Origin of the sequence: Siminovitchia jepli, from assembly GCF_047228825.1 — a bacterium.
Lineage (GTDB): Bacteria > Bacillota > Bacilli > Bacillales > Bacillaceae_C > Siminovitchia.
In genome coordinates, this window is sequence record NZ_JBFEGN010000003.1 from 1 (window position 1) to 56,726 (window position 56,726).

Here is a 56,726-nt window from a genome sequence, read left to right on the forward strand (position 1 = left end):
AATTTTCAATATCCATTTGTTTCAGAAACTGAAGGAATGGCAATAATCCAGCTATATTGGTTGAATTTTTCAAATGAAAGTTAGCTTTAATATTTGATAGGTTTGTGGTAAACTTCACCTTAAAGGTGCTCCTTTCTTTGGGATTTAGTTTAGTACAAACCTAATTATACCAAAGGTTGGAGCCCTTTTTGTATTTATAAACTAGATTTTACTTTCGTAATCCAGGATTCATGGATGCTGGCCAGCCAAATGAAATGGGCTTACAAATAAGCGATCCGGCTGGTGGATGGTTGCGAAAAAATAGTCAAGTTCAACCACAAATGTTCCAGGCAGCCAGAAATTGAATTGCATCAATTTGTACACAAGACAGCTATCCTGTTCCTTGGGTTTAGTTCGTCATCTCTATACGATTACACTCGCTTGTATAACGAGTGTGATCGATGAAAAAACTTCACGAAAACAAGTTACGATTCACACTGGCTTGGAAAAGCCCGGTTTTGTCTACCTTGGTTTAAGTTTTCGTTTAGCCCTTCAAACACAAGAATAGAAAAAAACAGCAGATGCGAATGAACGCATCTGCTGTTTTGTGTTGATGCCGGGATTTTTTTATTGGAGTGCACTTATCCGCCTTATCATCATGAAGCTTAAAGACACCACAGGTGAAAAAAGACTCTTTTAACTTGTGTTTTCCTGGTTTACAAAAACATTAAAGTAATCTCATAGATATATCCTGAAACAATATCAGGTTCTATTCCAAAAACGTTGCTGAGCAATTGCAGATACAAATTCTTTTCCGAAATTTGGGTTGTTTGCGGCAAAAACAACTCCGGCCAAGTTGTTTTTTTCTGATGCATGAATATAAGACTGTCCCGTTGAGGCAACACCAATCGGTTTAAAGTGTTTGTACATCTCGGTGACGAAAGTTATAATGTTTTGATTAAATTTCTCTTGATTCTGGTAATTTCCTCCAACAACATAGAGCGAATCATACAAGACAGAGTAGGTAGTAAGAAATGTCTGGTTAACTTTAATTTTTGTACCATCTGCTCCTGTGACGGTACCAAGCATTTCACTGATAATGTCCATAAATACGCCATTTTTTGCCAGTGTATCAAGAACATGGCTTACTTCTTCACCATTAAATCCATCGCCGATTAAAACACCCACTTTTTGTGTATAGGCATAATGCGGTGTAGTTAGCTGGCTAAGCGCAGGGGAGCTTTTTGATACCGGAACATGAGAACCTTTTGGCCGTTTCACACCAACATGGTCGGCAATCGTGCAGGCCATTTCTTTATCAACGTTCGCCCACATTTCGACATTTTGCTGGCGGACGGATTTGCTTTTCACTCTTCCAATATGGTAAATAAAATTTTCCACCATGTCTTGTTGCTCAATCGAAGACAAACTGTTCCAATAAAGTCTGGGCTGTGAAAAGAAATCAAGGTACGATTCGCTTGGGACTTCCCTGGTTACATGTCCTTCGACTCTTTCAGGATAATTGACGTATCCGCCTTCTTCAAAAGAAGCCTCGGCTGGAGTATTTCCCGCTAACGAATTATTATGATAGTGTACGGAATCAACGTCGATTCGATGTCTTTGATAGCTATCCCGCAGGTTATAGCTCCTTTTTACGATCGGTCTGTTAACCGGGATATCATTAATATTCGCTGAATGTTGCCGATATAATTCCGTATCCCTGTAGGCAAATGCCCTGCCCTGCAACACCGGATCATTGGTAAAGTCGATACCTGGAACAAGATGTGCAGGATCAAATACAGACTGTTCTTCCTCTGCAAAGAAATTATCAACAAGCCTGTTCAACGTCATTCTACCGATTATTTCAACAGGAACCTCTTCCTCCGGCCAAAGCTTTATATCATCCAAAATATCAAAATCATAATTAAACTCATCTTCTTCAGCAATAAGCTGGACGCCAAGGTCGTATTCAGGGTAGGCTTTCTTTTCGATCGCTTCAATAATATCCCGGCGGTGGAAGTCCGGATCAACCCCTCCGATAATATTCGCTTCATCCAGCAACAATGAATGAACACCAAGTACAGGCTCCCATTTAAATCTGACAAAGGTTGATTTACCTTGTTCATTAATAAATCGAAACGTATTGATCGGCCAGCCCGCCATCATGCGCCAGCTTCTGGGACGGCCACGCATCGACATCAGCCACATCACCATATGGGCTGATTCTTGGTTATTCGCAACATAATCCCAAAAATTATCGTGCGCGGTAGTCGCTTGGGGAATATCCGTAACGGGGTTCTGTTTAGCAGCATGCGCCAAATCCATAAATTTCATGGCATCAGCCAAAATGAAGACGGGAAATTGGAGTGACAATGAATCATAATTTCCTTCTTGGGTATAAAACTTGACCGCAAAGCCGCGAATATCTACCGCTGTATCCTTCGATCCTTTATTCCCTGTAAAATTGGAAAATCGAACAAACACGGGTGTTTTGCGCCCGTCCTCCTGCAGGAAGTGCGCTTTCGTAACATGTCGCATCGATTTGCAGGTTTCAAATTCCCCGTATACTCCGAAGCCTCTGGCATGGACGACTTTTTCCGGTATTCGTTCCCGGCTGAAATGCGACTGTTTTTTATAAAAATGATAGTCTTGAAATAATAGCGGACCGCGTTTTCCTGCCCTTAATGTAAAAGTATCATTTGAAACTTTTACACCGCTGTCATCCGTCATTTTCTTTTTCGGGCCGGTATTTTTTTTGCGGTACCGGTCCAGCTGCTCTTGTTTCCTATTTTCATCAGCCTTTTTATTCTTTCTTTCATTATCCACTAAATCACCATTCCTAACATATATTTTAATTCAATCATATGAGTTCCCATAAAAATTTATTCAATTATCATTTTTGCTTTTTAAATAGTAAAATGAAGAAGTGAAAAAAATGATTCAAACATTGGCGAGCAAAAAACGCTCCCCTCTTAAGAAATGGAAGCGTTTCTGCTTTTCAATTTTTTATTGTAAAATTCTTTTGTCATGAGATGGGCATGTTTAACTTTCTTTAGTCCGAGCCACCATAGAAAAAGCATGAACGGCAGAATGTAATAAATCCAATTCTTCCCCGAAACCAAGATATAATCATATAATCCATGCAAGACAAAAGGCACAAAAAAGGCGGTGAACACCCATTTCCACCCGTTTTGTCCATATTGAAACTTGCCCTTTCCCAAGTAATAACCCATAATGACACCGAATAAAGCATGGCTTGAAACAGGGAGCAATGCACGTCCCAACGCGAAATTTATTCCATTGGCCGCCAAATAAAAAATATTTTCCACGGTTGCAAAACCGAGTGATATACTCGCTCCGTAGACAATTCCGTCAAACGGCTCATCAAACTCTGCATGCTGATACACATACAAGAAAAGGACAAACCATTTAAAAAACTCTTCGGATAAAGAAGCTGAAAGAAATGAAGATAGCAAATCACTTTGAAAAATCCCCTCAGCATCGATTACATATTGTATAAACATGATTGGAAACGTTAAAATTGCACCAAGCAAAAAGGTTTTAAAAACAATCAGCACAGGTTCCTGCCCAAATTGGTCCCGCAAATAGAAATAGCTCAACAAAGCCAATCCCGGGGCAATTCCAGCTGATAAAATAACCAGCATTCCGCGGCCCTCTTTCTTTTTCTTTTCCTTCATCGTATCATGTAACTGACAATTTGAACATGCCGGATTCCAAAAAATAAAGGAGTTGAAGATATGAAAAATTTACTTGTTATTCATACAGGCGGAACAATTTCCATGAAGAAAGATTCCGCGACCGAAACAGCGGGAATCGGATCCCGGAATCCGCTGTTGGAAACAACCGATACATTGACGGATTCATCCCATTTAAACGTCATTGAACCTTTTCATAAACCGTCACCCCATATGACCGTCACTGATATGGTTTACTTAAAAAAAATCATTGAAAAGGAATGTTCCGAAAAAGGTTACGATGGAGTGGTCATTACGCATGGCACGGATACAATGGAAGAAACCGCCTTTTTTCTAGATTTGACCGTGCGGGCGGATGTTCCGGTTGTTTTGACAGGAGCAATGCGTGCAAGCAATGAAATCGGCGCCGACGGATTCAGCAATTTGCTTTCAGCGATACGCACTGCAGAGGAAGAACAAGCCAAAAACAAAGGCGTTCTCGTAGTCTTTCATGATGACATACATACAGCTGTTGACGTCACCAAAACCCATACAACAAGCGCGGCCGCTTTTCAAAGCCCTCTGGCAGGCCCTGTCGGAACCATTACGCCCAATCAAGTTTTATTCCGCTACAATCCGCTGTTGCAAAACAAGCTGCAAGTAGATGAAATCAATAAACAGGTCGCACTGTTAAAAGCGTATGCCGGCATGGATTCATCTATACTCCTGGCCTTAAAGGACATGGCGTATGACGGCGTAGTGATTGAAGCCTTGGGACAGGGAAATCTTCCTCCCCAAACGACACAGGGCATCGAAACCCTCATAAGGTCTGGCATCCCCGTTGTTGTTGTTTCAAGGTGTCAAGGCGGTTTCGTCTATCCCGCCTATCATTACCAGGGAGGGGGAAGCCATTTGAGAGATTTGGGCGTTATATTTTGCAATGGTTTAAACGGACAAAAAGCCCGGATCAAATTAATGGCCGCCTTGATGAACACGAAAGACCGAAACGAATTGATCCGCATCATGGAAAATTAACCATGCTTTGTCTAAGAAAAACGCAAGCGCCCGTTTTAGCAACGTACAAACTGGAGCTCCGCACGATATAAAGGAAACACGGCGAGGAACGAAGGCTCAGGCAGCGACAGATATTTTTTCAGCCTGATATTCAAAAAAACTTATGATTTCTTTAACAAAAAAAACATCCCGGTCATTGATTGGACCGGGACGTACATATCATTTCCTTTTCCTTAATCGCTTTTGCAATTTGCCCGCCGTGGAAGCGGCCATTTTCAATAAATATTTCATTTGCGTTGTTTCCGGCTGCGATCACGCCCGCAATAAACAAACCCGGAATGTTCGTCTCCATCGTTTCCGGGTCAAACAACGGCTTTCCTGTCCGGTCATCCATTTTGACCCCCATCGCTTTTATAAAGGAGTGATCCGGGTGATAACCGGTCATTGCAAAGACAAAATCATTCGCTATCACTTCTTCTTTATCGCCATTCACATACCGAATGCTCTTTTCCGTAATCTCACGTACTTCCGCATTAAAAACCATGGCAATCTCGCCGTTCCTCACCAATGCTTCAAAGTCCGGCAGTACCCACGGTTTAATGCTCGGCGAATAATGATCCCCCCGGTATAGGACCGTTACGCGGGCTCCGGCTTTTTGCAGCTCCAGGGCTGCATCAATTGCCGAATTTTTGCCGCCGATCACGGCGACATCCGTATCAAAATACGGATGGGCCTCTTTAAAATAGTGGGAAACTTTGCCAAGCTCCTCCCCCGGGATCCCCATCATGTTCGGATGATCGTAATAACCGGTAGCGACTACAACATACCGGGAACGGTACGTGTCTTTATCGGTTTTTACAGTAAAAAATCCATTCTCTTTTCTGATGCTTGAAGCCGTCTCAAACCGGTGAATCCTTATATTCGTTCTTTTGGCCACTTCACGGTAATAGGTTAAGGCCTCATTCCGTTTCGGCTTGCGGTTAACAGTAATAAACGGAATGTCTCCGATTTCCAATTTTTCACTCGTGCTGAAAAAGGTTTGGTGGGTCGGGTAGTTATATATCGCGTTGACAATATTTCCTTTTTCAATGACCAGCGGATTTTTCCCTATATGTTGCAATGCAATTGCTGCAGACAGGCCGCATGGCCCCCCTCCAACAATGATGCATTCTTCTTGTACCATGTACGAAAACTCCCCTATCCTGGCGTTTGCTAAAAAACCTCTATTCATTATGATAGGAGATTTTTAGAACATGTGCAAAGCTTATGCGCCTTAAAAATATTGCTGTAATAGATGGATTGCTTCATTTTCAATAATCAATTCCCCATAATCACCCAAGTAGGCATCCGAAAAGATCGATATGTCGCCATACTCGCTGAAGATGCTGTCGAAATGTTCGTAATATTGCGGATCGGCATTCGCTTTTACAAAGTATTTATTTTTCAACACATATAAAGAGTTGTTCCCTAATGGCACCGAAGAACCTGTTAGCCTTTTGGACAATAATATGACGTGTTCAAAATCATCAAATTGAAACAGGAGAATATGGTCGCCATTGTGGGAATATTTTCCGGCTGTGATTGAGGGAATTTGCTCTCCTTCCTCATCTTCAATCGTTAATATAAGAACAAGTTCTTTTGATGTAAGTGAAAAAATCTCCACGGAGACGGCTCCAAAATGATTCAACTCAAATATGCGGCCGGCTTCATCCAACATTTCATCAAATAAAACGTCCCATAAAAAAGATTCCTTCAGTATTTCATCTTGGAGAAACCCCTTATTCGTCAGCTCTTCGAACGTAATGGAATATTTAATTTTGTTGGCTGATATTCTTTCGAGTTTCATGTCATCCGCCTCCTGCCCGGTACTGTTACCTCCATCATATGAAGGAGCCGGCGGATGGTTCGCGAAAGGTCTCCGGGCAGAATATCTACTTTTGCCCCTCTGCATGTTTGATCGTAACAAGATGGGTTTCTGCCGGGGCACCGAGCCTTAATGGCAGCAATGTTGTTCCGTATCCGTTGCTGATCAGTATCGTGGTGTTGAAGTGATGAAATGTTCTTCCCCGTTGATAAGGACCGAAACCAAAAAGCCGAATTTGCCCGCCATGTGTATGACCGCTCAAAACAAGGGCAATGTTGTCTGATTTTCTTATAGCATCAAGGATAAACGGCTTGTGGCTGAGCAGGATTTTAAAATGACGATCATCCAAAGAATGTAAAATGGCCCTTAATGAAGGTTCGGACGGTTCATGATCATCAAGACCGATCAGTGCAATTGAACTTTCTCCCTTTTGAAGAAATGCCGCTTCATTTTTTAAAACCGTGACGCCGCATTCGCGAAACAATTTATTCAGCTTTCCGGTATTTATTTCGTAATCGTTATTTCCCCAAATGAAAAAGACCGGTGCCGCCTGTTGCAGCATTTCGATATTTTTCCGGGTTCTTGAAAGGGGCACGCCGCCTTCCGTTAAATCCCCGCCAATGACTACAATATCGGCTTTTCCTTTGATATTTTGAATGATGGTCTCGTGAACGAGCCTTTTATGAATATCGGATATGAAGAAAATCGTTAATTCTCCCCATTGTTTCGGGAAATCCGGAAATGCAAGCTCCTCTTTTTTCACTCTATTGTGAAAAGCTTCTTTTACCATGAAAATCAATAAAAGCGCCGCCAAAAAAAGAATGGTCCATATCATCCAATACATAAGATCACCCTGATTATCATATGGGTAACATCTTATCACACGATCAATGAAAAGTGTCAAAAGAAAAAACGCTAACGCGTTTTTTCTTTGAAGTGAGAGGTAGAAGGTTGGATTTGACTAAATGCGGACTGCCAATTTCTTTCTATCCCTATATCATCCTTTGATGCCCTGAAGCCAATCATCATAGCAATCATCACAAAGCACTTCTTCCAGATCTGTATCACTTACTTGGAATGTGGCAAAATGCCATTCATTTTCCTCCATGGGCCTCATGCAATAAAAACAGCTTTCAGACATTGTCATCCCCCCATATATGGATTATGAATTAGTTTGTAATATTTGATGATGTCTTATTCGGACAAAGTGAAAAGGGAAAGCAATTTTCATCAATTGCTTTCCCTTTTCATTGAAAATTACTTGCTTTCATGAAACAAGTTGATGTCATATTGCACTTTGATTTGTTCAAAAATCTGGTATCTTTCAGACCAGCTTTCTTCTTGCCATAAATCCCGGCTTTTATCAATAATCTCACAGCGCAAATCTTGATATTCCTGTTCGGCCTTTTCTTTTCGTTCATAAAAAATTTTTACCGAACCGAACAATAGTGCTCCAACGATAAACAAGTAAGTAAAGTGGGTTGTCCCTATCATGGCCGAAATAGCTTCCACCGCTGATAACTCGTCGGGGATAATGACATATTTGTAGCAAATATAACATAAGGCAAGACAATACAAACAGGCGATCGCCAAAAGCAAAAGATGAAGGCTTTTGTAACGGTCAAACTTGAGCTTTCTTTCAATCAAATTCTGGATCATTCTTTTCGTCGCTTGATCTGTTTGATCATCCAGCTTTTGAAAAAGCTTTTCCATTGTCATTGTTTCTTGCCTCCTCATAGACTTCTTACTCAATCTATGATTCAGCATGGGCATCTATGATCGATCTTTACGGCTTTGGAATTTTTAACGTTTGGCCAGCGCTGATTTCATTGCTGGATAACCCGTTTGCCTGTTTAATTCGGTCAACGCCTTGCTGCGAGCTGTAATATTTCATCGCAATTCTAAACAACGTTTCACCAGGCTGTACTTGGTGGTAAATGAAACCATCCTGCCCCTGTTCTGTATTTTCATTGTTTTTTTCAGGTGGAGCTTCCTCTTTTTGTTTCTCCTTTTTCACCTCTTCTTTTGGCTGAGATTTTCGTTTTGGGCCTTCATTGGAAGAAATTTTCTTTTGATGTGTAACATTCTCTTTTTTTTCTGTCTCTTGTTTCCGATCTTTTTCTTTTACATTGTTTTCATTTTCTTTTGGGGAGTTTGTTTCATCCGTTTCAAATAACACTTCTTCCCCGGAGCTTGAGTCTACACGTTCAGCATTCGGCTTGTCTCCAAGGTGAATGAACGACAATATGGCAACGGGCAGCAACAGCAGCAGCAGCAAAAGGATAAGCGGAACCGATATTTTGGCATTGCTCTTATGCGCTGCTCTTTTTTTATATTTAGACCGGTGATACTCGGCCCTTGAAGGCAGACTTTCTCTTTGAGCGCCCGATTCCTTTTGTTTATTGTTCATACCGATCATTAACCCCTTTTATACTTTCTTGAGCAAATTTCTTTTTTATATATATTCCGAGTAAAAAGTCGATTGTAAAATGCATCGCCATTACAGGCAAAAGCTGATGTCCGGACCATTCATAAACGATCCCGATCCAAAAGCTCAACAAAATAATGTTTACGATTAAAAACCAATGTGCCCAATAGCGTACATGTATCAGGGCAAATATAATACTGGCAATGATGAGGCCAAACTTGGTTTGCAAGATTCCCCTGAATAATAGCTCTTCCGAAACCGCCACAATGAATGCAACAACGGCGATTTTCCAATAGGGCATTCCGGAAAATAATTTGGTATTGATGCCGCCGTCATCATAATACTTGCCGGGTAAAATGCTCATTAAAATAAGATCAATAAGGACTACAGCCAAGCCATTGGCGGCCCCGAACATAACCTGCATGGCATTAAACCGAAAAAAAAAGTTCGGATCCCAAAAATCAACAAATAAAAATGTCCCGGCCAATAGGGCAATAAATAGTGAAATCATTTGTGTCATATACAGGTGGTACAAAAGCTCTTTCGCGCTCATTTGGCCAATAAGGTCTGCTTGTCTCTTCATTTTCATGAAAGTCCACTCTTTAGAATGATTATTTCAAGCACATAATGCACATGAACAAATGATGAACTTTATATCATTATCCATTCAACAATATTCTATCATGAAACCAACTTTTCGACTATGTTCTCCCGCTTCCTCCACCGTTAAAAAAATTTCGCCAATGATCTTTCATACGTTTTTTATTGTTGAAATGTCCATGGAGGAGCATTAATATATATTCAGTGGTGAAAATATTATGATTCACGTGCCCTTGAATCATATGGAGGTTTTATTTGTGCCGAAGTTTACAATCGTTGACCAGGATACTTGCATAGCGTGCGGCGCATGCGGAGCGGCTGCACCTGACATATATGACTATGACGATGAAGGGCTTGCTTACGTCGTCCTTGATCATAATCAAGGTACAGAGGAGGTTCCCGAGATACTGGAAGATGACATGATGGACGCGTTCGAGGGCTGTCCGACCGATTCAATAAAAGTTGCCGACGAACCGTTCAATGGCGATCCCTTAAAGTTTGAATAAAGCGCCTGCCCGGCGCCGGGGACTGAAACGGGCAACCTGGAAAAACCAAAAAGCGCCGAAACGGCGCTTTTTCTTTTGTTGGTTATGCGTTTTTATAAACAGCCTGCTTTTCGATCCAGTTTCGCATTCGTGTATAAATTAATAAGAAAATCACTGTCACAATCAGGCCTTTGATCATATTAAACGGCAAGATGGCTGCCACAACCAATTGCCTTAAAGCAGAAGTTGACATTGGGTCCCATCCAAGCAAAATAATGTAGGCAGGCAATATTGCGACATAGTTTAAAATGCTCATAAAAACTGACATGAAGATCGTTCCGGCAACCAGTGAAACGGCAAGGCCCCAATTTTTATTCAGCTTTTTAAAAACAAAGTAAGTCGGAAGAACAAAAACGATTCCTGCAATAAAATTGGCAAAATTTCCAATCGGAATACCGGCTTCGCTGCCAATCATCAGGTAATCAATGAAGTTTTTGATCAATTCCACCAATACAGCAGCCAGCGGACCATACATCAAACCAGCGATTAACGCAGGAATATCGCTAAAATCCACCGTCAAATATGCCGGAAACGGCGGAATTGGAAATTTGATGAGCATCAATACAAATGATAAACTGCTCAGCATTCCGATGGCTACAAATGATTTCGTATTCAATTTTCTCAAAATCCTCTCTCCTTTTGAGATTCATCCCATGTCGAAGAAAGGTTTGCCCCAAATCTGCCAAATAAAAACCCCCAAAGATTGACTTTGAGGGAGAATTATCGGCATGCTCGAATAAGCGTCCAAAACCTGCATTTTGAACGCACGGCAACCTCCATCTTCTCCCATCCAGACTTTACTGTCGGCTTTGGATTCACACCAAATCCTGCCCCAAAAGAGGCTCGCGGGCTTAGAAGCTCTGACGCTTCATCACCGCCGGTCGGGAATTTCACCACGCCCCGAAGATGAATCGTATGTTGTTATTTGTTGTCATTATACAATAAAAAACTTCATATGTGAATAGAAAAGCTTGAGAAAGTGAAATCCTGGCCGGAAACCGGGGAATACGATCCAGACCGATTGCATCCAGTGATGTTACCCATGAAACAAGAATTAGCGCCATTATTCAACAGAAAATCCCGCTTTAACGGGCAGTAATAAGATCCTGCTTCATGAATTCGGTCACTTATTCAGCTGCCGGCAGGAAAATGGTAAAGGTTGTGCCTTCATCAAGCTTGCTTTCAACCGTCATCGTGCCATTATGGGCGTCTATGATATTTTTGGCAATGGCAAGCCCGAGGCCTGTTCCGGCCTTCCCTCTTGTCCTGGCTTTATCAGCTTTATAAAATCTCTCAAAAACAAAAGGAAGATCCTCTTCGGGAATGCCGGTTCCATCATCTTGCACCGTAATCATCAGGCCATTATCGACAGTTGCCTGGCTAACCTTTATCTTTCCGCCTTCATGTGTATGCCTGATGGCATTATCAATCAGATTGGTCAATACTTGTTCAATGCGGTCAGAATCAAGTGAAAAATAGACGTTTTCTTCGACGCTGCTTTTGAGTTCAATGTTGTTTTCCCGCGCTATTGCCTGAAATTTGGCTGTAATTCTTTGGACAAACTTCCCCGCATCCACTTTTTCATAATGAAGGGTAATATGGCCCGCTTCCATCCTTGCCAAGTCAAGCAGTTCATTGACGAGCCTGCCGATTCTGAGCGATTCGTCATATATGATTTTGATGATTTCCTGTTTTTCTTCTTCCGATCCCGCTATGTCATCAATGATGGCTTCACTGTAGCCTTGGAGCATGGCAATCGGTGTCCGGAGCTCATGGGAAACATTGGCCACAAAATCGATCCGCAATTTATCCAGCCGCCTCTCTTCTGTCATGTCACGAATGACAGCTACAGCCCCCCGCACACTTTTTTGATCATGGTTGTATAATGGGCTTACAATAACGACGTAATATCTGCCCTGTACAGAAAGCTCCCCGGTTTGTTCCGTTTCATCCGCAATTGCTTTTTCCAGAAGCGCAGCCAGTTCAGCAGGAATGGGATGTTCAGTTTCCGCTTCACCATAAGGCCATAAATGCAAAAACCGTTCGGCCGGGGGATTGGTAATCAGAATCGTACCGTCGCGGCTGAATGTCATGACGCCGTCCGCCATGCTGCTCAATATGTTCGTGAGCTGCTCTTTCTCCTGGCGGAGCACGTTCATGTTAAACTTCAGCCGTTTGCCCATCTGATTAAATGCAACGGCAAGCTCGCCAATTTCATCATGGGTCAAAAAAGGAACACGTGTATCAAAGTTTCCTTTTGAAAGCTCAAAGGCGGCCTCTCTCATTTTTCTTAAAGGAGCGGTAATGCGTGTTGACAAAAAGAAGGCAAACACGGTTGTCAGCACGATGGCAATTCCGGCTGCAAGCAAAATGAGATTCGCGGTTTGTTTTGTCGTTTCCTTCAATACGCCGAGAGACTGATAAATGAAAATGGCCCCGTTTTCACCTTTATTCAGACTGAGCGGCACTCCGGCTATAATGTAGTTTTTAAATCGGCCGCCGGTCTCCTCAAGTTCAGTGATGGACAACTCTTTTTGTATGACTTCCCTTTCGGTAAACACTTTTTTCAATTCCTTATCCTCAATAAAAACGTGCGCCGGTATTTTATTGCCTTCTTGTATGTTTGGGGAGTACAAAAATCTGTCTTTATCATACGCAATGGCAACGCCAACAGGGTCATCCACAATCTCGAAGACAATTTCTTCTCCAAGCCCGTCATCCCGATGGGCTTCTATAATACCGGATATTTTCTTGGCGGAATCCGATAAATCCTGTTCAATTTCATTTACATGATACTTTTCAAAAAATTGGATCAGCAAAATCGTTAAAATGATCAGTACAAAGGAAACCAGCAGCAGAATGGTCATCCAAAGCTTGCCGACTACGCTATGCCAAAGCCTCATTCATTTCCTGCCTCAAATTTGTATCCCACTCCCCAAACGGTTACAATCATTCCTGCTGCTTTTTCTGATACGCGATTCAATTTTTCCCGAAGTCTTTTAATGTGGGTGTCAACCGTCCTTAAATCGCCAAAAAATTCATATTGCCATACTTCTTTCAGCAAATGCTCCCGATCAAAAACTTTATCCGGGGATTTCGCCAGGAAGTGAAGGAGTTCATACTCCTTGGGAGTCAAATTCACTTCTTTTCCGTCAGCCGTAACCCGGTGGGCATCATGGTCGATGGACAAATGCGGATAAACAATAATATCCCGTGCAGTCGGATCCGTTTGCAGGAAGCTGGTCTGTGAAGACCTTCTCAATACGGCTTTGACGCGCAAAACCACTTCCCGCGGGCTGAACGGCTTGACAATATAGTCGTCCGCCCCAACCTCAAAACCTTGAACCCGGTTTGCCTCTTCTCCTTTGGCCGTCAGCATGATAATCGGTGTTGCTTTTTCTTCACGCAGTTCTTTACAAACTTCAATCCCGTCTTTTTTCGGCATCATTAAATCGAGAAGGATGCAATCGTAGTCTTGGCTGATTGCTTTTTCCAACGCTTCTTCACCGTCGGCCGCCTCTTCAATCAAATAATTCTCCCGCTCCAAATACATTTTCAGCAGCCTTCTGATCCGATCTTCATCGTCGACGACCAATATTTTTATGTCCCTTTCCATCCTAATCCCCCCAAGCAATATAGTCTAGTCCTACTCCTATTGTATTCGAAAAAGACCCGCACTGAAAGCAGCGGGCTTTTTCAAGATGGACATCCAAACCGGGCTATGCATAGGAATGCAAGCCGGCTATAATCAGGTTAACAAATACGAGATTGAAAATGATGATGGCTACGCCTATAACGGCGAGCCAGGCTGAACGTTCTCCGTGCCATCCCCTTGATAAACGCAAATGGAGGAAAGCAGCGTAAAACAGGAACGTAATAAGCGCCCACACTTCTTTCGGGTCCCATCCCCAAAATCGGGACCAGGCAATCTGGGCCCAGATCATGGCAAAGATTAAACCGCCAAGGGTGAAAACCGGAAATCCGATCAAAACAGAGCGATAGCCAATTTCATCCACAAGGTCCAAATTAACCTTTTTCACAAGCGGCCTAAGGAGCATGCTGATCCGCTTCCGGAAGATCAGGCGCAGCAGCCCGTACAATATTGTGCCAAATAGTATGGTCCATAAAACGGTATTCAGTTTTTTTGCATTAATGATTGCCGGCATTTCAATGACAGGATTGAAGCGTCCCTCTGTCAGCAGCTCGCCTTCATGGGGACCGACAAGTGCCGGAAGCTGGTAGGATACCTCTTTTGCTGCACCGTTTTTATCCACCCAGGAAAAATCCGCTTTATAGTGGGCTATTGAAAATGCCGATGAGATGACAATAAATGCAATGGTTGCGACAAGGCAGTACATAATCGCTTCCAGCCAAAATGATCTTTTATCTTTCACCGAAGGGTCAACCGCTTTTAATAAATAAATGATTCCTGCCACAAAGCTGACGGATAAGATGGCCTGTCCTGCCGCTACAGTGGTGACATGGATATGAAGCCAATCACTTTTCAGCGACGGGATAAGCGGGCTGATTTCCCTGGGAAACATGCTGGCAAATGCGATTAATATCATTGCAACAGGCAAAGCGAATAATCCAAGCACATTCAGGCGATAGATAAAATAAATGAGAATAAAGGCCCCAACTAGCATCATCCCAAAAAAGGTGGTAAATTCAAACATATTACTGACAGGAGCGTGCCCCGCTGCAATCCAGCGGGTAACAAAATAACCAAGCTGAGCGGCAAAACCGATTACAGCTGCTGTAATGCCCAGCTTGGACCAACGGTTGGGTCCTTTTTCCTTTTCCCTGCCCCTTTTGTCACGGATTGCCCCGCTGAACAGAAATGTTCCGACGAGATAAAGAATAAAGGAAGCATATAATAAATTACTGCTTAATTGTGCCAGATTCTGCATCATTATTCCTACTTTCTTTACCTTTAATTTCTTTTTGAGACTGATCTATTGGTTCAGGAATACTTGTGCCTTCAACAACTCCGGCAATTTCACGACTCAAACTATGCCAATTTTTGTTTGTATGGCCGGCAATAAGCAGTTCGCCGTTTTTTTGTTGCAGCCAAATACGCCGGTGGTTCCAATAGGAACCCTGGATGACCCCGATCATGAAAATGGCTCCCCCGACAGCCAGAATCCACAGCGTTAAATCCTTTCGGACAGTCAGGCCTGTCGCATTTCTCGTTCCAATATCCTTGAACGCCATTTTATACTCCGTTTCGCCAAGCGGTTCCACAGTTTGTCTAATGGCCGTAAAACTCACTTCTCCGTCCGGATGCTCGGGTGAAATCATATTAAATAAAAATGCAGGGTTATTCGGGACAGGTGACTTCGTCTGCGGTTCGCCATTTTTCGCAAAACCGGAAAAATCCGGGTAATAACCCAAAAGCTCTACTTTATAGCCATTTTTCAAATCGTAGCTCGTTTTCGGATCAAACAAATCAATGGTTACTTTGCCATGCTCCGTTTCTGTTTTCTTGTCTATTAAAGAAAAAGTCATTGTCTTAAATTCATCCTGTTTGAAATTGACTTGGTATAAGGCGAAATGGTCAAATTTCAGCGGCTCATTTACGCGAATCTCGGCATCGGTTACTTTAACCAGGTTTTCGTCGGAGCCTACCGCTTTTTCTTGGTCCCTTTTGTAAAGAACTACATCGGACTGGAACTTCTTCACTACGGAACCGGCCCTTTCAAGGGCGGCGCCGAAAACTTCTTTGTCCTTTTCCTTGTTATAAAACTCTACCGTAGATTTTTTGTTTTCCAAAACGTATTCATTATTTGTTCCCGGGATCGTTTTTTTCTCCCCTTCACGCAGCCACAGCTCCTCGTCCACATACATGCCCGGGACGAACCGCAGCATGCCGCCGATCAGGAAAATGATCAGGCCGATATGATTGACATACGGGCCCCACCGAGAAAATCTCCCTTTTTCAGCAAGTATATTGCCGTCTTTTTCCCTAATGTTATATCTTTTTTCTTTTAGCCTTTTTTTAAACGTTTGAATTTCTTCTTCCGGAACCGTTCCTTCGTAACGGCTGAACAATCGCTGCCTTTTTAAAAAACCTTCGTGCCGGTCAACCCGCTGGTTTTTTAATGCCCGATGCAAAGGAACAACCCGGTCAAGGCTGCAAATAACAAGCGAAACGCCGATTGAGGCAATTAATAGCAGGTACCACCAGGAGCTGTATAAGTCGTGAAAACCAAGAGCGTAATAAATCGTTCCGAAGATTCCGTACTCGCTTGAATAATATTCGGCAGGGTCGGCATTCGGCGGTATGTACATCGCCTGCGGAAAGATCGTTCCCAGCGCGGAAGCAATCAGTGTGATGACAATAAGCCATACGCCCACCTTGACAGACGAGAAAAAATTCCATACTTTGTCAATCAGCGTTTTATTGTATGTTTGGGACCTTCTGGCGCTGCCCTCATAACGCATATCGTGCAAGTGTTCTTTTTTGGCTTCATCGGTCAGTGCCCGCCCGCAGGCTTCACAAAGGACCGTTCCCTGCGGATTGACGTGGCCGCAAACACATTTGACATCATTCATAAAAAACTGCTCCCCTTACGGTTTAATACTCTCCAGCATCGCCTGTATATTGGCTTCCGTCTGTTCTCCCTCTACCACCTTAATGACATTCCCTTCCGGATCAATTAAAAACGTTGCGGGCAAATTATACACTCCGTACATATTCATGACATCTTTATTTTTGTCGTCCAAAATGGGGAAATCCAAGTCATGCTTTTCCACAAACCGTTTGATCGAAAATTCCGGCTCACCGACATTGACGGCCAAAATCTCAACGCCTTGATCCTTGTAATGCTTGTATTGGCTATTCATATAGGGCATTTCCCGTTCGCACGGCTTGCAATAGGTTCCCCAAAAGTTTAAGAACACGCCTTTCCCTTTTAATTCGGACAGTTGGTGCCGTTCCCCGCCAAGATCCGACAAAACAAAATCAGGAGCTTCATCGCCGACCGATACTTTTGAGCGCGCTTCTTTCGTAAAGTTGGCGTAAAGTGTATATGCAATTGCTCCGGTCATGATAACAAGGATGATTGTCCGAATGACCAGCCGGTTTTTTTTAGACATGACAGAGCATGACCTCCTTATTAAGACGCGAATATCCGTTTCCATTATAACACTTTCTGCATGAAACCATTGCGGTGGTTATGAAGGTTATGTGAAAACTTGGCCATTGTCTCCATCATTGCCCTGTTTGGGCAAGAACTTTCAATCTTTTGACCTCATGCACCGTTAATTCCCGGTATTCTCCCGCATTTAACCCGTGCAGGGTCAAAAACGCAAACCGCTCTCTCTTTAATTTCACCACTGGATGGCCAATGGCGTCAAACATTCTGCGTACTTGGCGGTTTCTCCCTTCATGAATGGTCATTTCGACAATAGCATGATTCTTTCGTTTATCTGCTGATAAAAGCTTTGCTTTAGCCGGTGCGGTTTTTCCGTCTTCCAGTTGGATTCCCTTTTCCAGTTGTTTCAACGTCTCCCTCGATGGCAGCCCTTTGACCTTTGCCACATACGTTTTGGGCATTTCATGTTTGGGGTGTGTCAATAAATGGGTAAATTCACCATCGTTGGAAAGAAGCAGGAGTCCGGACGTATCATAATCAAGACGCCCGACCGGATATATTCGTTCTTCAACATGCGGGAAGAAATCGGTAACCACCTTCCTGTTTTTGTCATCCCTGACAGCAGTGATGACCCCGCGCGGTTTATAAAACAAAAAGTACTTTTTTTCCTCCTGCTCCAATGGAATGCCGTTCACCTGAATTTTATCCGAAAGCCCCACTTTTGTTCCAAGCTCGGTTACCACCTTTCCATTGACCGTTACCTTGCCTTCTGCAATCAGCCTTTCCGCTTTTCTTCTGGAAGCGATTCCCGCTTGGGCAATGACTTTTTGTAAACGTTCCATTTTTTCACCTCAAACCTGCATTTTCTCTATGAATTATTGCATAAGTGCGGTGAAAATCAAAGAATGTTGACCAAAAATAAAAAAATCCGGTTAGGAACCGAATAATAAAGTCACGATGATGATGGCTGCCGAGATGCCGATCACATCGGCTATGAGGCCGACTTTTAAGGCATCTCCCATTTTTTTTATGCCAACAGCCCCAAAGTAAACGGTTAGTACATAAAAGGTTGTATCCGTGCTGCCCTGAATGGTCGAGGCCATCCTGCCTATAAAGGAGTCGGGGCCGTAAACCGAAATAAGGTCGCTCATAACGCCCAAGGCCGCGGTACCGGAAATGGGCCGGATGAGTGCAAGCGGAACAATTTCTGCAGGAACGCCAACTGAATCCAAAACCGGTTTGACAAGCTGGATCATGAAATCGAGTGCTCCCGAAGATCTGAAAACCGTAATGGCAACAAGCATGCCGACCAAAAACGGGATAATGGAAACGGCGATCTTGATACCTTCTTTGCCCCCTTCGACGAAATGCTCATACGTGGGCACTTTTTTCCACGTGCCATAGAGTAAAATGATTGCGATGATGACAGGGACCATCCATAATGAAATAATCGATATAAATTGCATCGCTATTTTACCCCTTTTCGGATTCTGCGGTAATAAAACAGTCTGTCCACAATAATGGCGCCCAGGGTGGCACAGATGGTGGCGATTAATGTGGGACCTACGATATCAGTTGGCCCCGTTGATTGATAATTCATTCGAATGGCGATAACGGTCGTCGGAATAAGTGTAAAACCTGAAGTATTGAGCGCGAGAAAGGTAATCATGGAGCGGCTTGCAACCGGTTTTCCCCCATTTAATTCTTTTAACTGTTCCATCGCTTTGATCCCGAGGGGCGTGGCGGCATTCCCAAGTCCAAACATGTTTGCAATGACATTCGCTAAAATGTAGCCGACTGCCGGGTGATCGCTTGGAACATCCGGAAAAAGCCTAAGGATAACAGGCCGAAATAAATTGGACAGTTTTTCCAAAAGGCCTGCCTCCTGGGCAATTCTCATCATGCCGAGCCAAAATACAAGAATGCTGATAAGGCCAATGCACAAAGTAACGGCTTCGCTGGCTGATTGAAATATGGCCTCGTTCACTTCTTTCATCGTGCCATTCAATCCGGCAAACACGAGGCCGATCAGAGTCATTCCAACCCAAATGTAGTTAATCATTTATCTTTACTCCAGTCTGAGTGAAAAATAAATTCTTGAATACGTCCCACCAGCTTTTTCTTCCGCCATGATCCAATTCCTTCAAGTAAATGGGAATTGTTCGCACGACGTCATTTTGAAAATAAAAAACCGCTTCGCCAGCCTGCCCTTCCTTCATTTTTCCCAGATCCTCCGGAGAAAGAATATGGTATTTGATCGTAATGTAGTCTACTTCCTTTTCCTTCAGCGGATAATTGACGTGATGCTTTACATACAATTGCTTGTCATCAGGAAGCTCGGCAATATCAAACAGTTCCCCTTTTGAAAGCAGTTGCTTGATTTGAAAATGCTCAAAACCGTATTCGTACAGGGAAATATGATCATTCCAATCATCAGGCGCATTTAGCGTAACGGCAATCAGGTTCATTCCGTTTTTGGAAGCTGTAGTGACAAGCGTCCGTCCTGCCTTTTTCGTAAATCCCGTCTTGCCGCCGGTCGTATATTGATATTTTTCGGTAAGCAGGCGGTTTTTGTTTTTCCACCTGATCTTGCCGTCCTCCCGCTCCACTGTATACGCTTTTGTTCCCGATATTTCTTTAAACATGTCATTGTTCATCGCATATCGCATGAGGAGGGCCATATCGTAAGGAGTTGAATAATGGTTTTCATGATCATCCAAGCCTGTAGGATTGGAAAAAACAGTATGGTGCATGCCGATTTCCTGGGCTTTTTGATTCATCAGGAAAACGAACCCTTCCACACTACCCCCTACGTGTTCTGCAATGGCATTGGCAGCATCGTTGCCGGAACGGAGCATTAATCCGTATAAAAGATCTTCAAGCTTCATTTTTTCGCCGATCTTTAAATAGATGGACGAACCTTCAGTCATGACCGCCGTTCTGCTGGCGGTAACCGTCTCATCCAGTTTTCCCGATTCAATGGCTAGAATCGCCGTCATAATTTTGGTAATGGAAGCGATTCTGGCAGGAGTGTCCGCATTATGATCATATAAGACCCTTCCGGACTCCTGTTCCATCAAAATGGCGCCAGCCGCACTCAGGGGGAGATCGGGTTCTTCTTCCTTGTCCTTTTGCGAAAAGGCGGCGAGCCATAAAATCATGCACAAGCTGATTACAATCGCACTGACTTTAACGTACATTCTTTTCCCTCGCCCCCCTTTTTATTTGTACAAGTCTATGCTCCACTCCCAATGATATGACAAAAAGAAAAAGGACGTTCATGATGCCATGAACGTCCTTTGTCCTGTTTTATTTGATTGATTCTTGAAATTTGCCATAGAAAAGATCAGCTTCTTCTTCATGTAATCCGTCGATTTTTGCATCAGGCAAAGGAGGGAGTTCTTTTAAATCCTTGAGTCCGAAATAATCCAGGAATTCTCTCGTTGTCCCGTATAAAATCGGCCGGCCAATCCCCTCTTTCCTTCCCGTTTCTTTAATAAGCCCCTTTGCAAGCAGCGATCTGATCGGGCGCTCTGTCTTTACGCCGCGGATTTCTTCTATTTCGGCCCTTGTAATGGGCTGCTTATAGGCAATAATCGCTACTGTTTCCAGCGCTGCCTGGGATATGGATGAATGCCGGGTGTTCTCCACCAGTTTGTGCAAGTAGCCGGAAAAACTCCTTTTCGTCACGAGCTGGTAAGTCCCGGCAAGAACGGCAATCGTAATGCCCCTATCCTCGTTTTCATCATATTCCTTCTTTAATTGATCCAGCAGACTGTGTGCTTCTTTCTCTGTTATTTCCAGGACGTGGCAAATTTGTTTTATGCTTAAGCCTTCATCTCCCGCCGCGAATAACAAGCTTTCGAGTACACCTTTTTCATTAGCTGCTTTCAAGTACAATCTCCTCTTTCGCCTTTAAGTATATCTCTTCAAAATTGCCCCTTTGCTCCACATAAATGGCATTTCCCTTCATCAATTCGAGCATGGCCAGAAATGTTACAATGATAACGTTCTTGTCATCATGGGGGAAAAGTTTCGAAAAATGAATGGGTGCCCGATTTTTCCCGATGATCGCCAGCAATTCCTCCATTCTTTGTTCGATTGTGATTTTTTGAATTTCCACCTTGGCAGCCGATGGCTTTTGCAATCTTTTTCTCTTTAACAGTTTGTTGTAGGCGGCCAGCATATCAAAAACCGAAACAGAGTCCGTTTCATGGGCCGGCTCGGCATCCTGGACAAATCGGGAAAGATCACTCGGCGGTTTTGTAAAAATAAGATTGCGCTCTTGCTCCTTTTGTTTAAAAACCTCCGCAGCTTCTTTATACCTTTTATACTCGATCAGTTGCTCGACAAGTTCTGTACGGGGGTCATCCTCTTCTACTGAAACGTCTTCCTCTGCTTCTTCCATCTTATTCGGAAGAAGCATTTTGCTTTTAATCGATAACAGCGTCGCTGACATCACCAGGTATTCGCTTGCTTCGTTCAGCTCCAGATCCGAAAGCGCATGTATGTACAGCAAATATTGTTCTGTCACTTCAGCCACCGGAATATCGTAAATATCAATTTCCATCCGTTTAATCAAATGGAGCAAAAGATCAAGCGGCCCTTCAAAAACATTTGTTTTCACTTGATATGTCATAATACCACCAATATTGTCGTTAAATTGTACTTTATCTTTTCATCATACAATATTTTTGGATTAAGAAGTAGGTAAATTCGGGTATTGCGCTACATATGCTATACTTGTAAGGAAAAACGCTACGCGTTCCTCCTTTGGAAGTCAGAGGCCAGAAGCCAATGGGTCTAAATTTCCGAAAGAAAATGTTAAACTAAAATAAATGATGCTTTTTTTATTTTATTGCGGATGCCGGAAAAAGCGAAAGGAGCCTCGCGATTGATTTATCCTTTTTCATATATCCTATTTTTATGCCATTTTCATGGAGACAGAGATTACTTTGAGTGCCACGAAATATTGGAAGAACATTGGAAGCGAAACGGGAAAGGGCGGAATTCCATTTGGGCCGGCCTCATTCAAATTGCCGTCAGCCTTTACCATTACCGGAGGGGCAATATTCGGGGAGCGATCAAATTGATGGCCAAAGCGATTGACATCTTGGGGGAAAAAAGGAGCGGGCTCCACGCTTTGGGCCTGAACCATGCCGAACTGATGGAAACACTTCTGAATAGCTTGGACAGCATGAAAACGGGGAAACTATATACAGCCATAAACCTCCCTATACAAGATACGGAATTACTGGCCATCTGTAAAGAACGGCTGCGGATGCATGGATATAAATGGGGCCATTTGAATGACACGGATGAACAGATCGTCCATAAGCATATCGCTTCCCACTTATCTCAAAAACATGCAAAGATAGCTGTCACAAAATAAACCCCCGGAATTAAGATTCCGGGGGTTCTTCGTCCGGGATGCCGCACTTTTCAAAAAAAGCGGAAGTATGCTCATCCGGTACGACCTTTTTGTTTTCGTGCAATTGTTTTAAAGACTTTACCATATTCTTGCCAATTCCTTGGCAGCGGTGGGATGGGTTGACAGAAATATGCTGCACTTCAATTTTGTCTTCGTCAATGACGACTCCGATGAGTCCTGTTATATCTTCTTCCTTCCAAAGATAAAGCTGCCAATTGTCATCGGTCTCGTATTGTTTTATCGTTTGCTGAAGCTTTTTCAAATCTCTTTCATTCGGCATAAATGAAAGCAGGCCCATCGCTATTTTTTCATAAGTTTTTTTGTAGCGAATTAACATCATTAATCCCTCATTAGTCTTTTTTCCGTACAAAATACCGTCATTTGTTCGGCACAATGACAAGCCAATAGAACAATCCCCATGCAAATGCCAAACCGAAGATGAAAAGGAACAAGATTATATTTTGCTTGCGCATGAACGGACACTCCTACTATCGTCATACTCACAACCAGGGATAAGTGAAACATCATGCCCCGCCGAACCTTTCCGTTTTGCGGCAGGAATCTTATTGCCGGTTAATGCGGGATCAACAAAATTCATTGTATCGGCTTTTTACATTTATCGCAAACTTTTACCTTTTGAGGGAAATCTAAATGACCGTTTTTTCGCTGTAAGGGATATCCAAGCGCACAAGATCCTCATAGGACTCCCGTTTTATAATCAAGCGGCTTGTTCCGTTTTCAACAAACACGACCGCAGGCCTTGGAATACGATTATAGTTGCTGGCCATTGAATAACAGTACGCGCCGGTACAGAAAACTGCCAATATATCACTTGTCCCTGCTTCAGGAAGCGGCAAATCCCATATCAGCATGTCTCCTGTTTCACAGCATTTGCCGGCAATGGACACAATCTCTTCCGGTTTTTCATCCGCCCGGTTCGCAATGACGGCATCATATTTGGCATCATAAAGCGCCGTCCTGATGTTGTCGCTCATCCCGCCGTCAACCGCAATGTATTTTCGTATATCGGGCACTTCCTTGCGGGAACCGATGGTATAAAGTGTTGTTCCGGCATCTCCGACAAGGGATCGCCCCGGCTCTATCCATATTTCCGGCATCGGCAGCAACAGCCTCTCCGTTTCCCTTTTCACCTCCAGGATCATTTCTTCAACATACCGTTCAGGTGTAAGCGGTTTGTCCTCATCCGTATAACGAATCCCAAAGCCGCCCCCAAGATTAAGCACTTTGGGAGTGAATTGGTACGTGTCTTTCCATTCACCGACTTTTCCTAAAATTTTCCTTGCTGCCAATAAAAATCCTGTCGTTTCAAATATTTGCGAACCGATATGGCAATGGAAGCCCAACACATTCAGATAGTCGCTTTCCAACGCTACGGCAAGTGCTGTTTCAGACTGTCCATTTTGCAAATCGAACCCAAATTTTGAATCTTCTTGCCCCGTTGAAATATAATCATGCGTATGAGCTTCAATTCCCGGTGTAACACGCAGCAAGATGTTTACCTTCTCATTCCTTATTTGGCAAAGATGATGAAGCATATGGAGCTCATGAAAATTGTCAACGACAATGCAGCCGATCTTATGATCAAGCGCCAATTTCAGTTCTTCTTCGCTTTTGTTGTTCCCGTGAAAATGGATTTTTTCCACCGGGAATTTTGCCACAATCGCCGTATAAAGCTCACCGCCCGATACGACGTCGAGCGACAAACCCTCTTCATGAACGAGCTGCAGCATGGCTACAGATGAGAAGGCTTTGCTTGCGTATGCCACTTGGGATTTTACGCCCAATTTTTCAAACATATATTTAAAGGATCTGGCCCTTTTTCTAATTAAATCAACATCATAAACGTATAGCGGCGTACCGTATTTTTCCACAAGCTTTACGGTATCGCAGCCGCCGATTTCCAGGTGCCCTTCACGATTGATCTTGGCCGTCCCGTTTAATTGCATATATTTTCCCTCCACAATGCATGTATAATAACAAAGCAATCGGTAACTCGTTCCGATTGCTTGCCAAGTCAAAACTTATTTACCATAAGTAAACAATACTTTATCATAATATAAACCAATCTGCAATTTATTTTTCGGGTTTGACTGGCCTTTGGCGGACCCTGTTTCTCGGATGAACAATGCTTGGGCGCAATATGCTCCCGGGTACGGGACGCCGAATGAGAATTTGATAGAGCGCAACGGGATGAAATGGCAAAAGCGGCCATAAATAGGGAGCATTCAAAGGCCGGAATGAAATTAAAAAGAGGAAGTAAACCATCACTCCGACAATGAAGCCGGGAGCTTTAAAAATCGCCACACAAATAAGCAGCAGCATCCGAAATATTTTATTGGCCACACTCAATTCGTAACTTGGAGTGGCAAATGTGCCGATGGCGGCTATAGAAACATACAGTATGACTTCGGAATGAAATAAACCGACATCGACGGCAATTTCCCCGATCAGAACTGCCGCAATTAATCCCATGGCGGTTGATAGCGGCGTCGGGGTATGTATGGCCGCAATTCGCAAAAATTCGATTCCGAGATCCGCAACGATTAATTGAACGATGAGGGGGATATCAGATTCTTTATTCGGACCGAGAAAAGCAAAATTTTCCGGCAGCATGGACGGCTCTATGACGAACAAGAACCATAACGGCAGCAAAAATATGGATATCCAAATGCCGAGAAACCTCGTCCACCTGACGAATGTTCCCACAGCTGGCGATTGGCGGTATTCTTCCGCATGCTGGACATGATGAAAAAACGTTGCAGGCGTAATCATCACACTTGGGGATGTATCAATGAAAATCAGGACATGCCCCTCCAATAAATGAATGGATCCTACATCTGCCCTTTCTGTATAGCGGACAAGCGGGTAAGGATTATAACCCTGTTTAAGCAAAAACTCCTCAATCGTCTTATCCGCCATCGATATTCCATCAATATGAATGTTTTCCAATTCCTTTTTCACTGTATCAATCAGCTGGGGGTTTGCGATCCCGTCTATATACCCGATCGCCACATCCGTTTTGGATCTTTCACCAACTTTGATTATTTCAAAGCGGAGCCTTTCATCGCGGATTCTCCTGCGGGTCAATGCCGTATTGACGATCAGGTTTTCTACATATCCGTCCCTGGATCCCCTTACCACTTTTTCCGTATCGGGTTCCTCCGGTTGTCTCCCTGGATAGCTCCGGACATCTACAATCATTGCTTTTTTCTCGCCTTCAATGGCAATCCCGATCAGGCCTGATAATACTTGATCCGCCATTTCGTCAAACGTTTTTACATATTCGACAGATTCGTGGACAAGCCGGTTCTCAATGATTTCAGGCAGACTTTCGGCAGATATTTCTTTATCGTTCACGTGAACGAGTTCTTTTATTAATTCAACGATGAATTGAGTGTCGGAAAGTCCGTTCACATAATAAAAATGGACCTTCCTTTTTAAAATAACAAGCTTTCTCTGTCCAATATCAAAGCTCGTCCCAAGACCAACCCTGTCTTTAAAGTATTTCTCCAATTGTTTTAGATCAGCCGGAATCTCCATAAATTGCTTTTCTGCTTTTTCAGCCATACAAAGAGCTCCTTTAACGCGATTATTGATATTTTATAAAATAGAGCCATTGAAACAATGAGCCTGCAATTTTACCGAAAACAAGGGACATTAATAATAAGATCAGTTTTCCTTCCATACCGATCCGTTTGGACAAGATCGGCAAGACATTCAACACTTCCGTAAGCGCGGCTGCGAGCATGCCGATAAACAATCCGTTGGCCAATCCGATCGGAATTAACACGCCTGAATACAGCCTGACGGACCAGTTTCGCAGATCGAACAAAGATGAGATGACGACACTGATAATGACTGCCCATTCATATGCATGAATATGGTGTCCCGTTTTTGTGAGCTGGGTCAATCTTGGAATGATCCCCAGCACAGTTAAAAAAGCAACAAAACCGATTCCCACGGCCAGCCCGCCAGCCAATCCGATGAAAATGGTACAAAACACGCTAACGATCATCAATCGGTTCTGCACTTTCTTTCTTTTTATGAAGTACAACAAACTTGTCCATATCTTGTTGATAGTTAAACATTTCTATTTCCAGCGGGCTTGGTTCTTCATTGATTCTCTTTTTGAATAAATGATTAAAAAAGAGGATCATGCCTATACCCAGTCCAATCGAATATGGAATTTGCAGCAAATACGGCCTGTCGTTTTTTGTTCCGGTCAGCATCCAATACAGCTTTTGGTGAAGTGCCTGCATGCTTGTCTCTTCATGGAAGTTCATAATCGTAAGCCCAGAACCGACAAACAGGAGCAGCCAGACAGCGATGAATAACGGAAAATTGGTCTTTGATTTTTTCACAAATTCAATAATCGTTTCCTCCGGTCCAACTGTTTGAATCTCGATTTTCGGAAATTGCCGTCCAATCTTTTCTATGACCGTTAATGCATCGATAACAATGAATTTATTTTCCCCGCCTGTTTTCACATGCAGTTCCAGTTCATTTAATGTTTGCAGCATATGTTCCGGGGCAATGATGCCGGCAATGTCACCGAGCCTGATGGTCCGATTTTCTTTTATTTCCACCCGGTGTCTCATTTGAATGTATATGATATCCTCCATTTTTCCACTTCCCAATACATTTGTGTCGTTTATTATGCTGCAAAACGGGAATGTTCATGCATCCGGATTGGACCATAAAAAAAAACGCATGGACTACGTGGCATCCATACGCTCTTTCATTTGCTCCAATATTTTCTTTTCAAGACGGGAAACCTGCACTTGCGAAATGTCCAGCCGCTTGGCCACTTCCGATTGGGTTTGGTCTTTATAATATCTTAAATAGACGATCAGCCGCTCCCGTTCATCCAGGCCCCGAATGGCTTCCTCAAGGGCTATTTTGTCAAACCATTTATGTTCAGCCTGGTCGGAAAGCTGATCCATCAATGTAATGGGGTCGCCGTCGTTTTCATAGACGGTTTCATGAATGGAAGCGGGAGATCTGCCCGCATCCTGTGCCATGAGGATATCTTCAACCGTTACGCCGAGTTGGTCTGCAATTTCGGTAACTGTAGGGACTCTGCCATTTTTCTTTGCAAGCTCATCTTTCGTCCTTCTGATTTTATTGCTTAATTCTTTTAGCGACCTGCTCACCTTGACCGTGCCATCATCACGGATAAACCGTTGAATTTCCCCGATAATCATCGGAACGGCATACGTTGAAAATTTCACATCATAGGAAAGATCAAATTTGTCAACGGACTTTAAAAGCCCAATGCTGCCGATTTGAAATAAGTCGTCCGGCTCGTACCCCCGGTTTAAAAATCGCTGGACAACCGACCAGACAAGCCGCATGTTTTTTTCCACGAGCAAATCCCTTGCTTCCTGGTCACCAGCCTGGCTTCTTTTTATATATTCCTTTACTTCCTCGTCCGTTAAAAAAGAGGCATTTGCATTTTTTTTAAGTTCCACATCCATAGGCGCGGCTCCTTAATTGCATAACGCTTTATTTTTCGTTAAATACTTGATTAAGCGAATGGTTGTACCTGTACCAGGGTGTGATTCAATTTCCAGGTGATCCGTAAAATTTTCCATAATGGTAAAGCCCATGCCGGACCGTTCCATTTCCGGCTTCGTTGTGAACAGCGGCTGCCTGGCTTCTTCAATATCAGGAATTCCGACACCGTTATCCCGTATCACCAAATCGACCTTTCCATCCTCAATGGCAGCGGAAATATACACAATTCCTGCCGGATTTTGTTCGTAGCCGTGGATGATGGCATTTGTAACAGCTTCCGACACGACTGTCTTCATTTCAGTCAATTCATCCATCGTCGGATCGAGTTGAGCGACAAAAGCGGCAACAGTCACTCTGGCAAATGATTCATTTTGGCTGAGTGCGCTAAATTGAATTTGCATCTCGTTCCTCATCTTACGCAACCCCCAATCTTTTGAGTGCAAATTGCTCTGAAGATTCCAGTCGGACAATTTTAAAAAGGCCGGACATTTCAAACAACCTTTTTACCGGCGGAGAAATGGAGCAGACAACCATTTCTCCTTGTTTCAGTTTGACTTCCTTATATCGGCCAAGGATTACCCCGAGCCCCGAGCTGTCCATAAAGGCAAGCTTTTCAAGATTCAGAACGAGATGTAAAATATCATTTTCTTCCATTTCTGCGCTAATCTTGTCCCGCAGCATTCCGGCGGTGTGATGATCCAGCTCCCCGGATAGACGAATGCACAAAACATCTTGTTTTACTTCCATATCCATTGTCAAACCCACTATGCACAGCCTCCTTAAATGTCGATAGTGAGTTAATTCTATTTTGAAGTTCCCGATTCCTTCCTCGTGACAAAACTAGAAACTATTCGCTAAAGTATTTCAATTATCGTTATTTTATCTGTGTAAATAACCCGAAAGATCGCTTATACAACTGCCACCAAGTTGCTTTTTCCACATCTTTTTCAACGACAAGCGGAGCGGACAGCAATTGTTTTCCGTCTTTTTGAATGATGATCCTTCCAACTTCGTCACCTTTTCTTAATGGAGCCTTGAGGTTTTTATTCAACTTCACTTTCGTTTGAAAGTCTTTTGCTTCTTCTCCTTTTTTCGTCAAAATGGAAATGGGCTCTCCTGTCAATGCGTTAACTTCCTTCAACGATCCTTTGCTGATTTTCGCTTTTCCAAGTACCTTTCCTTTGGGATAAAGAGAATGGGAAGCGTATTGCGAAAAAGCATAGTCCAGCATTTTTGTAATTTGGGCATTTCTGCTTTTGGAGGTCGGCGCCCCAAACACGACGGCAATGACGCGCATCCCGTCTTTTTTCGCAGTGGCCGTGAGGCAATACTTCGCTTCACTCGTAAAACCCGTTTTTAACCCGTCCACTCCCGGATAAAAACGGACGAGTTTGTTCGTATTGACAAGCCAAAATTTTTTATCTGTATCTTCACGCAAATACGATTCATACAGCTTGGTGAAATTTGTAATCTCTTCATGTTTTAACAATTCTTTTGCCATCATCGCCATATCATGGGCCGTACTGTAATGATCTTTCGCTGTCAAACCTGTCGGATTTTGAAATTTTGTATCTTTCAATCCCAATTCTGCTGCCCGCTTGTTCATTTTTTCTACAAACGCTTCTTCACTCCCCGCAATCCGTTCGGCGAGTGCGACAGAGGCATCATTTGCCGAGGCAATGGCGATGCCAAGCAACAGTTCCTTCACTGTCATTTCTTCACCAGCCTCAAGAAAGATTTGTGATCCCCCCATCGAGGCGGCATGCTCACTCGTTCTGACTTTTTCATCAAGCTTGAGCTGGCCGCTGTCGAGCGCCTCCATAACGAGCAGCATCGTCATCACCTTTGTCATCGATGCAGGCGGCAGTTTTTCGTGGCTGTTTTTCTCGTATAAAACGGTTCCTGTACCCCGCTCAATTAAAATGGCCGATTTTGAATCATCCGATAGTTCAGTTTTTTTCTCGGCTGCCGATACGGGATCCGATATAAAAGCAGCGGCAAAAAGCAATAAAGATAAGAATACTGCGGTGAATCTCTTCATCCTAACCCCTCCAATTATTCTTTTAAAACCGGGAAAGTTTACCAGCTATCCCCATTGTCTCCTGGAAGCATTTTTTTATACGATGTTTTAAAAAAATAATCGGCCAAACAAATCATTAACGCCAGGAGACAATATGTCTCCTGGCGTTTCATCGGTTATTGGGGCTCCTCCATTAACAATTCCAAAAAGCTGTTCCCGGCTCCGGTCCATTTCACCCGGAAGTTGGCGGCCACTGTTGCGCCGACATCCGCGAAAGATTTGCGGATTGGCAGCTCGCCCCCGCTCAGGAACCTTTTTGAGTAAACCAACAGAGGAACATATTCTCTTGTATGGTCGGTTCCATGATGGGTCGGATCATTGCCATGATCCGCAGTGATGATCAATAAATCATCGTCTTTCAATCTGGCGAATATTTCCGGAAGCCGCTCATCAAACTGTTCGAGCGCTTTGGCGTACCCTTTTGGATCACGCCTGTGCCCATATTTGGCATCAAAGTCAACAAGATTGATAAAGCTGATCCCGTTAAAGTCTCTTTCCATCGTTTCTATCAGCCTGTCGACCCCTTCCATATTGGAAGTTGTCCGGATTGACTCGGTGATTCCTTCCCCGTCGTAAATATCATGTATTTTTCCGATCGCAATCACGTCCAGGCCGGCATCAAGCAAATGATTCAGGACGGTTGGCTTGAACGGCTTTAAAGCATAGTCATGGCGGTTGGCGGTTCTTTGAAAATGGCCGGGTGTTCCAATAAATGGCCGGGCAATGACACGCCCCACTTTAAATTCGTCCGCCAAAGTAATTTCCCGCGCTTTTTTACAAATTTCATACAGCTCCCCAAGCGGAATCACTTCTTCATGGGCCGCGATTTGCAAAACAGAATCGGCAGAGGTATAAACGATCAAAGCACCGGTTTTCATTTGTTCCGGCCCAAGCCTTTCAATGATCTCCGTTCCGCTGGCCGGGATATTGCCAATAATCGACCTGCCCGATGCTTTTTCCAGCTGGGTGATCAACAACTCCGGGAATCCATTTGGAAATACTTTAAATGGATGGCTCGTAATTAAACCCATTAATTCCCAATGCCCTGTCATCGTATCTTTTCCCATGGACGCTTCCCGCATCTTTGTATAATAGGCAAGGGGCGGATCGGCCTTCTCGATTCCTTTGATTTCCTTTATATTGGAGAGGCCAAGCCTGCCCATATTGGGCATCTTTAAGCCGTTCATTTTTTCGGCGATATGTCCAAGCGTGTCTGCGCCTATGTCTCCGAAATCCTTTGCATCCGGCGCTTCTCCTATTCCGACAGAATCTAAAACGATGATATGAATTCTTTTGTATGACATTCCCTGGGCCTCCGTTTTTTTCAAATTGTCGATCTAAAAGTATCATACCCTTACCAAGGCCATAAAAAAACCGCTTTTCGCAAAGCGATTTTCAAGCGCGCGGGTGGTATTTGGCATACATATCTTTTAATCTCTTTTTTGAAACATGTGTATATATTTGAGTAGTGGATATGTCAGCATGACCGAGCATTTCCTGAACCGCTCTGAGATCGGCGCCATTTTCCAGCAGATGAGTGGCAAACGAATGCCTGAATGTGTGCGGAGTGATTTCTTTTTGGATGTTTGCCTTCTCGGCCATTTTTTTTACGTTTTTCCAAAACCCCTGCCTTGCCATCCGCTTTCCATGATGGTTTAAAAATAAGGCATTCGTTTTGTGTTTTTCTTTGCGCAATTTTGGCCTGGCATTTTGCAAGTATGATTCCACAGCCCCGATCGCCGCGGAACCGATCGGAATGATTCGTTCCTTGTTGCCCTTCCCGATGCAACGAACAAATCCGATCGTCAAATGAACATCATCCACATCCAGATTCAGCAGTTCGCTCACCCTTAGGCCTGCTCCATACAAAAGCTCAAGCATGGCCCGGTCACGCATGCCGAATACGGTTGTCGAATCAGGCGCTTCCAGCATCGATTGCACCTCATTGATGGACAAGACCTTCGGCAGCACTTTCTCTTGCTGCGGCGATTCGATATGGACCGTCGGATCTTGCCTTGCGACGCGTTCCCTCAGCAAAAATTGGTGAAAGGAGCGAATGGATGCGATATGCCTTGCCAGGGTCCTCGTTGATTTTCCTTCGCCCCTTAACTGGCCCAAAAATTGGATGATATGCATTCTTGTAATATCATTATAATTTTTGAGCATGCAAATATTTTGAATATAGCCGAGATAGCTTTCCAAATCGCGTTCATAAGATTTTATCGTATTGTCTGCCAACCCCTTTTCCACAACCATAAAATGGATAAAATCTTGAAGTTCGTCTTTCATGTTCCCTACTCCCCATTTAAGTAAAAAAGCATGAGTCGGGAAAACCAGCCGCTTTTCTGGTCCCCGCCTTGCTGAATTACCTTGATGGCCGTTCCTTCCGGTTCGTCATAACGGCGATAATTTTCGTATTCCTGGCTTATCAAAATCATACCATAATAAAATAAAATCGTGCATGCAGCAAACAATAAAAACACTCTGATGGTACCAAAAATCATCTTCAAAAAGCTTCCCATTTCCACCCAACCTTTAAATCTTTTTTTCGAACAAATTCGTATTACAATGATATGCTCATCTTGTCCAAATTTATACCTTCAGGGTTGGGAAAACAAAAAACGCCTTTCCGTTAAATAGGAAAAAGGCGTTACTTTTCTTTATCATTTTTATGATTGCCTTTTTTGGGGTCCGGTTTTCCTTGACAGCGCCAGCATATCCCGTGAAAAGTCAATCGATGGTCTTTGATTTTAAAATTCCAGTCATGTTCGACGACTTTTTCCACATCACCAAGCAAATCCTCCTGAATTTCGTCGACTGCCCCGCACTCTATGCAGATGAGATGATGATGGAAATGATCGGCACCTTCTTGCCGCAAATCATATCGGGAAACCCCGTCCCCAAAATTAATTTTATCAACTACTTTTAATTCGGTCAGAAGCTCCAGCGTCCTGTATACCGTAGCAAGGCCTATTTCCGGTGATTTTTCTTTAACCAGAAGATAAACGTCTTCCGCGCTCAAATGATCATCTTCATGTTCGAGCAGCACCCTTACTGTGGCTTCACGCTGAGGAGTAAGCTTATAGCTTGCGGAATGCAATTGTTTCTTTATTCTTTCGATCCGGCTTTCCATTTTATGTATCTCCTCCCTCGCCACCGTCTTTTATATTATATCAGACAGAAGCGAATAATCAAATTAAAATTATTATAAAATGGAAGGAGGAATCATTGAGAATACTATCCGTTAAAGGAGGCCAGAATAGACTTCATCAACACTGGAGCTGCATAGGCTTCGATGCTGGCAGCCACTGTAATGACAGCAATAACGGCTATATACGACATAAAATATCGGGCAAATTCAGGAACGATCTGATATGAAAATCCCTGCCTGATAAAAATTTTTCTGATCAGTTTAATTGAAAACGCAATCGACATCGCACCGATAAAAATATAAACCGGAATGATGAACAGATTTTGCGGCAGGAGTGTTGCGAAAGCCAACAATAATCCATTCCAGCCCATTTGATGGACAAGAAAACCGACCGAAAATCCAATGGTGACCCCTTTTAGAAAAAGCAGGATTAAAATTAATGGAAATCCAATGATTGAAATGCCGAGCACCCACATCAGCCCGACAAATTTTACATTATGAAAGAAACTGATCTTTAACAGTTCTTCTGCCTCACCGATTTTTCCATCGGCAACTTGTCCAAAAAAATGATTCAAGTAATAAAACAAATCTTCCTTTTGGACAGCGGACAAGTTGTTGACGATGACTGCCCCGAAAATGATCCCCATTACGAACAATATCATGATGAAACAGTAAATAGAAAAATAAAATTGGATGTGACGCGTGATAAAATTAGACGAAAACCGTTTCCGCATATGCTGCTTCCCTCCGTTCTACGATTGTTACATCTTATGAACGGGAAAAGCAGCATATGACTTAATGACAACAGGAATTTCTTTCCTGGACAAGATGGAAAATCACCTTCTGGCAACTTTTCCGTAACGCCCCCCGCCGCCTTCTTCAAGCTCGAGGCGGCCCCTCCTCGCTTTTACAATCATATCCGAGAGCTGGGGCTTGATCACTTCTTTTAAATCTTCTTCTTTCACACGATGCAAAATATTCATTTCAGTACCGAAGTGGCGATATAACGTTTCTTTTGTTTTTGGGCCAAGACCGGGTAAAAAGTCAAGCGGCACCTGGTGGATATAGGGAGGGCGCTTCGGAGGTGCTTCGCTCCCGGCCAGCTCGGCAATCCTTTCCGAAACGCCTTTCGTAAACTTTTCCGATCCGCATTGGATGCACACGTCTCCTTCCTTTAAAGCAAAACATTTGGCACATGCCGTCCGATAATATTTGCCAAGAAAAGGGTTTAATCCGTAATTTTCGACAATATGATGGCCATCCTGCTGATTTAGCGCTTTTTGAATGGATAGGAAAGTGGGTGATGCCAAATGCATTTTTTGGTATTCTCTTGCCATTTTCGGAAGAGAGTGGGCATCCGAATTGGATAGAAAGGCATAGCGATGCAGTTCGCCAATTTGATCGGCCATCGATGTATTGGAACTTAACCCGAGTTCCACTCCATCGATGCCATCCGGTTCTAATACTTCCGATAAGGACCTTTTCACCCCTTTTCCATATAAGCTTTTAAAAGGGGTAAACACATGGGCGGGAATAAACAGCCCGCCCAGGGAGCGGACCGTTTCCTGAATGATCGCTGCACTTTCATATATGCGTTGTGTGCTAAGTTGAATATTGGTTACCCGTTCAAAAAGCCATGAGGAAAATGCCTGCAACGACCGCAATGTTGGAAAATAAGCAAGGACATGAATCGGCCCGCTGCATTTTTCATCCAATAATTCCATTTCAACACCCGGAATCAGTGTCACATCTTTCTGAAACCGAAAGCCGCCTTCTCTTAATTCCACCAAGTCATCCGTTTTTAGAAGCATGATGATTTCCTCAATCACTTCAGGTGAATGGCAATCTATGACGCCGACGATATCCAGTCCTTTTGGAAAACGGGCAGCCTTTAAAATGTTTGTCAAAGTGAGGTTTTTGGCTGCCGTAATTTTCACCGGTTTCCCTGTATATGTTCTTCCAATGTGAATATGCAAATCGGCAAAGTAGTCCCTCATGATTGTTTCTGCCCCAAAAGCTGCATGAATTGGACGGCAAAAACGGTTTTGGCATCGTGAATCCGTTTGTCGCAAATAAATTGCAAAGCTTCCTCCAAGGTAATTTCATATAATTCGACAAACTCGTCATCATCCCCGTCCAAAGGATTTTCCACTTTCTCCAACTGCTCCGCATAATAAAGATGGATTATTTCATCGGCAAATCCGGGAGAAGTATAAAAAGAAGTAATGTATTCCATATGTTTCGTGCGGTATCCCGTCTCTTCTTCCAATTCCCTTTCAGCAGTCACAGCCGGATCCTCACCGGGCTCCAGCTTGCCTGCAGGTATTTCAACAAGAGATCTTTCCAGCGCTTTTCGGTACTGTTCCACCATCACGATCTTTCCGTCCTTCGTTACTGCGATGATGGCCACTGCGCCAGGGTGGCGCACAATTTCGCGTTTTGATGTATTTCCATCAGGAAGCACAACTTCGTCCACCTGAACGTTTATGATTTTCCCTTGAAAAATGGGGTTTGAACGGATCGTTTTTTCTTCAAACTTTTTCAACTTTCTCAGCTCCCTGTTCTATTTCTTTTCCCGATAATCATACATTTTACCATACATCAAGGAGGGGTTGCCGTGAGAGTGGTTATCGGCGAAAAGCGGATCGTATTAACAGGAAAGGCTTGGGAAATCCAGGCCCTTTTGAAGAAATACTCAAAGGAACACAAGCTTTTGAAAGATTGGCTTGACTCCTGCACATTGATTGAATAAGCATGCAACAGTTCGTTACAATAGATGCATAACTAGCGAAAGGCGGGATCCATTTGGAAAAACGGAAGCTCGGCAAATCAAATATATGGGTGTCAAAAATGGGTCTGGGCTGCATGTCGCTCGGAACAGACGAAGAAAAAGCCGCCGGGATTATTGAGACAGCGATTGATGAAGGCATCAATTATTTCGATACAGCCGATTTATACGACTATGGCGTCAATGAGGAAATTGTCGGGAAAACGCTCGCGCCCATCCGTGACAAAGTCATCATCGCCACGAAAGTCGGAAATCGCTGGAACGAGCAAAAAGACGGCTGGCGCTGGGATCCGTCAAAGCAGTATATTAAAGAAGCGGTCAAAAGCAGTCTTCGGCGCCTGAAAACAGATTATATCGACCTATATCAGCTCCATGGCGGGACGATAGAAGATCCCATTGATGAAACAATTGAAGCTTTTGAGGAATTAAAAGCCGAAGGACTCATCCGATATTACGGCATCTCTTCCATCCGGCCGAATGTTATCCGGGAGTATGTAAACCGTTCTTCCATCGTAAGCATCATGATGCAATACAGCCTTTTTGACCGCCGTCCGGAAGAAATCATGCCGTTGCTTAAAGGAAATGGTGTCAGCGTTGTCACGAGAGGGTCTGTCGCTAAAGGTTTATTGAGTGACAAAATGCTCGGACTAACAGAAGAGCAATTTGAAGGAAAGAATTATCCCGATTATTCTTCCAGGGAAATTTATGAATTTGTTGAAAGTGCCAAGGCGAAGCTGTTAAATCAATCAGACAGAACACTGAATGAACTGGCGCTGCAATTTAATTTGTCGAACGAAACAGTGGCTGCCGTTGTAGTCGGAGCAAGCAGTATTGAACAAGTAAAGGACAATGCACGGGCTGTGAACAGCCGGCCATTATCAGACGAAGAAAAGGGCATTCTCGCCTTATTAACGAAAAAAGGCCGCTATTCCACTCACCGTTAGATCATTTGCTCGACAATATTCTCTTTATTCGCGGATCGTTCTACAAACTTTTAACCGGACAACCATTCATACTAGTGCAATAGACTCGTGATTACGGGCTATTTTATGATATTTCCGTTTCCCCATCAAAAAACGACTGGATTTAATGTTATTTCACTATTATATTTAACGACATTTTTTTCACGACTGTGACTTTGGAAACATTTATACTTTATGATACGAGCCAAAGGCAAATCTGTTCGAAAGTCAGGGCGCCAAAGTCACAGGTCCGAGATTTTACCCGGTTTAAGCTTGTAAATATGGGGAGGTAACGATGAAAAAGTCTGTCGTAACAAAACCAGAAAAGTTGGATGAAGAATGGGTAGAGCTTATATTACTCGCTTTGAGTGCCGGAATTGATCCACAGGACATAAGAGATTTTTTTCAGAACAAAATGAAAAATACATAAATGGTCGTGGTTTTCTTGCCTGGCATTCCTTGTCATGCCGCTTCGATTGCACTCGTACATCCTTTACGTCACAACGCCTTTGTGATGACAGCTTGCCGATCCGAACCAATCGCCGTCTCCCACCCGATTCATGCGGGATTAAAACGGTCTATTCTTTGATATGTATGATATAATGGGTAAGAGTAGGTGACTGCATATGATTGGCCAAAGAATTAAAGAGTATCGGTTACAAAAGAAAATGTCACTATCTGAATTGGCGGAAAAGGCGGGCATTGCAAAGTCTTACTTAAGCTCAATTGAACGGAGTATCCAATCCAATCCCTCGATACAGATACTGGAAAAAATTTCATCTGTTCTTGATGTTCCGGTTCATATCTTGCTTCACGGGGAGACAAACAATGATCAAGCGGCACTTGATCCCGATTGGGAAGAACTTGTACGGGAAGCAATGGCTTCGGGCATTTCTAAAGCAGAATTCCGGCAGTTTTTGGAATTCAATAAACGGAAGATGAAGAATAAATAAACGCTCAGCGGCTGCTGAGCGTTATTGTTTTAACCATTTCCCGAAAAAAGTTTGCGTATAAGAAGAACCAAGCCATTTCTGCGCCTTTTCGGAAAATCAAAAATTAATAAGCGTCCGTAATCACATCAGGATCGACCGCCAGGTCCGGCTCTGTCGATTCCTTTATATCCTCAACCGAGTATCCCTTGGCTACTTCTTTCAGCACCAGCCCGGATTCCCTCACATCAATCACCGCCCGGTCGGTAATAATCCGATCGACAACCCGCTTGCCTGTTAATGGCAAGGAACATTCGTTTAAAATTTTCGGCTCGCCGTTTTTGTTGACATGGTCCATGATGACGATGATTTTCCCGGCACCATGAACCAAATCCATGGCGCCGCCCATGCCTTTAATCATCTTTCCCGGGATCATCCAGTTGGCCAGGTCGCCATTCTTTGAAACTTCCATTCCGCCCAAAATGGCAATGTCCACATGACCGCCCCGAATCATTGCAAATGACTCGGCACTGTCAAAGTAAGCAGCACCCGGGATGGCTGTCACCGTTTCTTTCCCGGCGTTGATTAAATCAGCATCCACCTCTTCTTCCGCCGGGTAGGGACCGATGCCGAGCAAGCCGTTTTCCGATTGCAAAACGACTTGTTTATCTTCAGATATATAATTGGCGACGAGCGTTGGCATTCCGATACCAAGGTTCACATAAAACCCGCTTTCAATTTCTTTTTCCGCCCTTTTGGCAATCTGCTCGCGAATGGCAGCTTTGCTCATTATGTACTCCTCCTTTTCTTATGATCTGATTGTTCTTCTTTCTATCCGTTTTTCAAGGCGCCCTTGGATAATTCCCTGTACATAAATGCTTGGTGTATGAATGCAGTCCGGATTGAGATCACCCGTTTCAACGAGCGTTTCCACCTCGGCAATCGTCACTTTGCCGGCAGCGGCCATCATCGGATTGAAGTTGCGTGCTGTTTTTCGATAAACAAGATTCCCCATCTTGTCGCCTTTCCAAGCGCTGACAAGACTAAAGTCCGCCGTTAATGCTTCCTCCAACACATATTCCTTCCCGTTAAATTCCCGTACTTCCTTCCCTTCCGCTATCGGGGTTCCGACCCCTGCAGGCGTATAAAAAGCCGGGATGCCGGCACCCCCCGCACGAATCTTTTCCGCGAGCGTTCCCTGCGGTGTCAGCTCTACCTCAATTTCTCCGGATAATACTTGGCGTTCAAACTCTTTGTTTTCTCCTACATAGGAACCAACCATTTTTTTAATTTGTTTATTTTGCAAAAGCAGGCCCAGCCCCCAATCATCGACACCACAGTTATTGGAAATGATCGTTAAATCTTTCACTCCTTTTTCCCCAAGGGCCAAAATCAGATTTTCAGGGATGCCGCAAAGGCCAAACCCTCCAACCATCAATGTTGAACCGTCCGTAATTTCATCTACAGCCTCCCGAAATGATGCAAATATTTTTTTCATGGAATCCCGTCCCCCTTTGTCGGTTATTTTTGTCCTGCCAATTCTACAATGGTCGCCACCCCTTGGCCGCCGCCAATGCATAGAGTGGCCAGCCCTCTTTCGGCTTTCCTTCTTTTCATTTCATAAATCAAAGTTACCAGGATTCTTGCACCGCTCGCCCCGATTGGGTGGCCAAGTGCAATGGCTCCCCCGTTGACATTCAGTATGGAACGGTCGAACCGAAGTTCCCTGTCAACAGCCAGAGACTGGGCAGCAAAAGCCTCATTCGCTTCAATCAATTGCATATCTCCAAGCGTTAATCCCGCTTTTTGCAAAGCTTTTTTCACAGCCGAAACAGGTCCAATCCCCATAATGCTTGGGTCAACGGCCGCATTGGCGTTTGCCTTGATTGTCACAAGCGGCTCTATCCCAAGCTGTTCGGCTTTTTCCCTGGACATGACTACAACAGAAGCAGCACCATCATTAATTCCGGAGGAGTTCCCGGCCGTAACGCTTCCGCCTTGCTTAAAGGCAGGTTTTAATTTGGCAAGCGTTTCGACGGTTGTTCCTTTTCGCGGATATTCATCCGTATCAAAAACAATTGGCTCCCCTTTTCGTTGTGGAACCATAACGGGGACAATCTCTTCTTTAAACTTCCCCTCCTCAATGGCCCTTACAGCTTTTTCCTGGCTCAAAGCCGCAAATTCATCTTGTTCTTCACGTGTAATTTCATATTGGTCGCATAAATTTTCCGCTGTCACACCCATGTGATAATCATTGAAAACACAGGTTAGGCCATCGCTTATCAAGCTGTCGATCAGCTTTTGATCCCCCATTTTAAATCCGTCTCTTGCGTTTTTTACCAAATAAGGAGCCTGGGACATGTTCTCCATGCCGCCTGCCACGACAATCTCAGCTTCACCGGCTACAATCGCCTGTGCAGCTAAATGGACGGCCTTTAATCCGGATCCGCACACTTTGTTGATCGTCATGGAAGAAACGCTTTCGGGAATACCTGCCTTCATGGCAGCCTGGCGTGCCGGATTTTGTCCCAATCCCGCTTGCAGCACATTTCCCATAATGACTTCATCGACATCCTCCGGCTTTACCCCGGCTCTTTTTAATGCTTCTCGGATCGTTGCCGCTCCCAATTCCGGTGCCGAAACGCTTTTCAGCGTTCCGTTAAAATTTCCGATAGCCGTGCGAACGGCGCCGACAATTACGACTTCCTTGCTGTTCATGTTCAAAGCCTCCCTTTTTAAAAAACGATCTCTACTATTATTACTTTCGTGAAAGAATAAGAAAATCCTCTTTTTATTGGATTCCCACAGAAAAAAATCAACATGTTTCCCGCTTTCATTGCTGCCCTTTATTCCTTATAATAGGAAGAAATGAAACTTTTGTCGCAATGATCCGTATAAGATGACAGATAATAAGCAACAAATGGACAGGAGTCGATTAAATTGAGAGCTTTTTATTCTTTTCTCCTAGGAATGTTTTCAGCCGGGGAAGCTTTTCTGATCTGGCTTATTTTATTTCTCGGCTTGGATATAGCTTTTCTTCCTTCCGCCGGCATTTCCCTTTTGGTTGGCGCCGTGACGTTTTTCGGGATAAAATGGATTTCCGACTACCGATTTTTAAAGAAAAACAAATTAACGAGAAAAGAATACGCCTATATCCAGAAAAATCTGCTTGAGGCGAAAAGAAAGGTTGGCCGTTTGCAAAAAGCTTTTTTCAGCGTAAGAACATTGGGCGCTTTTAAACAGTTGTATGAATTGAGCAAGCTGGTTAGACGAATGTATACGATTGTCCATAAAGATCCCCGCAGATTTTATCAATCGGAAAGATTCTTTTTTTACCATCTCGATTCTGTTGTGGAATTATCCGAGCGCTTTGCCCGGCTCGCAGCACAGCCTGTCAAAAACGAACAAATATACCTTTCTTTAAAAGAAACGCAAAGCACGCTGGAAGACTTAAGCGAGTCGATTAAAAAGGATATTTACCACGTTCTTTCTTCGGATGTGGACGATTTGAAATTTGAATTGGATGTAGCGCGCCATTCGTTAAAAAAGCTCGAATACCACCCTTTAGATGATGAAAGGAGCACCAAGCATGAGTGAAGCAAATAAAGAAAATGTATTAAAGGATGATTTTTCAACCGGGCTTGATGATTTACTCGCCAACCCGTTCGGCGAGCAGGAGCTCGCTCTGCAGCCCGGTGTTTCCGAACAGGCTGCCCCGAAGCCCGCAAAGCTGATCGATGCCCTCCCGGAAGAAAGTAAACAAAGGGCCGTGAAATTGGCTGAACAGATTGACCCGACCAACCATCAGGCGATCATTTCCTACGGCACGCAGGCCCAATCCCAATTGTTAAACTTTTCGGGTTCCATGCTGGAGCATGTCCAAAATAAGGATATTGGACCGGTCGGCGATATTTTAAATGATCTGATGGGCAAATTGAAATCGGTCAATCCCGAAGAGCTGGCACCTGAGAAGAAAAACTTTTTCGCAAAAATGTTTGGCAAGATTTCCAATTCGGTTCAAGAAGTAATGTCCAAGTATCAAAAAACCGGGGCGCAAATAGACCGGATTACAATAAAGCTTAACCAGTCCAAAGAGGTGTTGCTCGACGATTTGAAAATGCTTGAGCAACTTTATGAAAAAAACAAAGAATATTTCCATGCGCTGAATATTTTCATTGCTGCCGGCGAATTGAAACTGGAAGAACTCCGGACAAAAACGATCCCCGGTTTGCAGAAAAAAGCCGAAGCATCCGGGGACCAAATGGCCTATCAGGACGTGAACGACATGATCCAATTCGCCGACCGCCTTGAAAAAAGGCTGTACGATCTCAAATTGAGCAGGCAAATTACGATACAAAGCGCCCCGCAAATTCGCATGATTCAAAATACAAACCAGGCGCTTGCCGAAAAAATTCAAACTTCCATCATGACGGCCATCCCGCTTTGGAAAAACCAGATCTCGATTGCACTTTCCCTTATTCGTCAACGCCAGGCTGTCGAAGCGCAAAAGCAGGTATCGAAAACGACGAATGATCTGCTATTAAAAAATGCCGAAATGCTGAAATCCAATACAATTGAAACAGCCCGCGAAAACGAACGCGGCCTGGTGGATATCGATACTTTGAAGAAAACCCAGGCAAGCTTGATTTCGACTCTTGAAGAAACGATCAAAATCCAGCAGGAAGGCCGATCGAAACGGGCGCAAGCGGAGCAGGAGCTGCTGACGATGGAAAACGAATTGAAACAAAAACTGCTCAGCCTGCGGTGATTCTAACATGGAAAAACCGGACAATCGCTGTTGTCCGGTTTTGATGCTAAAAGGAGGATGTTATCATTGAATTTTCCAAAAGAAGTAACAATTATTGAAGTCGGCCCCCGTGACGGGCTGCAAAATGAAAAGCAGTTTGTGGAGACGGAGATCAAAAAAGCGTATATCCAAAAGCTGGCCGCAGCCGGAATCAAAGAAATGGAACTGACTTCCTTCGTTTCCCCAAAATGGGTGCCGCAAATGAAGGATGCCGGGGAAATTGTCCGTTCTGCCCCCGAAGGGGTTCGCGGGATGGTACTGGCGCCCAATCGAAAAGGGATTGAGCGGGTGCTCGAAACTTCGTGCAAGTCAATCGCTGTCTTTGTCGGGGTCAGCAACACGTTTAATCAGAAAAATATTAACAAATCGCCCCGGGAAAGCTTGGAAGAATTAAAACCGGCCATTGCGGAACTGAAGGCACAAAACTACTTTGTCAGGGCATGCATTTCCACCGCTTTCTATTGCCCGTATGAAGGAAAAGTACAGGAAGAAGACACGCTTGCACTTTGCCGGGAATTCGTTGAAGCCGGCGTTGATGAACTTAGCGTGGCTGATACAATCGGCATGGCTGCCCCGCACGAATCATACTCCCTTTTTTCCCGGTTAAAAGACGAGTTGCCGGATGTTTTGCTTGCAGCCCATTTTCATGATACAAGAAAAATGGCGCTGGCCAATATATACGCCGCACTGGAAGCCGGAGTAGACCGCTTTGATTCATCAGCCGGAGGGCTTGGCGGCTGTCCGTTCGCACCGGGTGCAACCGGCAATGTGGCAACAGAGGATGTCGTATATATGCTGGACCGAATGGGCATTGAAACGTCCATTAACCTTGACAGGCTCGTGGATGCGATCGATACGATTGCCCCCGCAGTCTCAAGAGAAATCAGCACGGGCTATTATTCACTTTCCAAACAAGGTTAAATTTCAGTCCAACAGGCTCATTCTGCCATTCAATATTTCATTTGGGCTTGTGAGCTGGAACGTATGGCTGTCATCCGAAAAATCGATTTCCAGCTCCGAGTCCAAATAAACAAGTTTTGACTTTTCAATCAAGAGCGGCATTTTATTCGTTTCAATGACCAATTCATCATTGGCCGCTTTCTGGGTTTTTTCAAATTTGAGCGTAGGAATGCCGCTCACGGCACAGCCGTCCGTTTCATAAATTAATTTTAACGCCAAATCCCTGTCTCCGAGTTTTTCCTTGATTTTTTCTGCCGCTTTTTCAGTTATTGAAACCGTTACCATATTTACCCCGCCTTTCACAAGGAAAAGAGTTGGATGAACAAAAATACGAGAAGCACATATTAGTATATGAATATTTGCTTCCCGTTATGCTGCCAGTATTTAATTTGCAAAAGGCTTTGTTTTTTCTCCGTCGATTTGCAATATCCAAGTTCCTTTTTTCGGAAACTCCAGTTTTCCTTCGTAAAAATAAATTGGCTCATTCGTTACGGCATCCATTGCCTCTCCGTTTTGAACAAACACGGCTTCATCTGCCAGATTTCCGGAATCATCCAACAACTGTATGCTTATTTTCTCTTTATTCTCTCCAGTTCCTTCAATCGCCATTTTGCTTTTACTGCCCATTTGTATTTCTTTCGGAGATTCGACCAGTGTAAAGTGCTCTGTTGCAGGAAACGGGGGCAGGACTTCCAAAGTAAACTCCCCAAACGGTTCTTTATCTACCAAAAAGGACAGTTTCCATGTTCCCTCCGTCGGAAATGGCTGAAATGTTGTCAAGACATGGCCATCTTCCCCGTATAGGCTTCCTCCAATTTCCGCTCTTGTCAATATTATTTCTTGTTGACCGTTGGTGGCTGTCACTTCAACCTGTTTGCCCAGCAGTTCAGCCTGATCGTCCCAGAAGAATAACATCAGCTTGGCAACCCTTCTTTTATCTTTTGCAACAAAATGGTCAAACGTATTCAAAATACCGATTTTTCCTTCAATGCCGATTGCTTCTTGGGGGGGATGTTGTTTTTCATCCGAAAGTACAAACGGCTTTCCTTCCACGGCTCCCATATCAACTTCCTTTGCCGTTTCCATTTCCGCCATGTCCCCGCTTTCGTTTATCGCCGTATGGTCGCCGCTATGCTGAAATTGGGCCAAGGCAAGAATAATGGTGATGACGATGGCGGATATCAAAACAACCGACCATCCAGGTCTAAATGCCGGCTTCCTGTTATTCCCGCCAACTCGCAAATTTTGTAAGATGGACTGTTTTTGCCCGTCTGATAACGAATATTTAGGAAGGTTCCTTAGTTTCTCTTCGATCAGCTGCTCCTTCAAAGTAAAATCCCTCCTTTTCTAAAATTTCCTTCAATTTTTTTAATGCACGGTGGTATGTCACGTTTACTTTGTTTCCGCTGCACTTTAAAATGTCGCTTGTTTCCTTTGAAGACAATTCCAAAATGCCCCTTAAAATAACGACTTCTTTGTAAAGCGGCGAAAGCTGGCGAATCGCTCGATACAGCTGCTCATGCTCCTGATTTTTCATGACAAGCTTTTCGGAATCTGCAGGGGCCTGCTGCTCGTCGGTCAGATACCGCTTGATTTTGTTCCACACCTGATTCCTTCGGTATTTATCGATCACCATATTTCGGGCAATGGAGATGAGCCATGTTTTCGGATGGGATTCTCCTTTGAATCCCGGCATTTTTTTCATTGCAATCAGAAACGTCTCCTGGACGTAATCTTCCACATCCCGCGTGCCTGTCAAGTAAATCAAAAAACTTGTAATATCCCTTTCATACAGTTCAAACCACTGCTCTATGCAATCCTCTTTCACTCCGCCCCCTCCCTTCTATTTATTTGACGGCCGAAAGGCAAAACGATTACAATCTACCCGATAATTTCCATAGTTCGATTTGCTCCATTAAAATCTGTCATACAAAGTTTATCTTCGTTGTTCACGTTACAAGGATTTCATTTAATATTAAACCTACCACATCTAAAAGCGTACTTTATTTGTTTGTCATCTTTTTTCTTTATCCATAATCGCGGCCCATCTTAGCCCGAAATAAAATACAAAAAACTGCAGACAACCTGTTTTTCGGATTGTCTGCAGTATGAAGCATATTTTTTAACTGCTTTTTTCTTTTTGTATCAATATCCCACTATTTTGCGAGGCGTTTATAAATAAATACGAACAAGATGACAATAAGGGAACAGCCAAAGATCCCGGCAGCCAGCATCCCAAGCCCAATGCCATACCAAGGGTCCACCGTTGCGGCTACTGCAAAACTCGCTATACATGTAATGACGGCAATCGAAAAACTTACGATGGCAGGCAGATAGGCTCTGCCCGGATGATGAAGATGGAGGTACACACTTAATAAACACATCAGTAACATATACAAGATCGCAAGAGTGAAGCTGTTTACCGCCCGATCAAGCATTTGTATAAATCGGGGGCCGCCTGCTGATTGAGGTGCGTCCAGTTTGACTGCTTCGATGTTGTGCGTCGTTATATCGATTGTCTTCAACCGGTACACGGCCGGGTCCTTTGGCCAGTTTGTGTTTTCCAGAAAAGCAATTTTATTTTCCTTATGGAAAAATGCCGGAGATGTTACCGCTTTTTTCAAGTCCGTCAATCTCTCCACATTCTTCGTTTCCAAGTCTAGTAAAAACAAGTCATATTTAAAAGTAGAACTTTCTTGAGATTCCTTGGAAACATCCGTAAATGCCAAATGCTGTCCGTCTGGCGACAATTGCGGTTCATAAAATGATGGTGCATTTTCCTCTTTAGGAAGAATGGACAGTTCTGCATTTCCTTTGCCGCCTTCGAGTGAGTATGAATAGAGACGTTCTTTCTCCCCGTCAAATTCACTATAATAAATCGTTTTTCCATCAGGGGAAAGCGATAGGTGATTCATTGAAAAGTGATCGGCATCCGTTAATTTCCTCATCTTGCGTCCATTTGACCCGATCGAAAACAAATCAAACCCTTCCCTCGATTCCTCTCCCTTTTTGAATTCATCCGCTTCTACGGCAACAAAATAAATTGTTTGTCCGTTTTGCGAAAAAATAGCGTCTGCGACATGAATCTTATCATCAGTCAATTGCCTTTCTTCACTTCCGTCTTGATTGATCACCCGAAGGGTTTGAATCCCTTCCGGATCTTCGCTTAAATAAACAAGCTTTTTGCCATCAGGTGAATACTTCGGAGCGTGATCCCGCCGGTTCTTTGAATCGCTTATTTTTTTTGCATGATTGCCATCACGATTCGCTGTATAAATTGATTCCTTACCATCTGCGTAATAAGAAAAAGCAATTTTTGAATCATCCGGGGCTACACTTATTTTTTCTCCGAGTCCAGTAAAATGTCGATACGGATCATCATCCCTTAAAATGGCGTAAAGTAATGTGCCGGCAAATAACATAAAAATCACGCCAATGGTTACTAAAAAAGTGCGTTTTCGTTTCATGAATGATTCCTTCCTTTTCATATAGAACAATACCGGAAAGTATTACATTTATTTGGTCAACAATCGAACAGCAGCCTTTATTTCGTTCCTCGTCCCAATCAGCGGAGCATTTCAATTATCAACCATCACTAAAATACTTTCCTGTTTTTAATGGCTTCGAGATCTTTTGCAATTTGAACGATTTGCTTTTCCAGCCATTTGGATTTTCTAAAGCTTAGCAAGTATAGTACCTTATATAAATAAAGGTCAAATTTAGAGGTACCGATTCCATCTTGATTAGCAATTATTTTCATGGTTCACCCTCCGGAGAGAAAAAGTTATTTCATTTTACATGATTTCAGTATAAAAGATATTGGTTCATTTAATTGGGTTTTAACTCGAACGATTCTTTTTTGTCGTCCCATCTGATGGTCACTTTAATGGCTGTATCTTCCCGTGTTACGGAACATCCTGAACAGGATGTTGACATGGCGATGGTTGGCCCCTTAACATTTTCTTCCCGCAGATCTGTTTCCCCATTCAACTTCTATAAAATCAAATGATTGATCTCTTGTGGCATGCTTGCAGCCAAAGACATACTTTCCCTCTTCCGTTGTACCATTATCAGAAATATATGCAGTGTATTCCCCTTTCCAATTGTCGCTTTCTCCTGAAAAAGAAATGAATTTGGAATCACATCCTGCAGACAGCCATATAAAACCGAAGCAAAAACAGCCAACGTTTTTTCTTAACAGCCTCCCATTTAGCTTTGTTCTTTACTTATTCAAGATTTGGAGGCATTATCCTTCTTAATAATGTACTTCCCAATAAATCAATCTAAGCTCATAATCACCTCACACCCGATTGGCTTCTCCCGGTGCGGTCCCTCATATTCCCTGAATGCCAGTATAGATGCACCCTTCCTTTACAACGGGTTTTGTGTTTTTGGAACCCAACCGGTTCCATCCAAGGGCAAAAATGCTCTTCCTCCCTTAATAGTCCATTGAAGAAATCTTCATACAGCCCATACTTTTTTGTATATATTTGGTTTCCGGAAATCCAGGATTATTATCTGATATTTCCTTCCGCGCTTGATTAACTTGCAAATGCGTTCCTCATAAAGGTTAGTGGGACGTTGAAATGGCGATCGTTTGATCATATTTTCTTCCTGAAAGCCTCTGTTTTTTCCATTTTACCCGATGATTCCTATATGTTCGATTTGTTCTATTGAAATGTGATGCACACGGCCGGATCTGGCAACGATCCGGAATTCTTTTTTCATAGGATCAAAACAATGGATCCTTCCGGAGAGCTGTTGCGTATGATGGTGGGAAAAATATGTAATATTGACCTCTTTTCCCAATTTCATCGCTTCTTCTGCCACCTCATTCAGCTGTTCCAGTTTCTGTTCATCCAGTTCTTTTTTCTCGTCCCACGTATCTTCTTGGGCCCATTCCCGGAGCATTTTGACGTGCTCCGGGAGCATGAGCGAGTTCCATTTGATGTTTCCGCGGTCCCGAATCATTTTCCTGCCCCTCTCTGTCACTTATGCTTTATGGCCCCCGACAAGGCCTGCCCTTTTCCTGGCTGTTCCCGCTTCGGTATAGGAAACAGCGCGAAGCAGGGACGCTGCTCCATGCCGGCGGCGAATGCGATCGATCACATATCCAAGCTCCCTTTCCCGAACTTGATTTGGCTTAAATAAACTGAGCTGGAATGTGCCATCATCCACAATATTGGAAAGCGTAATCGAAATTTGCCGCACCGTTTTTCCGGTATAATGGGCTTCGAACAACTCAAGACACACCCTATAAACATCCATTGTGACGTTCGTCGGCTCTTCAATCGTTTTTGAGCGAGAGAACCCTCCCCCAAACTCTTTTTCGCTGTAGCCGATGCCAAGGCTGACCGTTCTTCCGGCCTTTTTACTTTCACGGGCCCGCCGGGCCACTTCTTCGCACATTTCCAGAATGACCGCTGTAATCTCATCCTTTTTCTTATAATCCCGGAGCAGAATCTGGCTTTTTCCAAAACTGATCTGGCCGCCCATAATCGGAGCGCCGAGCTCTGACAAATCAACGCCCCAGGCATGATAATAGAGCTGGTTCCCCATAATGCCGAACTTTTTTTCAAGCATGGCCCGGTCATAGGCGGCAAGCTGGCCGACACTGAAAATTCCCATTCCGTTCAGCGTTCTCTCCATCCTCCTGCCGATTCCCCACATTTTTTGGAGGGGAGACACCGGCCATAGCTTTTTCGGAACGTCTTCATATGTCCACTTTGTAATACCCGTTTTTTTCGCTTCCAAATCAAGGCAAAGCTTGGATAAAAGCATATTCGGCCCAATGCCGATTGAGCAGGTCAGCTGAAATTCCCGGAACATTTCATCGCGAATTTTTTCAGCAACAGTCCGGGGCTCTCCCCATAGCTGTTCCGTTCCATCCAGTTTGAGAAAACTTTCATCCACACTATATACATGAATCGCTTCTTTTGGGACGTAGCGATTCAACAACCGGGCAATTTCCGTTGAGATCCGCAAAAAAAGCGTCATTTGTGCTTCAACCAGTTGAATTCGTTTATCATCCGGAATTTCAAATAAACGGGAACCCGTTTGAATGCCATAGTCTTTTTTCAATCGGGGAGAAGCCGCCAATACAACACTTCCGGGCTGCTGCAAATTCCCGACAACCGCCAGATGGCATTCAAGCGGGTCAAGACCAAGCATCACCGCTGCACAGCTTGCATAAAAGCTTTTCATATCAATGCACAATATGCTGTGATCCGGCAGCATCCCATAGTCAATTCCCATTTTTTCATCCTCCCAGGAAACAGAACATCAGTTCTATTATACACATCATTGTAGACCAATAGACCTATTTCTTCAATGGAATCTTTTGTTAACAAAAAACCCCTCCATCGTTCAAATGATGGAGGGGCAAGAAATAAGGAAGCAGCTCTAGTTTCAAAGAGCTTTCTGATTTATTATGCCGGAAAATTAATCACCCGAAGGATTTGAATCCCTTCCGGACTCACCATGCAAAACTGGCCCTAAAAAGATTGAGGCAAAACGCAAATTTTTGCCAAATGGACCGGAAATGGTCAAGATATACAGTATCAAATGGCAGGCGCATTAAATCTGTAAATCATCCCCCGCCTTTTGAATCCAATAAATATAATTTTAAGAAATTTCTGGCAAATCAACAGAGAAGCCCGGCAAGACTTTCGAGGTAATGGTGCCGACCGCTGTTTTTATATCATGCTGTTCATACAATTTTTCTTGGTTTAGGGAATAAACAGTCACGGAATGGAGCATTGGGTTTATAATCCAATATTCTTTGACACCAGCATTCATATATACATTTAATTTTGTAATCAGATCATGGGATTGATTCGATGGGCTAAGGATTTCCCCAATTAGGGCAGGTACACCAACATAACCCGATTCTGTCCAACCACTTTTATCACGGATGACACTTAGATCCGGAATGACAATTTTTGGCTCTTCCGTGTTTTCAATTTTCAATTCAATATCGAATGGAGCATGAAAGACTTCACAAGGTTTCCCGCTTAAAAATTGGTCGAATCGAATAAGAAGTTTTCTCGAGATTCGTTGATGGACGGTTGATGGTGAAGGAGCCATATAGACCATGCCATCGATATATTCCAATAATTCCTCAGACTTCTCCCGTAATACGAAATAATCATGAATGGACATTGGGCTATTTTGGTACAGATGAGTCATCTTAACGCTCTCCCCCTTCCAAAAAGCTCTAAAACTGACTTTTCCGCTTCTTCAACCGGGAGTCCAATCATATGGTCAATCATTACTCATCGTGAGGCAAAAGTAATTTTAATAACGGTGTAATGCCGTATCCCTTATTCTTGATTTTAACACATATAATCAGGCAAGAATAGCAAGCGAAAATGGGTATATATAAGCCCATACTGCCCTTTCTTGCCCCAATGGACGGGCGTATAGGCCGGCGCGTAAGCTCTCAAAATGAATTATTTTTTAAAAAACGCCCTCTTTCCGAGCCGTTCCACAAGCCCGGGAAACAAGGTGTAAGCAATGCTGCCGGCGTTCATCCAGACAGGCAAGTTGATTTCCCTTTGCCGCGTCATCATGGCATCCACAATTTTTTGCGCCACTTTATCCGCCCGCAGAATAAAACGCCCCACGTTTTTTACATAGGAGCCGCTGGGATCGGCAATGTCAAAGAAGTTGGTTGCCATCGGGCCCGGGTTGACAGCGGTGACAAAGACGCCAAAGTCGGAAAGTTCCATCCGCAAGCTGTTTGTATAGCCAAGCACGGCGTGTTTCGTTGCCGCATACACGCTTGATTTTGGAGTGGCGATTTTGCCGGCCTGGGAAGAAATGTTGATAATATGGCCGGATCTTCGCTCCTTCATCGATGGAATGACTTCCTTCGTACAGGCAATCAGCCCGACAACGTTGACGGCAAACATGCCCTGCAGGTCTGCCAGGGCCACGTCTCCTGCTTCGGCAAACACGCCGTAGCCCGCGTTGTTGACGAGAACGTCAATCGCCCCGGTTTGTTTCAGGATGCTTTGAAAAACAGGGGCGATGTCTTCATGGCGGGAAAGGTCCAATACAACAGGCAAGCAGGCGGATTGGTGTTGGGCATGTATTTGCCCGGTGATTTGCTCAAGCTTTTCCTTATTGCGGGCAAGCAAAACGAGCCGGGCACCGCTTGCCGCGCATAAATGGGCCATTCTTTCGCCAAGCCCGCCGGTTGCTCCAGTAATGACAACCGTTTTTCCTTTTAAACGTTCATTCATCACCGTCTGTCCACCTCTTTTTTGGAAGCTGCTCAACGCGCGGAAAAATAAGCCGCACCATTTTCCTCGACGCGTTTGTTGATGGCATCAACAGACAACAAATAATCGAGCTGGGCTGTCGTTTCGGATAAGGTCAGTCCAAGCTGTTTTTCGTAGACTGCCGGAAAAAGTATTTTTGTCAACTGAAACGTGGTTAATGGCTTTTCCTCCAATATTTCCTTGACCTGCATTGCCCGTTCATGTTGTCTAAGCAGGCGCCGCTCAATGAGCTCATGCGTCTTTTTCACTTCCGGTCCGTGCCCCGTAAATGCAATCCGAATGTCAACATCCAACAATTTGCGGAGCGAATCGTTATATTGCAGCTGCGGCTTCGGCCTCTCGTCCGAAGGAATAAGCGGCGGTTCCAAAAGCGGATTGGAAGAAATCGCAGCCAGCACATGATCTCCGGCCAACAGCGTGCCGTCTTTCTCCCGGTAAAAAACAAGATGGCTTTGCGCATGTCCGGGTGTTTCCAGCACAACCCAATCTTCAAATCCGGGTATCACATCCCCTTCTTCAATCTCATATGTAAGAGGCCTCTCACATGAAAAGCGCAGGGAAGATTTCATGATGGCCAACAGCTGATTAAAATCGCCTTCAACGGCAAATTCCCTGAACAGCCGTTTATAAAAATCGTCATAGGCCGAAAAAAAGGATTGATCTTTTTCAATCCAGGGACGAACATATTTGTGGCCATAAACCGGAAGATCTTTCGGCAGCCACTCCAGCAATCCGACATGATCCGGATGGTGGTGGGTCAATATGACCTGTTCGATATCTTCAGGCCTCATTCCCAATTCTTGCAATTGAACCAAAAAGGCATTCCAGGCCTCTTCAGTTTTAACCCCTCCGTCTACGAGCGTCAGGGCTTCTCCTTTTACTATATAAACATTGACATCCCCAACGGCAAAGGGCGTCGGCAATACGAGTTTCATGATATCTCCGTGTTCCATCGCAAATCCCCCGACTTTATTTTTTGATACAGCATAAACAAACAAGTATAGTGTAGCGATTTTTTCATGCAAAGTCATGTAATTTGAACATTTTCCTGATATTCACTTGACAACGGCCGGATCTGTCGAGCATAATCATATATAAAATGGCGATGACCGGGATCAGTAAACAAGCAAATGGTGCAAGAGATTGGAGTCCGCCGGCTGAAAGGCTCCATCACCCGCTTTCTTGTTGAACCTGCCCAGCGAGCTGTCAGCAAAACTGACCGCATCCCTGCGTTACGGGGTTTGAGATAGTTGTGTTGGGCAACTAATTAAAGGTGGTACCGCGGAAGTCAACCCTTTCGTCCTTTTACGGATGAAGGGGTTTTTTGTTTAGTCAATTTCTGGAGGGATAACATATGAACATTTCATTTATCGGAGCCGGCTCCATGGCGGAGGCGATCATTGCCGGGATCATCGAAAAAAAGATAGCCGATCGAAAAAATATTTTGGTGACAAACCGTGAAGACCAAACCAAGTTAACCAATCTGGAAAGGAAGTATGGCATTCAACCGACGTATCGGATGGAAGAATTAATGAAGGATGCCGATATGGTTATCCTTGCGGTAAAGCCGAAAGATGCCGGTGCCGCGCTTGGAAAAATGGCGCCGCATATAAGAGAGCATACATTTTTGATCTCTGTCATGGCCGGCATCTCGCTTTCCTATTTACAAAGCCGCCTGAATGTGCGCCTGCCAATAGCACGGGCCATGCCGAACACTTCCGCATGCGTCGGAAAATCGGCGACAGCCATTACGTTTAATGACTCGGTATCCGAACAGCAAAAGCGGCTGGCGGCGACTGTTTTTTCTTCCGTCGGGATGACAACGATCGTAGAAGAAGATCAATTGGATGCCATAACGGCCCTTTCGGGAAGCGGACCTGCTTACATTTACTATGTCGTGGAGGCAATGGAGAAATCTGCCGGGGAAATCGGGCTCGATGCGGACACGGCGAAAAAAATGATTTTGCAAACACTCGCAGGAGCTGCAGAGATGCTCCTTGCATCCGGAAAAGAAGCAGCGGAGCTCAGGCGGGATGTCACTAGCCCCGGCGGCACAACCGAAGCGGGCCTCGAAGTTTTGAAAAAAGCAAATGTGCAAGCCGCATTTATTCAATGCGTGAAAGCGGCGATGGAACAATCAAAAAAATTAGGCAGCATGCATGAATCCAAACAGATCGTTTAAACTCCTTTATCGTTGTTTGCTATAATGGGTAATGGCGTATGATAAGTGATGAAGGGGGTTTATATGAATGACGATCATGTTATTTAAACCGCTTGAAATAAAAAACATTACCTTGAAAAACCGCATTGTCATGTCACCGATGTGCATGTATTCGTGCCATAACGAGGACGGAAAAGTCGAAGATTGGCACTTTACCCATTATACGAGCCGGGCCGTTGGGCAAGCCGGACTCATTATGGTTGAGGCGACTGCCGTTTCCCCCGAGGGAAGGATCAGCCCCCGCGACCTGGGAATTTGGAGTGACGAGCATGTCGGAGGATTGGCGAAGCTCGTTAAAATGGTAAAAACGCACGGTGCGAAAATCGGCATTCAAATCGCCCATGCGGGAAGAAAGGCAATGCTTGAGGGTGAAATTCTCGCCCCCTCCGCCATTGCTTACAAAGACGGGATGAAAATACCGAAAGAAATGGACGGCGAGGATATCAAACATACAATTTCCGCTTTTGGAAAAGCGGCAGAACGGGCAAAGGAAGCCGGGTTTGATGTCATCGAAATACACGGTGCACACGGTTATTTAATCAACGAATTTCTTTCTCCTTTAACAAACAAACGGCAGGATGAATATGGCGGCTCCTTAAAAAACCGCTATCGTTTTTTAAGGGAAGTCATTGCAGCGGTAAAATCGGTTTGGGACGGCCCGCTTTTCGTCCGGGTGTCTGCCTCTGATTATCACCCGGAAGGGCTTCGTCCATCAGACTATGCAACGATGGCCAAATGGATGAAAGATGAAGGCGTTGATTTGGTTGACTGCAGCTCGGGCGCAGTCGTTCCGGCCAAAATAAAACCATACCCGGGTTATCAAGTCCCATTTGCCGAACAAATCAAGAAGGAAGCGGACATTTTGACCGGAGCCGTCGGCTTGATTACGACAGGCATTCAAGCTGAAGAAATATTGCAAAACGAAAGAGCCGATCTTATTTTCCTGGCCCGTGCCCTATTGCGTGATCCATACTGGCCCCGGACAGCCGCCCGGGAACTCGGCTATGATCTTTCACCACCCGCCCAATATGAACGCGGATGGTGAAAAAAGTCACCCCGAGTTCTTTTGGGCCTCCACCTGAATTTTACAAAAATCAGCTGCCAATTTCGTATTCGGAAAAACGGATTGAGCCTCTTGCTCAAGCTCTTTCCAATCCTCGCTTGTATAGCGTGAGCTGATATGAGTGAGACAGAGGGCCCCGGCATTTGCTCTTCGTGCGATTTCCGCCGCCTGGGCGGTTGTCGAGTGGAAATAGTCCCTGGCCATCTGTTTACTATCAGCCGAAAACGTCGATTCATGGACGAGCATATCGGCATTTTGCGCAAGCATAATCGCATTTTCACATGGCCGCGTATCACCCAATATGGCGATAACGCGGCCTTTTTGCGGCGGTCCCACATATTCGCTCCCGTTGATCGTTCTTCCGTCTGCAAGCGTTACTGTCTCCCCGTTTTTCAATTTCTTGTAAACAGGTCCCGGAGGAACTCCCTCTGCCTTGAGCCGATCGGCATCAAGTGTTCCCATTTTGTCTTTTTCAGTAATTCGGAAGCCGTAGCTTGCAATATTGTGATCCAACAGCAGTGTCTCCACCGTAAACTGGTCATCGGCGAATATGATTCCCTCCTCGATTTCTACAATATCAAGAGAGTACTTTAAATGGGTTCCGCTCAACTGGAGAGCAGCCTCGAGAAATGTACGGACGCCCTTCGGCCCGTACACGGTTACATCGGATGTGCCGCCTTGAAAGGAACGGCTGCCAAGCAGGCCCGGCAATCCAAAAATATGATCCCCGTGAAGATGGGTAATAAAAATTTTCTCTATTTTTCTTGGTTTCAATGAAGTATGCAAAATTTGATGCTGGGTCGCTTCCCCGCAGTCAAACAGCCAGATTGCGTTTCTCTCTTCCAATAATAATAAGGCCAGTGCTGAAACATTTCGCAATTTCGCCGGCACTCCCGCCCCTGTACCTAGAAAAAACAGCTCCATTGGCTGCCCTCCTTTCATTTTTTCTATAGTTTACCATATATGAAGAGCAGGTGCAGTTGGCACTCGGGCCGCCCTGCCTGAATATAGTATCGTGGAGGTGTTGCTCCTTGAAACGTGCAACAGTAGAGGATTATTTAGAAAAAGGGATGCATGGCCCGAAAGAGACAAAACCGGAAGAAAGAAAGAAATTTCTCGGAACACTCAGAGAGAGAGTGATCGTTGCCCTGACAAAAAGCCAGGTGATGGAACCGGGCGTCTACCCGGAAATCATACAGTCCATGAAAGAACATCCGAGTGCGCTGTTGTTGTTAAACGGGGAGCTTGATTACTCCTTCCTTGCTGAATATATCCAGGAGGCACGCAAA

At 44.0% G+C, this 56,726-nt stretch carries 65 protein-coding genes and 1 riboswitch (1 of these 66 running past the window's edge); of the genes, 13 read left to right on the forward strand and 52 right to left on the reverse strand.

The genetic code is table 11. The features are described from left to right. Positions 1-228: 228 nt before the first annotated feature. The 3 genes from AB1L08_RS02790 to prsW form a co-directional block, all read right to left on the reverse strand. Positions 229-363 carry a hypothetical protein gene (locus AB1L08_RS02790; protein ID WP_413063154.1) on the reverse strand — a complete coding sequence of 45 codons (135 nt, stop codon included), beginning with the start codon at positions 361-363 and terminating at the stop codon, positions 229-231. Positions 364-741: 378 nt separating this feature from the next. Continuing rightward, positions 742-2,805, reverse strand: coding sequence for a catalase (locus AB1L08_RS02795; RefSeq protein ID WP_413063155.1), 2,064 nt, complete (start codon positions 2,803-2,805; stop codon positions 742-744). A 146-nt stretch (positions 2,806-2,951) separates the two neighbouring features. Next, a complete protein-coding gene (prsW, locus tag AB1L08_RS02800) occupies positions 2,952-3,644 on the reverse strand; it encodes a glutamic-type intramembrane protease PrsW (RefSeq protein ID WP_413063156.1) in 693 nt (230 codons plus the stop codon). A 93-nt stretch (positions 3,645-3,737) separates the two neighbouring features. Here prsW and AB1L08_RS02805 point away from each other — a divergent pair, with 93 nt between their 5' ends. Next, entirely contained in the window at positions 3,738-4,709 is a 972-nt protein-coding gene (locus tag AB1L08_RS02805; RefSeq protein WP_413063157.1) for an asparaginase, read from the forward strand. Positions 4,710-4,881: 172 nt separating this feature from the next. Here the strand turns inward: AB1L08_RS02805 and AB1L08_RS02810 are convergent, their stop codons facing one another. The 7 genes from AB1L08_RS02810 to AB1L08_RS02840 all read right to left on the reverse strand — a co-directional run bounded on the left by AB1L08_RS02810 (position 4,882) and on the right by AB1L08_RS02840 (position 9,569). After that, a complete protein-coding gene (locus AB1L08_RS02810) occupies positions 4,882-5,871 on the reverse strand; it encodes a YpdA family putative bacillithiol disulfide reductase (protein ID WP_413063158.1) in 990 nt (329 codons plus the stop codon). Positions 5,872-5,961: 90 nt separating this feature from the next. Beyond that, positions 5,962-6,534 (reverse strand): adaptor protein MecA, encoded by a 573-nt coding sequence (locus AB1L08_RS02815; protein WP_413063159.1) that lies wholly within the window; start codon positions 6,532-6,534, stop codon positions 5,962-5,964. A gap of 85 nt (positions 6,535-6,619) precedes the next feature. Beyond that, positions 6,620-7,396, reverse strand: coding sequence for a metallophosphoesterase (locus AB1L08_RS02820; RefSeq protein WP_413063160.1), 777 nt, complete (start codon positions 7,394-7,396; stop codon positions 6,620-6,622). Between the two features lie 153 nt (positions 7,397-7,549). After that, positions 7,550-7,693 (reverse strand): hypothetical protein, encoded by a 144-nt coding sequence (locus tag AB1L08_RS02825; RefSeq protein WP_413063161.1) that lies wholly within the window; start codon positions 7,691-7,693, stop codon positions 7,550-7,552. 116 nt (positions 7,694-7,809) lie between these two features. Further along, positions 7,810-8,271, reverse strand: a complete 462-nt coding sequence (locus tag AB1L08_RS02830; protein WP_413063162.1) for a DUF2663 family protein — start codon at positions 8,269-8,271, stop codon at positions 7,810-7,812. Between the two features lie 67 nt (positions 8,272-8,338). Beyond that, on the reverse strand, positions 8,339-8,962 hold the full coding sequence (locus tag AB1L08_RS02835) for a LysM peptidoglycan-binding domain-containing protein (protein ID WP_413063163.1): 624 nt from the start codon (positions 8,960-8,962) through the stop codon (positions 8,339-8,341). Continuing rightward, positions 8,952-9,569, reverse strand: a complete 618-nt coding sequence (locus AB1L08_RS02840) for a CPBP family intramembrane glutamic endopeptidase (protein ID WP_413063164.1) — start codon at positions 9,567-9,569, stop codon at positions 8,952-8,954. The genes AB1L08_RS02835 and AB1L08_RS02840 overlap by 11 nt, the downstream gene beginning before the upstream one ends. Positions 9,570-9,837: 268 nt before the next feature. Between AB1L08_RS02840 and AB1L08_RS02845 the strand changes: the two genes are divergently transcribed. Beyond that, positions 9,838-10,086 carry a ferredoxin gene (locus tag AB1L08_RS02845; protein WP_413063165.1) on the forward strand — a complete coding sequence of 83 codons (249 nt, stop codon included), beginning with the start codon at positions 9,838-9,840 and terminating at the stop codon, positions 10,084-10,086. Between the two features lie 82 nt (positions 10,087-10,168). Here AB1L08_RS02845 and AB1L08_RS02850 read toward each other — a convergent pair whose 3' ends face one another. The 12 genes from AB1L08_RS02850 to AB1L08_RS02905 form a co-directional block, all read right to left on the reverse strand. Continuing rightward, positions 10,169-10,750 (reverse strand): ECF transporter S component, encoded by a 582-nt coding sequence (locus AB1L08_RS02850; protein ID WP_413063166.1) that lies wholly within the window; start codon positions 10,748-10,750, stop codon positions 10,169-10,171. Between the two features lie 149 nt (positions 10,751-10,899). Further along, positions 10,900-11,037: riboswitch (FMN riboswitch) on the reverse strand. A 215-nt stretch (positions 11,038-11,252) separates the two neighbouring features. Beyond that, positions 11,253-13,028 (reverse strand): ATP-binding protein, encoded by a 1,776-nt coding sequence (locus AB1L08_RS02855; protein WP_413063167.1) that lies wholly within the window; start codon positions 13,026-13,028, stop codon positions 11,253-11,255. Then, on the reverse strand, positions 13,025-13,741 hold the full coding sequence (locus AB1L08_RS02860; RefSeq protein WP_413063168.1) for a response regulator transcription factor: 717 nt from the start codon (positions 13,739-13,741) through the stop codon (positions 13,025-13,027). Before AB1L08_RS02860 ends, AB1L08_RS02855 begins: the two co-directional genes overlap by 4 nt. A 103-nt stretch (positions 13,742-13,844) precedes the next feature. Beyond that, entirely contained in the window at positions 13,845-15,026 is a 1,182-nt protein-coding gene (ccsB, locus tag AB1L08_RS02865; protein ID WP_413063290.1) for a c-type cytochrome biogenesis protein CcsB, read from the reverse strand. Next, entirely contained in the window at positions 15,007-16,680 is a 1,674-nt protein-coding gene (gene resB / locus AB1L08_RS02870) for a cytochrome c biogenesis protein ResB (RefSeq protein ID WP_413063169.1), read from the reverse strand. Before resB ends, ccsB begins: the two co-directional genes overlap by 20 nt. A 15-nt stretch (positions 16,681-16,695) precedes the next feature. Then, the gene (resA, locus tag AB1L08_RS02875) at positions 16,696-17,223 is read right to left on the reverse strand and encodes a thiol-disulfide oxidoreductase ResA (RefSeq protein ID WP_413063170.1); all 528 of its coding nucleotides are present in this window, start codon (positions 17,221-17,223) and stop codon (positions 16,696-16,698) included. A 115-nt stretch (positions 17,224-17,338) separates the two neighbouring features. Next, the gene (locus AB1L08_RS02880) at positions 17,339-18,064 is read right to left on the reverse strand and encodes a pseudouridine synthase (RefSeq protein ID WP_413063171.1); all 726 of its coding nucleotides are present in this window, start codon (positions 18,062-18,064) and stop codon (positions 17,339-17,341) included. Between the two features lie 90 nt (positions 18,065-18,154). After that, positions 18,155-18,688, reverse strand: a complete 534-nt coding sequence (locus AB1L08_RS02885) for a spore maturation protein (RefSeq protein WP_413063172.1) — start codon at positions 18,686-18,688, stop codon at positions 18,155-18,157. A gap of 2 nt (positions 18,689-18,690) precedes the next feature. Then, positions 18,691-19,284 (reverse strand): nucleoside recognition domain-containing protein, encoded by a 594-nt coding sequence (locus AB1L08_RS02890; RefSeq protein WP_413063173.1) that lies wholly within the window; start codon positions 19,282-19,284, stop codon positions 18,691-18,693. Continuing rightward, entirely contained in the window at positions 19,277-20,422 is a 1,146-nt protein-coding gene (locus tag AB1L08_RS02895; RefSeq protein ID WP_413063174.1) for a D-alanyl-D-alanine carboxypeptidase family protein, read from the reverse strand. The genes AB1L08_RS02890 and AB1L08_RS02895 overlap by 8 nt, the downstream gene beginning before the upstream one ends. 109 nt (positions 20,423-20,531) lie before the next feature. Next, positions 20,532-21,116: an SMC-Scp complex subunit ScpB gene (gene scpB, locus AB1L08_RS02900; protein WP_413063175.1), complete on the reverse strand. Its 585-nt coding sequence runs from the start codon at positions 21,114-21,116 to the stop codon at positions 20,532-20,534. Further along, positions 21,103-21,864, reverse strand: a complete 762-nt coding sequence (locus AB1L08_RS02905; RefSeq protein ID WP_413063291.1) for a segregation/condensation protein A — start codon at positions 21,862-21,864, stop codon at positions 21,103-21,105. Before AB1L08_RS02905 ends, scpB begins: the two co-directional genes overlap by 14 nt. A gap of 252 nt (positions 21,865-22,116) precedes the next feature. Between AB1L08_RS02905 and AB1L08_RS02910 the strand changes: the two genes are divergently transcribed. After that, a complete protein-coding gene (locus AB1L08_RS02910; RefSeq protein WP_413063176.1) occupies positions 22,117-22,614 on the forward strand; it encodes a DUF309 domain-containing protein in 498 nt (165 codons plus the stop codon). 10 nt (positions 22,615-22,624) lie between these two features. On the opposite strand, the gene AB1L08_RS02915 is transcribed toward AB1L08_RS02910, so the two are convergent. From AB1L08_RS02915 to AB1L08_RS02990, 16 genes are all read right to left on the reverse strand, one after another. Further along, the gene (locus AB1L08_RS02915; RefSeq protein ID WP_413063177.1) at positions 22,625-22,990 is read right to left on the reverse strand and encodes a GNAT family N-acetyltransferase; all 366 of its coding nucleotides are present in this window, start codon (positions 22,988-22,990) and stop codon (positions 22,625-22,627) included. A gap of 310 nt (positions 22,991-23,300) precedes the next feature. Next, positions 23,301-24,620, reverse strand: coding sequence for a diaminopimelate decarboxylase (gene lysA, locus AB1L08_RS02920; protein ID WP_413063178.1), 1,320 nt, complete (start codon positions 24,618-24,620; stop codon positions 23,301-23,303). 127 nt (positions 24,621-24,747) lie between these two features. Next, positions 24,748-26,241: a spore germination protein gene (locus AB1L08_RS02925; RefSeq protein ID WP_413063179.1), complete on the reverse strand. Its 1,494-nt coding sequence runs from the start codon at positions 26,239-26,241 to the stop codon at positions 24,748-24,750. 22 nt (positions 26,242-26,263) lie between these two features. After that, the gene (locus tag AB1L08_RS02930) at positions 26,264-26,689 is read right to left on the reverse strand and encodes a stage V sporulation protein AB (RefSeq protein WP_413063180.1); all 426 of its coding nucleotides are present in this window, start codon (positions 26,687-26,689) and stop codon (positions 26,264-26,266) included. Next, entirely contained in the window at positions 26,679-27,296 is a 618-nt protein-coding gene (locus AB1L08_RS02935; RefSeq protein ID WP_413063181.1) for a stage V sporulation protein AA, read from the reverse strand. Before AB1L08_RS02935 ends, AB1L08_RS02930 begins: the two co-directional genes overlap by 11 nt. Positions 27,297-27,389: 93 nt before the next feature. Next, positions 27,390-28,151 (reverse strand): RNA polymerase sporulation sigma factor SigF, encoded by a 762-nt coding sequence (gene sigF, locus AB1L08_RS02940; RefSeq protein ID WP_413063182.1) that lies wholly within the window; start codon positions 28,149-28,151, stop codon positions 27,390-27,392. A gap of 12 nt (positions 28,152-28,163) precedes the next feature. Further along, positions 28,164-28,604, reverse strand: a complete 441-nt coding sequence (spoIIAB, locus tag AB1L08_RS02945; RefSeq protein WP_413063183.1) for an anti-sigma F factor — start codon at positions 28,602-28,604, stop codon at positions 28,164-28,166. A 1-nt stretch (position 28,605) separates the two neighbouring features. Then, positions 28,606-28,944, reverse strand: a complete 339-nt coding sequence (gene spoIIAA / locus AB1L08_RS02950; protein WP_413063292.1) for an anti-sigma F factor antagonist — start codon at positions 28,942-28,944, stop codon at positions 28,606-28,608. Between the two features lie 121 nt (positions 28,945-29,065). Then, a complete protein-coding gene (locus AB1L08_RS02955) occupies positions 29,066-30,232 on the reverse strand; it encodes a D-alanyl-D-alanine carboxypeptidase family protein (RefSeq protein ID WP_413063184.1) in 1,167 nt (388 codons plus the stop codon). 155 nt (positions 30,233-30,387) lie between these two features. Beyond that, entirely contained in the window at positions 30,388-31,575 is a 1,188-nt protein-coding gene (gene deoB, locus AB1L08_RS02960) for a phosphopentomutase (RefSeq protein WP_413063185.1), read from the reverse strand. Positions 31,576-31,666: 91 nt separating this feature from the next. Further along, the gene (xerD, locus tag AB1L08_RS02965; RefSeq protein ID WP_413063186.1) at positions 31,667-32,560 is read right to left on the reverse strand and encodes a site-specific tyrosine recombinase XerD; all 894 of its coding nucleotides are present in this window, start codon (positions 32,558-32,560) and stop codon (positions 31,667-31,669) included. 5 nt (positions 32,561-32,565) lie between these two features. Beyond that, on the reverse strand, positions 32,566-32,793 hold the full coding sequence (locus AB1L08_RS02970; RefSeq protein ID WP_413063187.1) for a YqzK family protein: 228 nt from the start codon (positions 32,791-32,793) through the stop codon (positions 32,566-32,568). A gap of 128 nt (positions 32,794-32,921) precedes the next feature. Next, positions 32,922-33,404 carry a ferric iron uptake transcriptional regulator gene (gene fur, locus AB1L08_RS02975; RefSeq protein WP_413063188.1) on the reverse strand — a complete coding sequence of 161 codons (483 nt, stop codon included), beginning with the start codon at positions 33,402-33,404 and terminating at the stop codon, positions 32,922-32,924. 104 nt (positions 33,405-33,508) lie between these two features. Beyond that, positions 33,509-34,156: a stage II sporulation protein M gene (gene spoIIM / locus AB1L08_RS02980; protein ID WP_413063189.1), complete on the reverse strand. Its 648-nt coding sequence runs from the start codon at positions 34,154-34,156 to the stop codon at positions 33,509-33,511. Positions 34,157-34,258: 102 nt separating this feature from the next. After that, entirely contained in the window at positions 34,259-35,419 is a 1,161-nt protein-coding gene (locus AB1L08_RS02985; RefSeq protein WP_413063190.1) for an endonuclease Q family protein, read from the reverse strand. Then, entirely contained in the window at positions 35,416-35,967 is a 552-nt protein-coding gene (locus tag AB1L08_RS02990; RefSeq protein ID WP_413063191.1) for an NUDIX domain-containing protein, read from the reverse strand. Before AB1L08_RS02990 ends, AB1L08_RS02985 begins: the two co-directional genes overlap by 4 nt. Positions 35,968-36,039: 72 nt before the next feature. Here AB1L08_RS02990 and mciZ point away from each other — a divergent pair, with 72 nt between their 5' ends. From mciZ to AB1L08_RS03010, 4 genes are all read left to right on the forward strand, one after another. Next, positions 36,040-36,174 carry a Z-ring formation inhibitor MciZ gene (gene mciZ, locus AB1L08_RS02995; RefSeq protein WP_413063192.1) on the forward strand — a complete coding sequence of 45 codons (135 nt, stop codon included), beginning with the start codon at positions 36,040-36,042 and terminating at the stop codon, positions 36,172-36,174. A 53-nt stretch (positions 36,175-36,227) separates the two neighbouring features. Beyond that, positions 36,228-37,154, forward strand: coding sequence for an aldo/keto reductase (locus AB1L08_RS03000; RefSeq protein WP_413063193.1), 927 nt, complete (start codon positions 36,228-36,230; stop codon positions 37,152-37,154). A gap of 313 nt (positions 37,155-37,467) precedes the next feature. Then, entirely contained in the window at positions 37,468-37,602 is a 135-nt protein-coding gene (locus tag AB1L08_RS03005) for an anti-repressor SinI family protein (protein ID WP_413063194.1), read from the forward strand. A gap of 196 nt (positions 37,603-37,798) precedes the next feature. Beyond that, positions 37,799-38,125: a helix-turn-helix domain-containing protein gene (locus AB1L08_RS03010; protein ID WP_413063195.1), complete on the forward strand. Its 327-nt coding sequence runs from the start codon at positions 37,799-37,801 to the stop codon at positions 38,123-38,125. 103 nt (positions 38,126-38,228) lie between these two features. Here the strand turns inward: AB1L08_RS03010 and AB1L08_RS03015 are convergent, their stop codons facing one another. The 3 genes from AB1L08_RS03015 to AB1L08_RS03025 are packed head-to-tail and all read right to left on the reverse strand — an operon-like array spanning position 38,229 to position 40,819. Continuing rightward, complete coding sequence (locus AB1L08_RS03015) at positions 38,229-38,891, reverse strand: CoA transferase subunit B (protein WP_413063196.1); 663 nt, start codon at positions 38,889-38,891, stop codon at positions 38,229-38,231. 18 nt (positions 38,892-38,909) lie between these two features. Continuing rightward, positions 38,910-39,599 (reverse strand): CoA transferase subunit A, encoded by a 690-nt coding sequence (locus AB1L08_RS03020; RefSeq protein WP_413063197.1) that lies wholly within the window; start codon positions 39,597-39,599, stop codon positions 38,910-38,912. Between the two features lie 23 nt (positions 39,600-39,622). Next, positions 39,623-40,819, reverse strand: coding sequence for an acetyl-CoA C-acetyltransferase (locus AB1L08_RS03025; RefSeq protein ID WP_413063198.1), 1,197 nt, complete (start codon positions 40,817-40,819; stop codon positions 39,623-39,625). Between the two features lie 222 nt (positions 40,820-41,041). Here AB1L08_RS03025 and AB1L08_RS03030 point away from each other — a divergent pair, with 222 nt between their 5' ends. The 3 genes from AB1L08_RS03030 to AB1L08_RS03040 are packed head-to-tail and all read left to right on the forward strand — an operon-like array spanning position 41,042 to position 43,829. Then, the gene (locus AB1L08_RS03030) at positions 41,042-41,698 is read left to right on the forward strand and encodes a 5-bromo-4-chloroindolyl phosphate hydrolysis family protein (protein WP_413063199.1); all 657 of its coding nucleotides are present in this window, start codon (positions 41,042-41,044) and stop codon (positions 41,696-41,698) included. Beyond that, positions 41,670-42,869 carry a toxic anion resistance protein gene (locus AB1L08_RS03035; protein WP_413063200.1) on the forward strand — a complete coding sequence of 400 codons (1,200 nt, stop codon included), beginning with the start codon at positions 41,670-41,672 and terminating at the stop codon, positions 42,867-42,869. The genes AB1L08_RS03030 and AB1L08_RS03035 overlap by 29 nt, the downstream gene beginning before the upstream one ends. Before the next feature lie 57 nt (positions 42,870-42,926). Next, on the forward strand, positions 42,927-43,829 hold the full coding sequence (locus AB1L08_RS03040) for a hydroxymethylglutaryl-CoA lyase (RefSeq protein WP_413063201.1): 903 nt from the start codon (positions 42,927-42,929) through the stop codon (positions 43,827-43,829). A gap of 3 nt (positions 43,830-43,832) precedes the next feature. Here AB1L08_RS03040 and AB1L08_RS03045 read toward each other — a convergent pair whose 3' ends face one another. From AB1L08_RS03045 to AB1L08_RS03090, 10 genes are all read right to left on the reverse strand, one after another. Further along, positions 43,833-44,153: an iron-sulfur cluster biosynthesis family protein gene (locus tag AB1L08_RS03045; protein WP_413063202.1), complete on the reverse strand. Its 321-nt coding sequence runs from the start codon at positions 44,151-44,153 to the stop codon at positions 43,833-43,835. A 99-nt stretch (positions 44,154-44,252) separates the two neighbouring features. Then, positions 44,253-45,197: a hypothetical protein gene (locus AB1L08_RS03050; protein WP_413063203.1), complete on the reverse strand. Its 945-nt coding sequence runs from the start codon at positions 45,195-45,197 to the stop codon at positions 44,253-44,255. Further along, positions 45,154-45,696 carry an RNA polymerase sigma factor gene (locus AB1L08_RS03055; RefSeq protein ID WP_413063204.1) on the reverse strand — a complete coding sequence of 181 codons (543 nt, stop codon included), beginning with the start codon at positions 45,694-45,696 and terminating at the stop codon, positions 45,154-45,156. Before AB1L08_RS03055 ends, AB1L08_RS03050 begins: the two co-directional genes overlap by 44 nt. A 328-nt stretch (positions 45,697-46,024) precedes the next feature. After that, entirely contained in the window at positions 46,025-47,335 is a 1,311-nt protein-coding gene (locus AB1L08_RS03060) for a TolB family protein (protein ID WP_413063205.1), read from the reverse strand. A gap of 128 nt (positions 47,336-47,463) precedes the next feature. Continuing rightward, the gene (locus AB1L08_RS03065; protein ID WP_413063206.1) at positions 47,464-47,628 is read right to left on the reverse strand and encodes a hypothetical protein; all 165 of its coding nucleotides are present in this window, start codon (positions 47,626-47,628) and stop codon (positions 47,464-47,466) included. A gap of 878 nt (positions 47,629-48,506) precedes the next feature. After that, entirely contained in the window at positions 48,507-48,839 is a 333-nt protein-coding gene (locus AB1L08_RS03070) for a YolD-like family protein (protein ID WP_413063207.1), read from the reverse strand. 21 nt (positions 48,840-48,860) lie between these two features. Further along, positions 48,861-50,123, reverse strand: coding sequence for a Y-family DNA polymerase (locus AB1L08_RS03075; protein WP_413063208.1), 1,263 nt, complete (start codon positions 50,121-50,123; stop codon positions 48,861-48,863). Positions 50,124-50,492: 369 nt separating this feature from the next. Continuing rightward, the gene (locus tag AB1L08_RS03080) at positions 50,493-51,056 is read right to left on the reverse strand and encodes a Uma2 family endonuclease (RefSeq protein WP_413063209.1); all 564 of its coding nucleotides are present in this window, start codon (positions 51,054-51,056) and stop codon (positions 50,493-50,495) included. Positions 51,057-51,319: 263 nt separating this feature from the next. Further along, positions 51,320-52,117: an SDR family NAD(P)-dependent oxidoreductase gene (locus AB1L08_RS03085; protein ID WP_413063210.1), complete on the reverse strand. Its 798-nt coding sequence runs from the start codon at positions 52,115-52,117 to the stop codon at positions 51,320-51,322. A 29-nt stretch (positions 52,118-52,146) separates the two neighbouring features. Next, positions 52,147-53,106: an MBL fold metallo-hydrolase gene (locus AB1L08_RS03090; RefSeq protein ID WP_413063211.1), complete on the reverse strand. Its 960-nt coding sequence runs from the start codon at positions 53,104-53,106 to the stop codon at positions 52,147-52,149. Positions 53,107-53,507: 401 nt separating this feature from the next. On the opposite strand from AB1L08_RS03090, the gene proC reads away from it, so the two are divergent. Together proC and namA are read left to right on the forward strand one after the other, a co-directional pair. Beyond that, entirely contained in the window at positions 53,508-54,335 is an 828-nt protein-coding gene (proC, locus tag AB1L08_RS03095) for a pyrroline-5-carboxylate reductase (protein WP_413063212.1), read from the forward strand. A 67-nt stretch (positions 54,336-54,402) separates the two neighbouring features. Next, positions 54,403-55,419, forward strand: coding sequence for an NADPH dehydrogenase NamA (gene namA / locus AB1L08_RS03100; RefSeq protein WP_413063213.1), 1,017 nt, complete (start codon positions 54,403-54,405; stop codon positions 55,417-55,419). Between the two features lie 6 nt (positions 55,420-55,425). Here the strand turns inward: namA and rnz are convergent, their stop codons facing one another. Next, positions 55,426-56,361 carry a ribonuclease Z gene (rnz, locus tag AB1L08_RS03105; protein WP_413063214.1) on the reverse strand — a complete coding sequence of 312 codons (936 nt, stop codon included), beginning with the start codon at positions 56,359-56,361 and terminating at the stop codon, positions 55,426-55,428. Between the two features lie 107 nt (positions 56,362-56,468). On the opposite strand from rnz, the gene AB1L08_RS03110 reads away from it, so the two are divergent. Further along, positions 56,469-56,726, forward strand: the 5' portion of a protein-coding gene (locus tag AB1L08_RS03110; RefSeq protein WP_413063215.1) for a YueI family protein. The gene runs 201 nt beyond the window's last position; only the first 258 of its 459 coding nucleotides appear in the window; the start codon lies at positions 56,469-56,471; its stop codon lies beyond the right edge, outside the window.

Bases quoted from the DNA above. Each gene is read 5' to 3' on its own strand.
- AB1L08_RS02805 (WP_413063157.1), top strand. From the start codon at position 3,738: ATGAAAAATTTACTTGTTATTCATACAGGCGGAACAATTTCCATGAAG.
- AB1L08_RS02890 (WP_413063173.1), bottom strand. From the start codon at position 19,284: ATGATTAACTACATTTGGGTTGGAATGACTCTGATCGGCCTCGTGTTT.
- AB1L08_RS03090 (WP_413063211.1), bottom strand. From the start codon at position 53,106: ATGGAACACGGAGATATCATGAAACTCGTATTGCCGACGCCCTTTGCC.
- deoB (WP_413063185.1), bottom strand. From the start codon at position 31,575: ATGTCATACAAAAGAATTCATATCATCGTTTTAGATTCTGTCGGAATA.
- AB1L08_RS02895 (WP_413063174.1), bottom strand. From the start codon at position 20,422: ATGTACGTTAAAGTCAGTGCGATTGTAATCAGCTTGTGCATGATTTTA.
- AB1L08_RS02835 (WP_413063163.1), bottom strand. From the start codon at position 8,962: ATGAACAATAAACAAAAGGAATCGGGCGCTCAAAGAGAAAGTCTGCCT.
- AB1L08_RS03060 (WP_413063205.1), bottom strand. From the start codon at position 47,335: ATGAAACGAAAACGCACTTTTTTAGTAACCATTGGCGTGATTTTTATG.
- resA (WP_413063170.1), bottom strand. From the start codon at position 17,223: ATGTCTAAAAAAAACCGGCTGGTCATTCGGACAATCATCCTTGTTATC.
- AB1L08_RS03075 (WP_413063208.1), bottom strand. From the start codon at position 50,123: ATGGGAATTGACTATGGGATGCTGCCGGATCACAGCATATTGTGCATT.
- resB (WP_413063169.1), bottom strand. From the start codon at position 16,680: ATGAATGATGTCAAATGTGTTTGCGGCCACGTCAATCCGCAGGGAACG.
- AB1L08_RS02855 (WP_413063167.1), bottom strand. From the start codon at position 13,028: ATGAGGCTTTGGCATAGCGTAGTCGGCAAGCTTTGGATGACCATTCTG.
- AB1L08_RS03005 (WP_413063194.1), top strand. From the start codon at position 37,468: ATGAAAAAGTCTGTCGTAACAAAACCAGAAAAGTTGGATGAAGAATGG.
- AB1L08_RS02925 (WP_413063179.1), bottom strand. From the start codon at position 26,241: ATGGCTGAAAAAGCAGAAAAGCAATTTATGGAGATTCCGGCTGATCTA.
- AB1L08_RS02885 (WP_413063172.1), bottom strand. From the start codon at position 18,688: ATGCAATTTATATCGATTATTTCATTATGGATGGTCCCTGTCATCATC.
- rnz (WP_413063214.1), bottom strand. From the start codon at position 56,361: ATGGAGCTGTTTTTTCTAGGTACAGGGGCGGGAGTGCCGGCGAAATTG.
- prsW (WP_413063156.1), bottom strand. From the start codon at position 3,644: ATGCTGGTTATTTTATCAGCTGGAATTGCCCCGGGATTGGCTTTGTTG.
- AB1L08_RS02915 (WP_413063177.1), bottom strand. From the start codon at position 22,990: ATGTTAATTCGCTACAAAAAAACTTATGAAAAAATAGCGATGGGCCTG.
- lysA (WP_413063178.1), bottom strand. From the start codon at position 24,620: ATGCAATTAAACGGGACGGCCAAGATCAATCGTGAAGGGCACCTGGAA.
- spoIIM (WP_413063189.1), bottom strand. From the start codon at position 34,156: ATGCGGAAACGGTTTTCGTCTAATTTTATCACGCGTCACATCCAATTT.
- AB1L08_RS03015 (WP_413063196.1), bottom strand. From the start codon at position 38,891: ATGAGCAAAGCTGCCATTCGCGAGCAGATTGCCAAAAGGGCGGAAAAA.
- AB1L08_RS03035 (WP_413063200.1), top strand. From the start codon at position 41,670: ATGATGAAAGGAGCACCAAGCATGAGTGAAGCAAATAAAGAAAATGTA.
- AB1L08_RS02830 (WP_413063162.1), bottom strand. From the start codon at position 8,271: ATGACAATGGAAAAGCTTTTTCAAAAGCTGGATGATCAAACAGATCAA.
- AB1L08_RS03070 (WP_413063207.1), bottom strand. From the start codon at position 48,839: ATGATTCGGGACCGCGGAAACATCAAATGGAACTCGCTCATGCTCCCG.
- AB1L08_RS02880 (WP_413063171.1), bottom strand. From the start codon at position 18,064: ATGGAACGTTTACAAAAAGTCATTGCCCAAGCGGGAATCGCTTCCAGA.
- AB1L08_RS02985 (WP_413063190.1), bottom strand. From the start codon at position 35,419: ATGAGGGACTACTTTGCCGATTTGCATATTCACATTGGAAGAACATAT.
- AB1L08_RS03045 (WP_413063202.1), bottom strand. From the start codon at position 44,153: ATGGTAACGGTTTCAATAACTGAAAAAGCGGCAGAAAAAATCAAGGAA.
- AB1L08_RS02840 (WP_413063164.1), bottom strand. From the start codon at position 9,569: ATGAAAATGAAGAGACAAGCAGACCTTATTGGCCAAATGAGCGCGAAA.
- namA (WP_413063213.1), top strand. From the start codon at position 54,403: ATGACGATCATGTTATTTAAACCGCTTGAAATAAAAAACATTACCTTG.
- spoIIAB (WP_413063183.1), bottom strand. From the start codon at position 28,604: ATGAGGAACGAGATGCAAATTCAATTTAGCGCACTCAGCCAAAATGAA.
- xerD (WP_413063186.1), bottom strand. From the start codon at position 32,560: ATGAAAGACGAACTTCAAGATTTTATCCATTTTATGGTTGTGGAAAAG.
- AB1L08_RS03025 (WP_413063198.1), bottom strand. From the start codon at position 40,819: ATGAACAGCAAGGAAGTCGTAATTGTCGGCGCCGTTCGCACGGCTATC.
- AB1L08_RS02825 (WP_413063161.1), bottom strand. From the start codon at position 7,693: ATGTCTGAAAGCTGTTTTTATTGCATGAGGCCCATGGAGGAAAATGAA.
- AB1L08_RS03020 (WP_413063197.1), bottom strand. From the start codon at position 39,599: ATGAAAAAAATATTTGCATCATTTCGGGAGGCTGTAGATGAAATTACG.
- AB1L08_RS02955 (WP_413063184.1), bottom strand. From the start codon at position 30,232: ATGAAGAGATTCACCGCAGTATTCTTATCTTTATTGCTTTTTGCCGCT.
- AB1L08_RS03010 (WP_413063195.1), top strand. From the start codon at position 37,799: ATGATTGGCCAAAGAATTAAAGAGTATCGGTTACAAAAGAAAATGTCA.
- AB1L08_RS02935 (WP_413063181.1), bottom strand. From the start codon at position 27,296: ATGGAGGATATCATATACATTCAAATGAGACACCGGGTGGAAATAAAA.
- fur (WP_413063188.1), bottom strand. From the start codon at position 33,404: ATGGAAAGCCGGATCGAAAGAATAAAGAAACAATTGCATTCCGCAAGC.
- AB1L08_RS03080 (WP_413063209.1), bottom strand. From the start codon at position 51,056: ATGACTCATCTGTACCAAAATAGCCCAATGTCCATTCATGATTATTTC.
- AB1L08_RS02930 (WP_413063180.1), bottom strand. From the start codon at position 26,689: ATGATCGTTAGCGTGTTTTGTACCATTTTCATCGGATTGGCTGGCGGG.
- spoIIAA (WP_413063292.1), bottom strand. From the start codon at position 28,944: ATGGATATGGAAGTAAAACAAGATGTTTTGTGCATTCGTCTATCCGGG.
- AB1L08_RS02815 (WP_413063159.1), bottom strand. From the start codon at position 6,534: ATGAAACTCGAAAGAATATCAGCCAACAAAATTAAATATTCCATTACG.
- AB1L08_RS03040 (WP_413063201.1), top strand. From the start codon at position 42,927: ATGTTATCATTGAATTTTCCAAAAGAAGTAACAATTATTGAAGTCGGC.
- AB1L08_RS02810 (WP_413063158.1), bottom strand. From the start codon at position 5,871: ATGGTACAAGAAGAATGCATCATTGTTGGAGGGGGGCCATGCGGCCTG.
- AB1L08_RS03065 (WP_413063206.1), bottom strand. From the start codon at position 47,628: ATGAAAATAATTGCTAATCAAGATGGAATCGGTACCTCTAAATTTGAC.
- AB1L08_RS02860 (WP_413063168.1), bottom strand. From the start codon at position 13,741: ATGGAAAGGGACATAAAAATATTGGTCGTCGACGATGAAGATCGGATC.
- AB1L08_RS02970 (WP_413063187.1), bottom strand. From the start codon at position 32,793: ATGGGAAGCTTTTTGAAGATGATTTTTGGTACCATCAGAGTGTTTTTA.
- AB1L08_RS02820 (WP_413063160.1), bottom strand. From the start codon at position 7,396: ATGTATTGGATGATATGGACCATTCTTTTTTTGGCGGCGCTTTTATTG.
- sigF (WP_413063182.1), bottom strand. From the start codon at position 28,151: ATGGATGTGGAACTTAAAAAAAATGCAAATGCCTCTTTTTTAACGGAC.
- proC (WP_413063212.1), top strand. From the start codon at position 53,508: ATGAACATTTCATTTATCGGAGCCGGCTCCATGGCGGAGGCGATCATT.